The sequence below is a fragment of the Bacillus sp. RHFS10 genome (assembly GCF_016757475.1).
Classification (GTDB): domain Bacteria; phylum Bacillota; class Bacilli; order Bacillales; family Bacillaceae; genus Bacillus; species Bacillus subtilis_G.
The window spans coordinates 230,686-288,356 of sequence record NZ_JAESPO010000002.1 but is presented as its reverse complement, the minus strand read 5'-3'; the positions used below and the strand labels follow the sequence as shown (position 1 = coordinate 288,356).

Sequence of the window (57,671 nt, the reverse complement as noted above, 5' to 3'; positions counted from 1 at the left end):
GAGTGGCAAGAGCCTGAATCGAACTGCCGATGCCGACAAAGTATAAAAATACAAACAGCTTCCTGCTTTTGGTCACCAGCATAATGGCCGACAAATACACCGACAGGTCACTAAGCTGGAGAGGCAATGAAGTCCGCACCGACCACCTGCCCGCGGTGATCATCCATATTTGATAACCGATTTGCGAGCCAAGCAGCAGAAACACAAACAAATAGCGCAAAAACTGGCTGAGTTTAGGCCGCTTGACCGTCTGGCGGAACAAAAACAACAGAATGGCCAAGACGGCGATCACTGCTAATGTCACCACATGCTCTGCTGAAAAAAGGTGAAACGGATCATGTTTATAGACGGCTTGAACATATTTTTGCAAGATGGCACCCCCGTTTGCGAGTTTTTGTTTATTTTGGTGTTGTGGGGGCCTTTTTTATTCAACCGATATATAGGCTTGAAGTTCAAATCGGTCTCTGTTACAATTCATTTCATAGCTAATGATTCTGATAATTTAAGGCAGGCCTAAAAAATGGAACGTTCCTATCAACATCAGCAGCTTCGGAAAGAAGAACATGACACACTTTCTAAGCTTAAACAAATGCCCGTTGAGTCACTCAACCTGGAAGCCATATCGATTGCGACGAACCTGTATCGGTCTGCGCAAAAGCTCCGTGTCAAAATGGAGACTGAGGTTCTTTCTTCCTATAGCCTTTCTTGGACCGCTTTCTCCATCCTTTATGATCTATGGGTATGGGGGGCGCTCGAAACGAGAAAAATTGCTGAGCTGTCAGGCATTTCAACAGCTACAGCAAGCAACGTGATCAAAACGCTCGAAAGAAAGAATTTTTGCAGCAAAAGCATCGACACAAGAGATCGACGGCTCGTGTTTGTCTCCATCACCGATTCCGGAAAACAAGCGATCGAAGAGCTCTACCCGGAGTTTCACAAAGGGGAAACAGAGCTCATTGCGGGTATGACGAAGAACGAACAGAAAACATTGACAGAGCTGCTTAGAAAGGTAGCTGACAATCTTCATACAACATAAGCTTTGACGGGAATCCAGTAGCGTTTTGTCTCCCTGTTTCAGAGAGCCGGCGGAAGGTGCGAGCCGGCGCACAGGCAACCGTGAATTACCTCCCCGAGCTTTCTTTGTGAACCTTAGTAGCAAAGAACGGGAAACCGTTATTCGAATGAGCGGAAGACGATGTCTTCAACCAGGGTGGTACCGCGTGCATTGAGCCACGTCCCTTTTCGGGATGGGCTCTTTTTTGTGTTTCTAAAAAAGGAGGAAGAATCATGAAAACATTTGAGCAGCTCACAGCAGCACAGCAAAAAGAAGTCGAAAGACAGCTTCAGCTATACATGACTGGCGCCCATGAGGTCATACCGCCGGAGGAATTAAAGGCCAAGCTCGTCAAATCCGTTTTCACAGGCACACCGCTTAAAATTAAGCTCGGATTAGATCCGTCTGCACCGGATGTACATTTGGGCCATACAGTTGTGTTAAACAAGCTTCGCCAATTTCAAGAAAACGGCCACATTGTCCAGCTGTTAATAGGGGATTTCACAGGAAAAATCGGTGATCCGACCGGAAAATCGGCAGCCAGAAAGCAGCTGACTGATGAAGAAGTTCAGCACAACGCCAAAACATACTTTGAGCAATTCGGGAAAGTTCTGGATCCAGAAAAAATCGAGCTTCACTACAACTCGAAATGGCTGAAAACATTGAATCTGGAAGATGTCATTGAATTGGCAGGCAAAATAACGGTAGCCCGCCTGATGGAACGCGACGATTTTGAAGAACGAATTGCCATGCAAAAACCGATCTCGCTTCATGAATTCTTTTACCCGTTGATGCAGGGATACGATTCCGTCGTTCTCGAAAGCGATATTGAATTAGGCGGGACAGACCAGCATTTCAATGTGCTGATGGGGCGGCATTTCCAAGAACGATACAACAAAGAAAAACAAGTCGTCATCCTTATGCCGCTCTTGGAAGGCTTAGACGGGGTTGAAAAAATGTCGAAGTCAAAAAATAACTACATCGGCATTGATGAACATCCAAATGACATGTACGGAAAAACGATGTCACTGCCCGACAGCCTGATGAAAAAGTACATCCAATTGGCAACGGAATTAGAGCTTGAGGAGAAAAAACAGCTCGTGAAAGACCTAGAAAACGGCGCCGTTCATCCGCGGGATGCCAAAATGCTTTTAGCCAAAACAATCGTCCGAATGTATCACGGAGCCGAAGCGGCTGAAGCTGCCGAACACTCGTTTAAAACAGTCTTTCAGGAAAACAGCCTGCCTGATGATATTCCGGCTGTCCAATGGGAAGGCGAGAAAACATTATCGATTGTCGATCTGCTGGTCACATTAGAGCTCCTCTCTTCGAAGAGCGAGGCACGCCGCATGATTCAAAACGGCGGTGTCCGAATTGACGGAGAGAAAATAACAGATATTCACGCCAATGCGGAGATAAAGGAGAATATGATCATCCAAGTCGGCAAACGCAAGTTTTTAAAACTCCAATAGATTGATATCCCAAAACGCTTATGACCCTTCATTCATAAGCGTTTTTTTACAGGTATTAAGCACTGTCTTTTCAAAAACGCTCTCCTTTTTGCAGGAAATTCCCTTAGCATCCCGAAATATTCCCCATCCATACATTAGGGGAGGTTTCTTTTTGATGAGAAAACTTTTAACTGTCATGACGATGGCCGTTTTAACTGCCGGTACGATTCTCATGCCGGCACAGAGTGTCACCCCTGCCGCCCGCGCTGTTCAAATATCAGATAACGAGCGGGAGCTTCCATTTCACGCAAAGCGTGCGTACTCAACCATTTCTCAGCTTAGTGAAACAATTGGTCCCAGAATAGCCGGAACTGCCGCTGAAAAAAAGAGTGCCCTTTTGATCGCTTCATCCTTGAGAAAATTAAAGTTTGATGTGAAGGTTCAACGATTCGGTATTCCTGACCGGCTTGAGGGAACGCTTTCTTCAGAAGGACACGATATTCTTCTCCGAGCGGCATCCGGCTCAGCCCCTACAGAAGAAAAAGGGCTGACAGCTCCGCTTTACAATGCCGGCTTGGGCTATCCAAAGGACTTCACCGCTGACGCCAAGGGCAAAATCGCTTTGATTTCCAGAGGAGACCTTACATTTTACGAGAAAGCGAAAAATGCCCAAACCGCCGGAGCCAAGGCTGTCATCATTTATAACAACAAAGAAAGCCTCGTGCCTGTGACGCCAAACCTGTCAGGCAATGAAGTCGGCATTCCCGTCGTCGGAATTAAAAAAGAAGACGGCGAAACCCTTACCCAGCAAAAAGAAGCAACCTTAAACCTAAAAGCAATCACAAACCAGACCTCCCAGAACATCATCGGGATCAAAAAACCAAAGAACATCAAAGATCCAGAGATCGTCTACGTGACGGCCCATTACGACAGTGTTCCTTTTTCCCCCGGGGCAAATGACAACGGCTCAGGAACCTCTGTCATGCTGGAAATGGCGCGCGTCTTAAAAAGCCTTCCTTCCGACAAAGAAATCCGCTTTATCGCTTTCGGCGCTGAAGAACTTGGCCTGCTCGGCTCATCATATTATGTAGATCATCTATCGGAAAAAGAGTTGAAACGAAGTGAAGTGAACTTCAACTTAGACATGGTCGGCACAAGCTGGGAGAATGCGTCTGAGCTGTATGTCAACACATTGGACGGCCAATCTAACGCTGTTTGGGAATCCAGCCAGACGGCCGCTGAAAACATTGGGTTTGACAGCCTGTCTCTGACACAGGGAGGATCGTCTGATCATGTGCCGTTCCACGAAGCCGGCATTGATTCAGCCAACTTTATTTGGGGAGATCCGGAAACCGAAGAAGTTGAGCCGTGGTATCACACCCCTGAAGACTCGATCGAACATGTCAGCAAAGAACGCCTTCAGCAGGCCGGCGATCTTGTGACAAACGCTGTCTATCAGGCTGTGAAAAAAGAGAAGAAAGCGAAAACCATTAAGAAACAAATGAAGGCGAAAGCCCCTGACATTTATGAAGATATTCAATAAAAAAGACGGCACTTTGCCGTCTTTTCTAATCCACTTCTTTCTTAATCCCCAGCATTTTCTCATCTAAATAATGGGCGATCTCCGCGGCTTCCTTCAGCTCATCTGTTAATGGCTTAGGAACGTCATTGTTCAATTTATAGTAAATTTTATGCTCAAGACTCGCCCAAAAATCCATCGCGATCGTCCGAATTTGAATTTCCGCTTTGACGTATTCCACACGGTTCGTTAAATTCACAGGCATCTCAATGATTAAATGCAGGCTTCGGTAGCCGTTCGGTTTTGGCGTCTGGATATAATCCTTTACCTTTATGATTCGCAGGTCATCATGCTGCTTTAAGACATTCACGACATTATAAATATCCGAAATAAAGGAGCAAATGATGCGAACACCGGCAATGTCGTGGATGTGCTCTTTCATTTCCTTCGTCGTAATCTCGCAGCCCTTTCTCATTAACTTATTCACGATGCTTTCAAAGCTTTTGACACGGGATTTCGTATGTTCAATCGGGTTGTGTCCGTGAATGAGGTTATATTCCTGGCTGATAATTGAGAACTTTGTATCCAGAGCATCAAGCGCAAATTTATAAACTAATAATTCATTTTTCCAATCTTCCATTACCATTTTTAAATCGTCCATATGTGTTACAGATAAATCCATTTTCGTCATCTCCTTTAACGGATCTTTATCCGCTGTCCATGTACTAGACGGCCCTGCTTCCAGTATGGTTCTATGAATTTTTTTACAAAATGCGGTCGAATGTAACAAAAAAAGACCGCACGAAAAACAAGCGGTCTTTCTTTTTACCGGAAGTAACTGATCAATAACCCGATCGAGAGCAGGAATCCGAAAAATGTATTCGTTTGGGCTGTTGATTTCATTGCGACAATCATATTCATCGGCAATTCTTTTTGGACGAAGCCCTTCACTGCCTGAACCGGCTTAGGCACGCTCAAAAAGACGACAAACAGCCACGGGCTTGCGGCACCGGTGATGACCAAGCCGACAACCCAGATATAAGCGACAGCAAACGACGCAGCTAAGACCGTGACAGCTCCCTTATGCCCCATCAAAATCGCTAATGTTTTGCGTCCGCCTTTTTTGTCCTCTTCAATGTCGCGAATGTTGTTCGACAGGTTAATCGCACCGACAAGTATCGCAATCGGGATCGAAATCAAAATGCTTTGCAAATTGATTTTATCTGTCTGAATGAAAAACGAAATCAGCACAAACACCGAACCCATACAAATGCCTGAGAATAACTCACCGAACGGCGTGTATGCAATCGGCAGCGGCCCGCCTGTATACAGGTAGCCGATCGCCATGCCGACAAGGCCGATCAGAGCCAGCCACCAGCTGCTGCTCGCGCAAATATAGACGCCGAGTAAAATGGCAATCCCATATGATACAAGGGCTAATTGCAAAATCGTGATCGGCTTCATTCCGTGGCGTACAATCGCACCTCCGATTCCGACAGATTCTGCTGTATCTAACCCGCGTTTAAAATCGTAGTATTCATTAAATAAGTTCGTCGCAATCTGGATCCATAAGCAAGAAAACAGCATAGCCAGAAACAGCAGCAGATCAACCTTCACATAAAACATCGCCAAAACCGTTCCGAGCAGCACAGGCACAAACGATGCGGTTAACGTATGAGGACGGGTTAACTGCCAAAGGATCTGCCCCATGCTTTCTTTTTCCGGCGCTGTCTGACCCTCACCCTTATTTGTTTGGTTCATCTTCCTCTTCCTTTCTATTAAAAGGCTTACTTTTTTCAGCCGGCAGCTTTGATAAAAACTCCTTTTGCTTCCTTATCTATCATAATGACTTCTCCCCCATTTCACAAGATACCGCAAGAAGGCGTTTTCTTTCTTATTATACGCTTTCCGCCCCGATTTCATCAGTTTTCTGCTTTCACCTGAACGAACAAATACAGAAAATTTTTTTTAAGTGCATTACGCTTTTTAAAAGTTAAAAAGATCATTTTTACTCCTTCTACCTTTACCTTTTATAATGAATCAGCCTCAGACAATTCATTCTTGCCCTAGCGGGTATAAAGATTCATTTTCAATAGCAAAATGCCGATATATTTATTTGAGGAGTTTAGGGAAAAAATGAAACTTTTTGAGCATCTAATCGTCAAATACTCATGTGATTGTCGAAAAAACGGGAAAGGATTTTTGATATGCTGCAATTGATGAAACAGCTGTATGAAAAGCCCGCTGTCAAGTGGACATGTCATACAGGTTTTTATTTGATAATACTGCTTGTTTTGTTTTTTATGTATGGTTTTCACACCGCGAACACCGGTTCATATATTTATAACGATTTCTAATTGGAGAGAGAATAAAGATGAAACTTTTACATGCTATTCAAACACATGCGGAATCTTATCCGCAAACCGTTGTCTTCCGCTCTCAAGGCCAGTCGCTCACGTATCAGGAATTATGGGAGCAGTCTGACCGTGCGGCTGCCGCGATCCAACAACGCATTTCCGGGGAAAAGAAAGCCCCTATCCTTGTGTACGGCCATATGGAGCCGCACATGATCGTTTCCTTCTTGGGAAGTGTCAAAGCGGGACATCCTTATATTCCAGTTGATCTGTCGATTCCGTCCGAGCGGATCGCGAAAATTATCGAAAGCTCTGGAGCAGAATTGTTAATCCATGCTGCCGGACTTTCAATTGATGCAGACAGCTACCAGATTCAGACGGTTTCAGCAGAAGAACTGCTGGAAAACGAAGACGGCTCTGTCAGCCAAGGTCAATGGGTCAAGGAACACGAAACGTTTTATATCATTTACACTTCCGGAAGCACAGGAAATCCGAAAGGCGTGCAGATTTCCGCCGCGAATCTTCAAAGCTTCACAGACTGGATTTGTGCAGATTTTCCAGTCAGCGGAGGAAAAACATTTTTAAACCAAGCGCCGTTTTCATTTGATTTATCTGTCATGGACCTTTATCCGTGCCTTCAATCAGGCGGGACTTTACACTGCGTGACAAAGGATGCTGTGAATAAGCCGAAAATCTTATTCGAAGAGCTGAAGAAGTCCGGGCTGAATGTGTGGACATCAACGCCTTCCTTTGTGCAGATGTGCCTGATGGACCCGGGTTTTTCACAGGACCTGCTGCCTCATGCGGACACATTTATGTTCTGTGGAGAGGTACTCCCGGTTTCTGTTGCAAAAGCGCTGCTTGAGCGTTTTCCGAAAGCAAACCTCTTTAATACGTACGGTCCGACCGAAGCAACAGTGGCTGTCACATCTGTTGAAATTACGGATGACGTCATAAGCCGCAACGAATCGCTTCCCGTCGGGTTCGCTAAGCCAGATATGAACATTTTCATTATGGACGAACAGGGACAGCCGCTTCCTGATGGAGAAAAAGGAGAGATCGTCATTGCAGGGCCGAGCGTAAGCCGAGGCTACCTTGGCGAACCTGAACTGACGGATAAAGCGTTTTTCTCTTATGAAGGGCAGTGGGCATACCGGACTGGCGATGCCGGCTATATCCAAGATGGTCAGATTTTCTGCCAAGGACGTTTGGATTTCCAAATTAAACTTCACGGCTACCGAATGGAGCTCGAGGAAATCGAGGTCCATGTCAGACAGTCTCAGTACGTTCGCTCTGCTGTCGTGATTCCGTATCAGCCAAACGAAACAGTTGAGTACCTGATCGCCGCTATTGTGCCTGAGGAGCATGAGTTCCAGAAGGAATTCCAGCTGACAAGCGCCATTAAAAAAGAGCTTGCCGCTTCCCTTCCGGCATATATGATCCCGAGAAAATTCATTTACCAGGATCACATTCAAATGACGGCTAACGGCAAAATTGACCGGAAACGCATCGGCGAAGAGGTTCTTGTATGACGCCTTACAGCTCGTTTTTATTCTTTATACTGCTTGGCATTCTTCTTCTGCCGACGATCATTCTCGGCCTGAACGGAAAAAGATTTCAAGCATACAACATGTTCATATCTATCATTATATTAGCTTTAATTTTTTCGCACGACGTACACGGGGTCATCGCCCTGTGTCTGTTTACGATATGGCAGGTGCTTTTGATCAGCGGCTACTTGGCGTACAGGCAGAAAGCGAATAGCGGCTTTGTCTTTTGCGGGGCTGTTATCGCATCGATTCTGCCTTTATTCTTGTCAAAAATATGGCCGTTTCTTTCACACCCGCAGCCGCACCACCCGCCACATAATCTGATCAGCTTTTTAGGGATTTCGTATTTAACCTTTAAAGGCATTCAGCTGATTATGGAAGCAAGAGACGGTCTGCTGAAGGAACAGCTGCCGCTGCACCGCCTGCTGTATTTTATCCTGTTTTTCCCGACGATTTCCTCCGGCCCGATCGACAGATACCGCCGGTTCGTCAAGGATGAACAGAAGGCTTGGACGAAAGAAGAATACGCCGATCTATTGTATACAGGGATTCATAAAATCTTTATCGGTTTCCTGTACAAGTTTATTATCGGCTACGCCATCAACACGTACTTCATCATGAATCTTCCCGCGATCACGCACAATAAGATTCTTGGGAACCTCCTGTACATGTACGGCTACAGCATGTATTTATTTTTTGATTTCGCCGGCTACACGATGTTTGCCGTCGGGGTCAGCTATATAATGGGCATTAAATCACCTGAAAACTTTAATAAACCGTTTATCAGTAAAAATATTAAAGATTTCTGGAACCGCTGGCATATGTCTCTGTCATTTTGGTTCAGAGATTATGTGTTTATGAGATTTGTATTTTGGATGACAAAGAAAAAGTGGATCAAAAACCGTATGGCCGTCTCAAACATCGGGTATTTCCTGCTGTTTATGCTGATGGGGGTTTGGCACGGGCTTGCGCCGCAATATATCATCTACGGCCTCTATCACGCCGTGCTGATGACGTGTTACAACTTTTTCGAGAAGTGGAATAAGAAATACAAATGGCTGCCGTCCAACCGCTGGACAACCGCTCTTGCGATTGTGATCACATTCCACTTCGTTTGCTTCGGATTTTATATTTTCTCAGGAAAACTATTTCATCACCACCATTAAAGGAGATTAGAAAGCTATGGAATTTAAACAAGAGGTATTAGACGTTTTAGCAGAGGTTTGCCAGGATGACATCGTAAAGGAAAATCCTGATATTGAAATTTTTGAAGAAGGTTTGCTTGATTCTTTTGGAACAGTAGAATTGCTGCTTGCGATTGAAAACCGTTTTGATATTTTAGTGCCGATCACTGAGTTTGACCGGGATATATGGAATACACCTAACAACATTGTAAATCAGCTGTCTGAGTTGAAATAATGAAAAAGCGTTTTTTCGGTCCAATTATTTTGGCGTTTATTCTTTTCGCAGGCGCCATCGCAATTCCATCTTCATGGCTGACAGGCTTCATCACCGATAAGCGGGTGAAAGAATCAGCAACAGCCTTGAACCCAAGTATGTTTCAAGGGCTTTATTTACAAGACCAGATGCTCAAAGATCCGGCATATCTTCCGATTTACGGGTCATCTGAGCTTTCCCGGCTGGACGAGTTCCACCCATCTAACTATTTTCAGGTGAACAATGAGGGGTTCACGCCATACCTTGTCGGCAAAGGCGGATCACAGTCATTGATTCATTCTTTAAACTTCGCTGCCCATATGGATCAGTTGAAGAGCAAAAAAATCGTATTCATCGTGTCTCCGCAATGGTTTATTAAGCGCGGGTCTGATGAACAGCATTTCGCGCCGAACTATTCCGCGCTGCAAGGGCTTGATTTGGCGTTTAACGAGCAGGTCGACCCCGATGTGAAAAAGAAAATGATGAAACACATGCTGCGCTTTAAGGCCGTGCAAAACGATGAGATTCTTTCCGAGCTGTACAAAGCAATCGTAAACGGGCAGACGTGGAAAGTGAACGCGCTGAAGCCGGCGGCAAAAGTGTATTACAGCATGCTGGAAAAGAAAGACCTGTATTATTCAGCGACGGAATCATCCGGTCCAAAGCGGCATATCTCACAGGCAGTAAAGGATAAGTCATGGGCTGAATTAAATAAACTCGCAGAACAATCCGGCAAACGCCACTCCGGGTCTAACGATTTTCACATCGACAACCCTGTTTATAAAAAGCTAAAGCCGAAAGTGCCTAAGCTGAAAGGGAAAAACAAAGGAAAATCGTATGCGGTGTCACCGGAATACGGTGATTTCGAGCTGATGCTTGATATCCTGAAGGATGCGGGAGCAGAGCCTATGTTTGTCACTATTCCTGTTAACGGAAAATGGTACGACTACACAGGCTTCCCGAAAAAAGGCCGCACTGACTATTACCAAAAGGTGAATAAACAGATTAAAGCGAAGGGCTTCCAGGTTGCTGATTTTTCTGGGCATGAACATGACCCGTACTTCATGAAAGATACCATTCACATCGGCTGGAAAGGCTGGGTGTATGTCGATAAAGCGATTGACGAATTTTATAGAACCGGAAAAGTCACTTCATCCTGAGCATCCCATAGGACGCGGCTGCATATTTCCTGCTAAGATTTGAAATAGTAAAGGAATCACAGCCAACTGAATTAGAGGTGTTACATCCATGAAGATGACAGGCAATACAGTTTTAATCACAGGCGGTTCCGCGGGCATCGGGCTTGAACTGGCCAAGCGGCTTTTGGAACTCGGCAGTGAAGTCATCATTTGCGGACGCAGCGAAGCGCGTCTCAAGGAAGCGAAACAGCAGCTCCCAAACATCCATACGAAGCAATGTGATGTTGCAGACCGTTCGCAGCGGAAAGCTTTGTTTGAATGGGCTCTAAAGGAATTTCCGGAGCTGAATGTTCTCGTCAACAACGCGGGCATTCAAAAGGAAATCGACTTTGCCAAAGGGACTGAGGAGCTTTTTGTGGACGGAGATGAAATTGAACTTAATTTCCAAGCGCCTGTCCATTTATCAGCCCTTTTCACACCTCATTTGATGAAGCAATCCGAGGCGGCAATTGTTCAGGTCACGTCGGGGCTTGCGTTTAACCCGTTAGCTGTTTATCCAGTGTACTGCGCAACAAAAGCGGCGCTGCACTCGTTCTCGCTTACGCTCAGACACCAACTCCGCGATACGAGCGTGGAAGTGATTGAAATGGCGCCTCCTATGGTGGACACGGGATTAAACCAAAAGTCACGCGATAAACAAGGCCTGACGTACCGCGGCATTTCAGCTGAAGAATATGTTCAATATTTCTTGGACGGCTTGAAAGAAGGCAAACAAGAGATTACAAATGAACGTGTTGAAGGTCTTCGTAATGCCACTCGCGCCGATTATGACAGGGTGTTCGAACAAATGAACATGCAGGAGAATTAATTTCTCCTGCTTTTTTCTTATGAATTTCTTACAAATTTGAGCAAACCTATTGCGAATATTTGTTGAAGGTATACAATAGAATATAAATTATTTTCAAATAAGTTTGATAATATAAACAATTTAACAGCAGGGAGATTGACCATGACTAAACATACGATTCGCGTTGAATTGACATCAACAAAAAAACCGAAACCAGATCCTAATCAGCTTTCGTTCGGAAGAGTGTTTACAGACCACATGTTTGTAATGGACTATGCGGCGGATAAAGGATGGTACGATCCAAGAATCATTCCTTATCAACCCTTTTCAATGGACCCGGCCGCAATGGTATATCACTACGGCCAAACCGTGTTTGAAGGGTTAAAGGCTTACGTGTCAGAGAATGACCATGTCCTGCTTTTCAGACCGGAAAAAAATATGGAGCGCCTGAATCAATCAAACGACCGACTCTGCATCCCGGAAATCGATGAAGAACAGGTTCTCGAAGGTTTAAAACAGCTTGTCGCAATCGATAAAGACTGGATTCCGAACGCGGAGGGCACGTCCCTTTATATCCGTCCGTTCATCATCGCAACCGAGCCTTTTCTCGGTGTTGCGGCATCTCATACGTATAAACTATTTATCATTCTCTCTCCGGTCGGCTCTTATTATAAAGAAGGCATCAAGCCGGTCAAAATCGCTGTTGAAAATGAATTTGTCCGTGCGGTAAAAGGCGGAACGGGAAATGCCAAAACCGCGGGGAACTATGCTTCAAGCTTAAAAGCGCAGCAGGTAGCCGAAGAGAAAGGATTTTCCCAAGTGCTCTGGCTGGACGGCATTGAGAAGAAATACATCGAAGAAGTCGGCAGCATGAACATCTTCTTCAAAATCAACGGTGAAATCGTAACGCCGATGCTGAACGGAAGCATCCTGGAAGGCATTACGCGCAATTCCGTCATCGCCTTGCTCAAGCATTGGGGCCTTCAAGTTTCTGAACGGAAAATTGCGATCGATGAGGTCATCCAAGCCCATCAAGACGGCATCCTCGAAGAAGCTTTCGGAACCGGTACAGCGGCTGTTATTTCTCCAGTCGGCGAGCTGATCTGGCAGGATGAAACACTGTCGATTAACAACGGTGAAACAGGAGAAATCGCCAAAAAACTATATGACACGATTACAGGCATTCAAAAAGGCGCTGTCGCAGACGAATTCGGATGGACGACAGAGGTCGCAGCGCTGACTGAAAGCAAGTAAGAAAAAGCCGGCCCACTGAAGGCCGGCTTTTCTATGCTTCAATCTTGTTAAAGAACTGCGGCAGATACGCTTTGTGCGCCTCCAGCATTTCGTCTAAAATCTGTTTAGCGACCGTGTCGGACGGAACGAGCGGGTTAATCGCCATGGCGAGGAGTGCTGTTTGGTAGTCGCCTGTGACAGCCGCTTCTGCCGCGACACGTTCAAAGGATTTGATTTGCTGGACGAGGCCCCGGACAGATACCGGCAAGTCCCCGACAGCAATTGGCTGAGGGCCGTTTTTCGTCATCACGCAGTTCACTTCAACCGCGGAATCGTCTGGGATGCTGGCGATCGCACCATTATTGATCGTGTTTACCGGCTGAATATCGTGTTTATCATTGTAAATGGAGCTGATTAAATTACACGCGGCATCGCTGTAGTAAGCGCCGCCCCGTTTTTCCAGCTGCTCCGGTTTGATCGCAAGGTTCGGGTCTTTGTAGAGTTCGAATAGCTCTTTTTCGACCTTCTGCACCACTTCAGCTCTGGTGCCTTCCGTTTGTGATGCTTCCAGTTCGTGCTCCAGCATCTCTTTTGTTTTAAAATAGTAACGGTGGTAGCCGCAAGGGATGATATCGAGCGCTTTTAAAAATTCCGGCTCCCACTCTGCGCCTGAGATGTTTTTCATCGTCATCGCGTTTTTCGGATCACCCATTGCTTCGATGACTTGATCCTTCACACTGACGCCGTCCAAGAAGACATCCAGCCCGAACACCATATGATTCAATCCGGCGAATTGGACTTCTACGCGTTCCACATCTACATCAAGCGCTTTGGCTACGCCCATTCTGATGCCGATTGGAACGTTACAGAGACCGACGACATTCTTCAGGTTGGAGTAGCGAAGCAAGGCTTCTGTCACCATGCCGGCAGGGTTTGTGAAGTTAACGAGCCATGCGTTCGGGCAGAGCTCTTCTATGTCCTTTGCGATCTCAAGGATGACCGGAATCGTGCGCAATCCTTTAAACAGGCCTCCCGGGCCGTTCGTTTCCTGGCCGATGACGCCGTATTTTAATGGGATGCGCTCATCCTTGGCTCTTGCCTGCAGAAGTCCGACGCGGAATTGAGTCGTGACAAAGTCTGCGTCTTTCAGCGCTTTTCTTCGGTCGAGCGTAAGATGAATGTCAATCGGGACACCGGCTTTTTCAACCATCCGTTTGGCGAGCGTGCCGACAATATTGAGCTTTTCTTCGCCCTCGGGGATATCGACGAGCCATAATTCACGGACAGGCAGCTCATCATACCGTTTAATCAATCCCTCCACGAGCTCTGGCGTGTAGCTCGAACCTCCGCCAATCGTTACAATCTTTAATCCTTTTGTCATATGCTTGCTCCCCTTTGCTCGGTGATTTTTTCATATAGCTCAATGATCTCCGCCGCCAGTTCCTTCACTGTCATCGCATTCATTAAATGATCCTGTGCATGAACCATCAGAAGCGTCATTTCCGTTTTTTCTCCGCCCGCTTCATTTTGAATCAGCTCTGTCTGATAGTGATGGGCTTTTGACAATTCTTCTGCGGCATCTTGAAGCTTGTTCCGCGCTTCTTCTGCGTCACCGCTTTTCGCAGCGGCAATGGCCTCCATTGCGGAGCTCCTTCCGTTTCCTCCGTGAAGGATGATTTGAAAAATGATTTGCTCCATTTTCTCATTCACGCGATTCACTTCCTTTCTCTACAGAGCCGCTTCTTTGTCATCTGATGCTGCAGGCGTTTGGGCCAGCTCCAGATCGTTTTCTTCTTTCAGCTTCTGTTTATCCCACATTCTGAAAAACGGATAGTAGACAACAAAGGATACGGCGAGATTAATGGCTTGCATGACCGCACCTGAGACTTTTCCCCCTGTCGCCAAATAGCCTGAAAAGATTGGCGGCATGGTCCACGGCACTGCGATCCCCGCCGGTTTGGCGACAAGCCCGGTGCTCATTCCGATGTATGTGAGTGTCACTGTGACAAGCGGCGTGATGATAAACGGAAGTAAAAGCATCGGGTTCATGACGATCGGCATACCGAAAATAATCGGTTCGTTAATGTTGAAAATGGCCGGTCCGATCGCAAGCTTTCCGAGCTGCTTCATTTGTTTGCTGCGGGCGCGCAGGAACATCGTGACAACCAGCGCCAAAGTGGCGCCGCTTCCGCCGATATTGATCCAGATATCAAAAAATTGCTGGGTGAAAATCTTAGGCAGCTCCTCACCGGCTTGGAAGGCAATCCTATTGACATCCATGGCGCCGTACCAAATCGGTGCCATGACGCCGCCGACAATGTTTGCTCCATGAAGACCGCAGGCCCATAAAAGCATTTTGACGGCTTCAGCGACAAGGCTGCCTCCGAGACTTCCGCCAAGAATAGAAAGCGGCGTCCCCAATAAAACGCTTACAATATTATGAAGGCTTTCAAACGGTGTTGCTTCAACAATCAGCCGGGCTGCCCAAATCAGGAAGATGACGGCAAAGCCGGGGATTAACGCGACAAATGACTTGCTGACCGCCGGCGGAACACCGTCCGGCATTTTGAAGACCAAATTGCGCTGGATAATGAGGCGGTAAATCTCAGTTGATACCATCGCGATAATCATGGCGACAAACAGACCTTTGCTTCCCATGAGTGTTAGCGGAATTCCGCCGCCGACCATGATTTCTTTCGTCGAACCATCAGGCGTAAACGGCACTTGATACGGTGTCGCTAACAAAAATGCCGCAAGTGAAATGGCTCCGGCCGACAAGGCATCAACACCATATTTCTCGGCGAGCCGGTAGGCGATGCCGAACGCGGCGACAAGGCCCATAATTTCAAAGGTGGCGTCGACTGGGTAGTCCAGTTTATCAGACCAGGAGCTGCCAAACGTTTTTGCCATAAACTCAGCGTAGCCCGGGATCGGGAGGTTGCCGATGATGAGGAAAAAGGAACCGATGATAATCAGCGGCATCGTGAGAATGATACCATCACGCAGCGCCTGCAAATGACGCTGGCCCGCAATTCTTCCCGCTATAGGCATGACCTTTTCTTCTAAGATCTGATTGACTTTATTCACATAGCCCGCCCCTCTCTATGACACATGTCCAAGCTGTTCAGCCGATTTCAGCACTTCCGCCCCGTTGCACGTGCCATAATGGACGGTATTAATGACGTCTACCGGAACCCCCTTTGCCTCTCCTAATTTTTTCAGCTGCGGAAGCATATAACGGACTTGCGGGCCGAGAAGCAATACATCCGCTTTATCAATATGTTGTTGTACAGAATCCCCTGAAACTGCCCAAATGGTATAGTCTTTTCCTTGTTCCTGCGCACTTTTTTCCATCTTGCTCACCAGTAAGCTGGTAGACATGCCTGCTGCACAAACGAGTAATATATTCATGTAAAAGACCTCCTAGAGTTTAATCAATTTTGTCATGTCCTGCTGTTGATATCATCATATTATGAAATCGCTTTCATAAACACTCAAGGTTTTTCCGCAGGAAACGGAAAAAAGGTATATACAGGCTGTCAGCTCAGCATTTTTTGGTCAAACACTCCCGAAAGCTCTTGATACGAACGGCATTTGATCAGCTGGTTTACCGCCGACGGGTCATCCAACATGCTGCCGAGCAATTTGTACATGCTTTGCAAATCCGCTTTGTTCTCCTTTTCAACACAAAGCAGACAAACAAATTGAACACGCTGATTCTCCCAATCTATCGGTTTTTTCAGCGTACAAACGACCCAAAACGTTGTTTTCGTCTGCGGAACGAGCGGGTGCGGGATGGCAACAAGATTGCCGAAGCACGTTGGCGACATGGCTTCTCGTTCAAAAATGGAAGCGATGAGTTCATCATCTGCATAGCCGCAATCAACCGCTTTCCGCCCTAAAAATTGAATCACTTCTTCTTTTGAGCGCAGATCCTTCTGGAAGAAAACGAGGTCTTTTTTCAGGTAGCGGACCGCTTTTTCTTTTTCATCCCTTAGAATGGATTCTATTTTTGTAAAGTCGGTTCCGCCCAAGAGTGTGTTAACCTTCAGCACTGGTACAGGCAGCTCTTTTTTGATCGGGATGGTGCTGATGACAAAATCAATGGATTCATAGGATATCTGGTCAAGACTGTAATACTCAGCAGTTCCCAGAATATCGAGCCGCTTGCCGAAATGGGAACGGAGTTTTTCACGCAGAAGCTGGGCGCTCCCGGCACCTGATGCACACACAATGATACAGCGTTTCGGCGGGCTTTCTGTTTTTTTTCGTTCAATCGCGGCGCCAAAATGGAGGGCCAGATAACCCATTTCGTTTTCATGAATGTCGATGCCCGTTTCTTCCTTTATCACCATTCCCGCAATGATTCCGGCCTCAAAAGCGAGAGGATAATGTTCCTTGATCGCTGCCAGCATCGGATTTCGCAGGTTCATGCCGTATCGATTGCGGCTGATCGCCGGCTTCACATGCAGCGCCAAGCCAATTTTCAGCTCTTTGTCATGCAGAATGCCGAGCTTCAGTTCACGATCAACTGCCTTGATCATAGCAAAAGTCAGCTGATCGGTTTCTTCGTCTATTGAAAATGTGTCTTCCCCGCATTGGGATTGTGTCATTCGTTTTGTGCCGAGGAGATGCATGGCGATATAGGCCGCCTCGTCTTTCGGAAATGTAACGGCGAGAGCTGATTCCAGCTCTTTTACGATGGCTTTTGCAGCCTGATATTCTTTTTGATGCAGGATATGATCCATATCTTCCGGGAAAAGAGAGACATAGTTTTCCGTTCTGATTCGTTTACAAGCGATGGCGATATGAATGATGAGGTTATTCAGTCCCAAGTTAGAGAGAGGAATGCGGTCGTTTTTCATTTTTTTCAGGATGGCGGAACGGATGATCTCAATTTCTTCCTTCGGCAAAATATTAGCCTTTTCATTCAGAACATCAATCTCCGTTTCTCTTTCATCGACAATGTACTCAGCCATACAATATCTCATCTGCACCTCGTCCCCGCGCAGCTTGAAGCCGTAATTCGGTCGTGTTTCCATGACGATGCGGTAAGGCAGCAGCCGTTTCTTTACTTCTTTTAAATCCGTTTGCAGCGTAGATTTTGAGATAAATAGTTCTTCAGCCAATTCATCGAGCTTGAGGTAATGCTCCGCCAGCAGCAGCCGTTTCATAAGATAAATCATTCTCTCCTCCGGCAACACCGGCAGGGCCTTTTTTTGCTGAAATACATCTTGCAGCAGCGTTCTGAATGTCTGCTCATCCTGAATGCGGAGTTTGTAACCGGAGCCTCTTACCGATTGGACCCAGGCGCCATGACCGCTCAGCACACCTTGCAGTTCCTTTATATCATTGCGGACCGTCCGCGTCGTTACGTTTAATTGCGCGGCAAAAAACGAGCTAGTCACCGGGGATTCAGCCGCCATCAGCAAGCGCAGAATATCACGAAGTCGCCCATGAAGCATGAGAAAAACCTCCTATCAAGTAGATGCAGGGATAAAGTCAATAGGCAGAAAGGATGGTGAAGGAATGAAATGTATATAAATTCTATAATGGAGAGAATGGCAAGTCAATGAACATCGGGAGGACAAGAGGGGAAACGGACCCATAAAAAAACAGCCGGGTTCAGCCGGCTGTTCGGGATGAGGACGTGTTCTTTTGTTTTGACGCCTTCCGATCCTTCATGATTTTTCGTACAATCGGGTAAATGAGCGGCGCCCATTTGATAACGGTTTTGATCATCTTTTTCAAAGCTCCGATTCTCCCTTCTTTTTTCTCAACCATTCCCCTGATTCTCTTTTGCATAAACATGCTAACGCGACACGTACCTATTTCCCTTCACCCAGAAACGCCACGGATAATCGCGTGCCTCTCCGCTGTTGTCAATGCCGATGCGCGGGCCGGTTGAGATTTCTTCCGGTGTGTACCCGCTTTCAATGTAAAGGGGCTGTTCCGTGATCCAGCGTCCGTAGTCATTCATCGTGACGCCAAGCGCTTTCGTCAGCTTTCCAGGTCCGTTTGTCCATTCCCTCGGACGCCGGCCCGGCCTTCTCTCCTCCATTAACAGCTGCCCTTCATGGGGCTCAATCGCCCTGATTAGTACCGCTTGCGGGACATCCTCTTCTGCGGCAACGACATTCAGCAATGTATGGGTGTGCATGACGTATGTATACACCCGCCCAGCTTCCGCAAACATAATCTCAGTCCGCTTCGTCCGGCGGTTGTTAAAGCTGTGGGCCGCTCTGTCTCCAGCTCCCATATAGGCCTCTGTTTCCACAATATAGCCTGATGCTGTGCCTTCGTCTGTCTCTTTAACCAGAAGGCAGCCGAGAAGCGCCGGGGCAAGCTCAAGGGCGGTTTTTTGATAAAACGTGATGGGTAGCGGATGTCTTTCTCTCGTCACGAATCGACCTCTCCTTTTACCGATTTTTGTACATTGTACCATTCCCCAACCTGATGAAGAAAAACGGCTGTTTTAAAATCTTTCCATTCAGGGCATATTGTTATCGTTCAAAAAAGGAGGGCCAATCAATGAAAGATGAGCACCAAAACAAGCATCACGGAACAAATGCCCAAAGCAGCGAAGATACGCTTTCTCATAAGACATCCGGGAAAAACGAATCAGAGGATACTTTGACGAACAGGCAGGGGCACCCTGTCACTGACAACCAAAATGTGAGAACGGTCGGGAACAGAGGGCCTACAACACTTGAGAACTACGATTTTCTCGAAAAAATCAGCCACTTTGACCGTGAACGCATCCCGGAGCGGGTTGTCCACGCCAGAGGAGCGGGTGCACACGGGTATTTTGAAGCGTATGGAAGTTTTGGAGACGAACCGATTTCAAAGTATACCCGGGCCAAGCTGTTTCAGGAAAAAGGCAAGAAAACGCCGGCATTTGTCCGTTTTTCTACGGTGAATCATGGAAAACACTCACCCGAAACATTGAGAGACCCGCGCGGTTTTGCCGTGAAGCTTTATACCGAAGACGGAAACTGGGATTTGGTCGGGAACAACCTGAAAATCTTTTTTATTCGCGACCCGCTGAAATTTCCGGATCTTGTCCACGCATTTCAGCCTGATCCAGTGACCAACATCCAAGATGGTGAACGTATTTTCGACTTCATTTCCCAGTCTCCTGAAGCGACACATATGATCACCTTCTTATTTTCGCCTTGGGGCATTCCGGCCAACTACCGGCACATGCAGGGTTCAGGCGTACACGCCTATAAGTGGGTGAATGAGGAAGGCAAGGCCGTCCTCGTGAAATATCATTTCGAACCGAAGCAGGGCATCCGCAACCTGACACAGAAGGAAGCGGAAGAGATTCAAGGGAAAAACTTTAACCATGCAACACAGGATTTGTATGAAGCAATTGAAAATGGCGATTATCCGGAATGGGAAGTGTATGCCCAAATTATGAGCGATAATGAGCATCCTGAACTGGACTTTGATCCGCTTGATCCGACAAAGCTGTGGTATAAAGACGATTTTCCATGGAAGCCGATCGGCAAACTGGTTCTTAATAAAAATCCGGAAAACTTCCATGCGGAAGTGGAACAAGCTTCATTCGGAACGGGAGTGCTTGTCGATGGGCTTGATTTTTCAGATGATAAATTGCTGCAAGGGCGGACGTTTGCCTACTCTGATACGCAGCGCTACCGTGTAGGCGCAAATTACCTGCAGCTTCCGATCAACTCGCCGAATAAGCATGTCGCCACCAACCAGGAAGGCGGGCAAATGCAATATCGGGTCGATCGAGCAGAAGGCCAAAACCCGCACGTCAACTATGAGCCATCGATTATGGGCGGGCTGAAGGAAGCGAATCAGGATGGCAAAGATCATACGCCCCATGTCGAAGGTGATGTAAAGCGTGAAGCGCTCAACAGAACGAACAACTTCGGACAGGCTGGAGAGACCTACCGGAGATTTTCAGAATTTGAACGGAACGAATTGATCACGAATCTGGTTAATACACTTTCTACATGCCGAAAAGAAATTCAGGATCAAATGATAGAGAATTTCACAAAAGCTGATCCCGACTACGGAAAACGCGTGGCAGAAGGGCTGAAAAAAGCCACCGAAAACAACAGCAACGGACCGATCGGCACAACAGCGACTGAACAGGCTGCAATGCAAGCTGAACAGGAAAGTCATCCGTCTGACCCGTATTAAAACATCGAACAGGGCTTTTGGAAGTCCTGTTTTTTATTTTTCTATTGAAACGCTCTCAGCAATTGTGTTGTACTGGAAGAAAAAGGTGGAGAGGAAAGATGGAATTACAGCAGGACATGATGTCTCAGAAAAAAACAATCGGCGCTTTAGATCACGCCGTTTTCTTATGCATGATATTTTGTTTTTGGTTTTCAGGCTATATTTACGTCCCTGTATTCAGCCTGTATTTGGAGGACCTGCACTTTTCCTATGGCGCCATCGGCATCATTCTCGGCAGCTACGGGGTGACGCAAATTCTTCTTCGATTTCCGCTCGGCTTGCTGTCAGACATCCTGTTTTCTATACGCAAACAATTGTTAATTGGCGGGTTTGGGTTTTCCATCCTCAGCAGCCTGCTTTTTCTGCTGTTTGATTCTTTCTTCTTCGTGCTGGCCGCCCGGCTGTTTGCGGGGATCACCGCCTCTATGTGGGTCATGGCGACGATTTTATATGCACAATATTTCAACAGCGAAAACGCCTCAAAAGCAATGGGTATCATGCAGTTTTTCACCGTCATGCCTCAGTTTGTCAGCATTGTGTTCTGCGGGCTTGCGGCAGCCCACTTAGGCAGGCAGGTTCCGTTTTGGATGGCGCTGGCGGCCTCGGCCGCCGGTCTGGTAATTTGCTGCTTTATTAAAGACCCGTCGGCTTCTCCCGCGAATCGCGACACAATCGGTGTGCCGCAATACATCAAAGACACATTGCGGCTGCCGAAGCTCAAGCTTTTCACCATCCTCTCTATGACCGCCCACGCGGTGTTATTTATGACAGTGTTTGGTTTTACACCGCTTTACATTCATCAGCTCGGATTGGGTGACGCGGAGCTGCTTTGGGTGATGAGCGCCTTTTTCCTCCCTCACGCAGCCGCCACATTAAGCGTTGTGTTTCTGCGCATGACAAGCCGAATCGCTTACTCCGTGCTGCTCTCCAGTTTTGCTGTGACCGGAGCCTGTTTGCTATTCGTTCCGTTTTCAGCTACATTGTTCACGGTTTGCATCACGCACGCCTGCATCGGGATGGCGCTCGGTTTCGTGTTCCCTTTGCTGCTAAGCCATGTCGTCGATATCAGCTCAGCGCGTTTAAAAATGTCAGCCATGGGATTTTATCAATCGTTTTATGCGCTGGGCATCTTTACCGGCCCCCTTCTCGCCGGAAAAATCGCACAGATTTTCGGTTTGGCCGAGGTATTTTATGGAGCCGGATTGATGGCATTGGCCGCTTTGATGATGATGCTGGCCACAAAGCGAAAACTGATCAGTTAATAGCTTTCATACCGGCGGAAGCGCCACACAGAAAAAACGGCCAGAAGCATGATGCACAGAATGGAGAATGTGAGCGACCATCCGAAAAAGTCCGCCCGCTCTCCATGAAGAAGAATATGCTCCGCCTGCTTGCAAAGCTCAGCCGGCAGCCATTTCGCACCATCAGGAAAAAGCGAGACAGCAAAGGAAACGGCAGCCGTCAGCCCAATTCCGGCTGCCGCGGCTGCTCCGAGAGACCGAAACATCGTGCTTCCGGCAAGCCCTGCAGTAACAATAAACATCATCCAAAGAGAGTAGAGCCCGAGGCTTGCTGCAAAGCGGCTGAACGATGCGTGCTCAAACAATATCCGAACGTAATAATAAGCAAGTCCGTACCCAGCTGCAAACGACGCGATCCCGATCATGCTTTGGGTGATCCATTTGTTCAATATATACTGGGCTGCAGTCACAGGCCGCGACATAATCAGAGCCGTTACACCTTGATTTCTTTCATTCGCCACACTGCCCATGACACTGAAGATGATCAGCGCCATGCCAAGCGTGTTAAATTGGGAAAGCGTGCTCACCATCACCTCAGATCCGGAAGGCATGGTAAAACTGATTTTCATACCGTCTGGAAGGTTCCCCCCATGCGCAATGATTTCCGGCATATAATAAATGGTCAGCGGCTGTGTCAGCCCGACGATCATCATCGCAATGGGCAGCCAGATCAGCTTTCCGCTTCTCCAGCCTTCCAGCCATTCCTTTTGTAATAGCGTCATCATGACATTCATGCGTGCACCACCTTAAGATAGACGTCTTCGAGAGACTCTGTTTTCTGTTCAAAACGGGTGACTGTCAATCCCATTTGGATACAATCACTCAGCAATATCCTGCCAGAGCCTGTATCGCTTAGCTCAAAAACAGCTTGGGACGGATTCATATAGACAACATCGGATATATAAGGCTTCTCTTCAAGCCAGCCCTTCAGTTTCTCTTTCACAGTAAGAGTGAAAACATTCGTTTGATGCTGTTCTTTGAGCTGCTGTAAAGCGCCTTTCCATGAAATCTCGCCGCTTTTCATGATCACGACTTGATCACACACCTGCTCCGCATCGTGCAAAACATGAGTAGAAAACAAAACAGCCATATGTTTTTTCAGCTCCCGCATCATATCCAGCACCTCGATACGCCCTGAAGGGTCCAGGGCAGAAACCGGTTCATCCAAAATCAAAAGCTTCGGTTTATGAAGCAGAGCCTGAGCCAGACCGAGCCTTTGTTTCATGCCGCCAGAATAACCGCCGATTCTTTTGTTTGCCGCGTCCTGCAAACCGACAAACTCCAGCATTTCGCCTATTTTCTCTTGGCATTTTTTCTTTGAAAGGCCAGACAGTCTCCCGGCAAAGGTTAAAAATTCATTTGCCGTCATCCATGAATAAAAAGCCGGGTACTGCGGAAGGTAGCCGATCATACTGCGATCTGCCTTTTTCTCCCCGTACAGCTTGACCGTCCCGGAGGTGGGTGACAGCAGTCCGGACAGCATTTGAAGCGTGGTGGTTTTACCAGCCCCATTCGGTCCTAATAGAGCGACACACTCGTTCTCCATGACTTGAAAGCTGACATTCCGTACAGCTTGATGATGCCGGTATGATTTGCATAATGACTCAATAGATAGCATGCTCGCTCACCTTTGCTTTCTGCCGACGGTAAAAAATAAAATCGGCCCAATAATATTGATGCATATAATTACTGCTGCCCACATCCATTTCGGCCCGTTTGTCCGCTCTTCTTTCACACAGCTGATCAGGGCAAACACTGCCAGCACGGCCTGTAACACAATCAGCGGTACAATCATTTCCCAAGAAATATTCATTAGCTGATCCTCCTATTTTTTCGGTCAGGCCTTATCACAAAAAAGTAATAGCAAATCAGAGGCATCGGCACTTGAATCAGTCCGACAATTCCCCACACCCATGCCAGACGATCCCGTTTTTTCGCATCAATGAATAAAAAGATTCCCTGTGCCAATGCAATCAACACAAAAATCGTCAAATCTGTTTGGGACATCAGTGCTTCACCTCACGTTCGCCAAGGTATCGTTTTTTCTCAGCCGCAATCAAAATCGGCAGGACTGCCAGCGCACAGACCTGAAGCACGACAAAAGCAGCGGGAACTTGAGTAAATGCCAGAGTCGCCGCGCTTACCACCATCAGTGCACAGAACACAAATAAGATAACTTCTTTCAGCACGCTTTTTCTTCGTTCGGCTTTCATTTGTGACAGCTGATCAAGCAATTCTTTTTGACTCGGTATATTCGGGTTGGCGCATTGGTCAATTTTCTGCAATTCCGATTTTAAATGAACAGATCGCTTTTCTTTATTCATCAGTCCACTCCTTTCTGATTTGCTGGAGCCCTTTATGGACTCTGGACTTTACCGTGCCTTCTTTGATATGCATCATCATCCCGATATCAGCATAGGTATAGCCGTAATAGTGCCTTAATAAGACGGGCGTGCGCAGCTTCGGGTCAAGCTGAGAAAAGAGATCAAGCGTCTCGCTCCACTCAGAGCCTTTCATTGACACATCCCATTTGATCTTGCGTATCGTTTCCTCTGTAACAGCCAGATTTCGTTTCCATTCTCTCTTCCTCTTTTTCTGGTGATCAAGGTAGAGTCTTGACGCGATAGAGATCAGCCAAGTGGAGAATTTGGATCGGCCTTGAAAACTCCCCAGATGGACGTACCCTTTCAGAAAGGTTTCCTGAACCAGATCCTCGCTGATGTCAGGGTGAAGGGAAAGCTTTAACAAGTATTTATATAGAAAAGAATAATAATGCTGAAAAAGGGCTGTAAACGCCTCGTCGCTTCCCTCTTTCGCCTGCTGAATCAATTGCTGTTCTTCATTTGTATCCAACGGCCGCGATCCCCCCTTTTTTTGTTATCTTGCCTTATGAGACGACACCGGATTCCAGAGCGTTCAACTTTTTTTATAATTCTTTTGATCTATTGACTTCACTGGCCTCTCATCAGTTTTCGTGAACATCTAAATTTGTAAAGCGAAGTACAGTCTGTTAAGCTATGTTTTTATGTCTATTTCAAAATTTCATTATATATGGAGGACGATGCATTGAAAGTAGAAAGGCGAACGATTGAATATATTCCGAATGAAGAAAGACATGGTAAAGCAAAAGATTTATTTCCCGTATGGTTCGGGGCCAATATGCATATCACCACGTTAGTGACCGGTACTCTTCCCGTTGCAATGGGACTTAATCTGTTTTGGAGTGTTGCCGCTATTATTTGCGGAACCTTAATCGGTGCCATATTTATGGCTTCTCATTCCGCGCAAGGACCCCAGCTCGGCATCCCGCAAATGATTCAAAGCCGTGCCCAATTCGGCGTAATCGGAGCGATTCTTCCCCTCTTCTTAGTCATGTTTATCTACCTTGGTTTCTTCGCAAGCAGTACAATTCTGGCGGCCGGGACCTTAAGCAGCTTTGTTCCCATCCCGGGATCATGGAGCATTATAGGCTTAAGCGCCGCATGTTTTTTACTCACCATTTTCGGTCATGATTTGATTCACAAAATGCAAAAAATCCTTTCTTGGACCTCTTTTGCCGTATTTTTTGCTGCAACGATACTCATTTTCCAATTACCGATTCCGGCAGGCAGCTGGATGCCCGGGACGATCGACTTGCCCGTTTTCTTGGTGGCAGTCAGCGCCGTAGCAACTTGGCAGCTTGCCTATGCGCCTTATGTCGCCGATTATTCCAGATATTTGCCAATTAAAACACCGGCGTCCCAAACGTTTTGGTACAGCTACGCAGGAACATCTGTCAGCTCCATCTGGATGATGCTGCTCGGCGCGCTGCTGACCACGGCACTTCCTGATTTTACGACAAACTCAGGGACCCAGATTGTGCAATTGTTCGGTCCCTTCTCGTTCATTATGCTGATCATTGTTTTATTTGGCCAGATGGCGATTAATGTCTTTAACTTGTATGGAGCTTTTATGTCCACGACGACTACGCTTGAGCCGTTTCTGAAATTAAAAGTCACACCGAAAATCAGAATCATCATGATCCTTGGCGTCACCGTCGTCGGAACAGTCCTAAGCCTTCTCGGGCAAAGTAATTTTATGGAGCTGTTTTTGAATTTTATCTTTTTTATCAGTTATTTCTTAATTCCATGGACGGCGATCAATTTAGTGGATTACTACTTCGTCCGCCACGGGAACTATGAGGTCAAAGCGATGTTTGATGTCAACGGGCCATATGGAAGAGTCAATTGGATCACAACGATTGCTTTCATTCTGTCCATCTTGTTAGAAATTCCGTTTATCAATACATCCTTTTACATCGGGCCATTGGCAAAAATGTTTGGCGGCGGGGATATTGCATGGATTATCGGCTTAGCCGTGCCTTCTGTTCTATATTATGTACTCATGAAACCGCGCCTGAAAAAACGAGCGGCTTATCAAGAAAAGCTGTCTTCCCTATGAAGACAGCTTTTTTCATTCAAATCGTTTCCACACACGAGGCAACATGTCAGAGAGCTCGTGGGCGAGCAGCGTATGAGCAGAGTGTTCGTCAGTCCAAAGCTCGGCGCATGCACCGTGCAAGTATACGGCATTTAATACGGCATGTTTCGGGTCTTTGTGGCAGCAAAGCATGCCCAATATCATTCCCGTCAGTGTGTCGCCGGTTCCGCCTTTGGCGAGTGCCCCGTTTCCGGTCGGATTGCTCCAGCAGTCGCCATCGGGAAACGCGATGATGGTTTGATTTCCTTTTAACACGATCACCGTTTGCAGCTGAACCGCCCACTCCTTGGCATATTCTTCTCTTTTATTTTGCAAGTCTTTCACCGGAACCCCTGTCATTCGGGAAAACTCACCTGGATGCGGCGTAAGGATGACGGGCGCCTTCCGTTTCGGATACGTGCGCTTTGTCAGCGCCCCGGCATCCAAAATAACGGGGCAATCCTTCTCAAGGACTTGATCAACGGCCTGCTGCACCCTCTCTGTTTGCGGAAGCCCCGAACCGATCGCAATTGCCCGGTACGTCTCTTCAAGGCGAGAGCCCGCCGCTTTTTCCCAGCCGTCACGCCAATACGTGGCCTCCGGCAGAACCGGAACGATCAGCGGGATCACGCTTTCAGACGTGCCGATGACAAGCTTGCCGAGACCGCTCCGCATGGCACCAAGCCCGGCTAAAAGCGCAGCGCCCGGCATGTCGTCGCTTCCCGCCAGAAGCAATGCGGTACCGTACGTGCCTTTATGGCTCTCCGCATCTCTTTCAGGAAGCGAGGCCCTCACATGCTCCTCCGTCCAAATTGGAATATTCATCTCTATCCCTCCTCTGCTTTCTCTTCCTATTTTTCCTGTACCTTTTCTATTTCAAACAAAAAAAGACAGCCTTAGGGAGCTGTCTTATTTCACAGGAACATCAAGATGATACAGGCGGCGATACCGTTCGTTTGCCGCCAGCAGTTCCTCATGCGTTCCTTCCATTTCTGTTTTGCCGTTTTCGAGAAACACAATTTTATCCGCCGCTTCCACTCCCGCGAGGTGGTGCGTAATCCATAAAATCGTTTTTCCTTTCAGTACGTCAAACACCGTATTCATTAGTTCGCGTTCTGTAATGGGATCGAGTCCGACTGTCGGCTCATCGAGGATGATGATCGGCGTATCCTGCAGCAAAATCCGGGCGAGTGCGATCCGCTGGCGCTCCCCTCCGGAAAACCGGATGCCGGTTTCCTGAACAGATGTATGATATCCGTCAGGCAGTGACTCAATATAATCATGCAACTTCACCTGCTTTGCAGCACGGCGCACATCCTCGTCGCTTGCGTCGCCATTTCCAAGCCTGATGTTGTTCAGAATGCTTGTATCAAACAGATGAGGTTTTTGATTTAACACAGCTACCGTATCAGCAATCTGATCCTTTAACAGCTCGGTCTCCACTCCGTTTAACGTCACAGATCCTGAATTCGGCTTTAAGGCGCCCTCGATTAATGCGAGCGACGTTGATTTCCCAGACCCGCTCCGGCCGAGCAGCGCCATTTTTTCTCCTTGGCCCAGCGTAAAGGAAAAGCCGTTCAGCACTCGGCTGCTGTTATCATAAGCAAACGCCACATCACGAAAGGACAGTGTGACATCTTGGAGATCGAGCGTTTCAGCCGCTGATTCTGTTTGTGACGCTTCCGTTTGAGGGGCTACCTTGTTCATGCGTCTGATGGAATCCTGATAGCCGGGCACTTCGCCCAAAGCATCTGAAAGCGGCAGAAAGGCTTCCGTCAAAGGGAACACCACTAGCACAAAGGCCGCAATCATCGTTTTGGCGAGTTCGCCGTCCGCATGCTGCCCCGCCGTCCAAAACAGCATCAGCAAAATGAGGCCCGCGACAAAGCATTGCGCGGCGAAATCCCGCCATCTTGTGAAGCGCTGTTTGTTCCGTTCAAGCTCAAACCAAGCATGTTCTTCTTTTTCATAGGAATCAATAAAAGCATGCCGGCGTCCGCTGAACATCCAGTCGCTGACACCCATCACGGCATCTGTCAGCCGGCTGTACAGCACATTCCGCCCGCTTTTCAGCTTCGCATTCTTCGCTCTCGTCACGAGCAAAGACACAACCGGAAACAGTATAACAAGAACAAACAAGTAAAGCGCAAGCAATATGGCAAACGGCCAAGAGAAGAAGCCAAGCGCGATTACTGAAACAGCATATAGAAGCAAGGCCGAGATCGCAGGAAAAATCGTTTTTAAGAAGGCATCCTGCAAATGCTCAATATCCTCCGACAAAATGCCGAGCATATCCCCCGTGCGAAATCGGGAACGCAGCATCAAAGCACCCGGCTCAAGCATGTTGTAAAGGCGGACGCGCATGTCGGACACGATTTTTAAAATGATGTGATGGCCGACAAGGCGTTCCGCATATCGTGACACAGACCGTGCAATCCCAAAGGTGCGCACAGCGACAATCGGCACATAAATGAGCAGGATGTTTTCCGGCCTTGTCGCCGCCTTCGAGATCAAAAACCCTGAGGTGAACATGAGAAAAGCAGCAGAAAAAATCGTCACCGCTCCCAACAAGATAACCAGAACGAAAAGGCGGGCATTTTGCTTGATATACGGCAGAATCCATTCTTCTTTCTTCATGCTCTTTCCCCCAGTTGCGCCTTCACCAGTTTGGTGTACACACCGTTTGTCGCCAGTAATTCATCGTGAGTCCCGATTTCCGCAACCCTGCCCCCGTCAAGCACGATGATTTCATCCATATCGAGCATCCAGTGAAGGCGGTGTGTCGCGAGAAAGACGAGCTTATCCTCAAATAAATCCAGCATCGTTTCTTTTAATTCATATTCTGTTTCGATATCAAGATGGGCGGTCGGCTCATCCAGCAGCAGGATTGGGCGGTTACCTAAAAAAGCGCGGGCCAGTGCGACACGCTGAGCCTGGCCGCCGCTGAGCGCCCGGCCGCCTTCCCCGATCCGTCCCTCTAATCCGTCCGGAAGTTTGTCCACCAGCTCCGTCAGCCCCGCCGAGGCAGCGGCGCGGGCTGTATCCTCGGCCGACGCGCTTGGATGGTAAAAGCGAATGTTGTTCGCCAGCGTGTCATCAAAAATGTACGGATGCTGCGGGATATAAAGGAGGTTTTTCTGCCAGCTTCCGTCCTGCAAGTGGGACCGGCTTGAGCCATTGACCTCGATCATACCGTCATCAGGCTCCAAAAATCCGCCAAGGACATCAATGAATGTTGATTTCCCGGCACCGCTTGCACCGATGATGCCGATTTTTTTCTTGCCTTTCAATGACAAATCAATATCGGACACCGACCGGCCGACTGACACGCCGGACACTTTCAGCTCATCCTGTTCGGACCACGTCCCAAGCTGAAGCGGCGCCTCTTTTTTAAAACCAGGCTGCGACAAAATCTCTTGAATGGTTTTGCCTGCTTCCTGTCCGTTCAGCGTTGCATGATAATCATTCCCCACTTCCCGCACCGGCAGAAAATACTCAGGTGCCAGAATGAGCGCCGTTAAGGCGGGACCAAGCAAAATATCTCCGTCAATAAGGCGCAGGCCCAAAAACACTGCAACTGTCGCCACTGACAGCATCGTGAAAAAATCGAGGGCGAATGAAGATAAAAATGCCACCCGAAGTGTGCTCATCGTTGCTTTGCGATACCGCTCACTAACGTAGAAAATGTTTTTGCTGTGCGACTTGCTCAAACCTAAAAAACGCAATGTCTCCAGCCCGCGAAGAGAATCAACAAAATGATTGGAAAGTCTCTGATAGGATTTCCACTGGCGATCCGCTTTTCTCTGCGCGACAAGGCCGAGGAGAATCATAAAGATGATCAGAATCGGCATCGCAGCGGCTAAAATGACGGCTGACGTGCGATCCTGAAAAAACACATAAATGACAACCGCCGCCGGCACAATCGCCATGCTGACCATTTTCGGCAGAAACAGCTCCAGGTAGCGGCGGAACTGGCTGATGCCTTCCATCGCCAGCGTCACCATTTGCCCCGTCCCCTCTTTCTTTGCAAAGCGGGGACCTAACCGGAACAGCTGATCAAGAAAACTCTTTCTCAAATCGGCTCCTGTCCGGGCGGCATATTGATAGACGATTTTCTGGCGTGCCACCGTCACCCCGTGCCGGGCGACAAAAGCGATGAGGAAAAAGCCGATCACCGGAAACAGGGAGGCCATGCTCTTCCCGTTGAACAGTCCGGTTACGGCTTCACTCAGCCACTCTGCCTGCATAATAATGGCAGCTGTCTGAATCAGCGTTAAACAAGTAATCACGGTGAGAATCCGCTTCATTCCTTTATATCGAAACAGGTCTTTTCCCATTAATAAGTCATAGGCTCCTTATGGCTGACGCGCTTCCGGAAGACATAATAGCTCCAGATCTGACTGCCGATTACAAACGGCAATAGGGTTAATGCCGCAATTGACATGACTTTAAGCGAATAATCACCGGAAGAAGCGTTAGCTACTGTTAAATCGTACGCGCTTTGAAGCGAGCTGACCATGACCCGAGGGAATAATGAAATAAAGATCATTCCTACAGTCAGCGCCAGCCCCGCGCCAGTCATCCCAAATGTCCAGCCGTCTTTTTTCTTACGGATAAAGACAGCCGCGAGCATAAAGCAGATGACAATCAAAACAACGAGCGGAATGGTTATCTCGCCGCGGCGTGTAAACATGTCTGTCTGATAGGCAGAAAGAGCCGCGAAAGCTAGAACCACTACAAAAACAACACCCATTATCTTTTGCGCCATGTTCCGGGCGCGGTTTTGCAAATCACCGATCGTACGCAGCGTGATAAACATTAATCCGTGCTGGAAGCAAAGAAGTGTTACAGTCACACCGCCAAGTACAGAGTACACATTGAAATAATCGGATACTTGCGCGTGAATGTTCATATCGGCATCAATCGGCATCCCGCGGAATAATGTCGCGAACAGCACACCAAGCACAAACGGAGGAATCAGACTGCCGAAGAAAACGACCCAGTCCCAAACCTTTACCCATTTTAAATGATCAACCTTGCCGCGGAATTCAAACGCGACCCCGCGGCCTATTAATGCAAGCAGCACAATGACAAACGGAATGTAATAACCGCTCAGCATCGTTGCATACCAGTTCGGAAATGCCGCGAAAATGGCGCCTGCACCAGTCAAAAGCCATACTTCATTCGCATCCCAAAACGGTCCGATCGTGTTGATCAGCACTCTGCGTTCTAATTCATTATGGCCAAGAAAACGGGTCGCCATGCCGACCCCGAAATCAAAGCCTTCTAAAAAGAAGAAACCTACAAACAATACAGCAACGAGTATAAACCAAAGATCATGAAGAGACATGGTATACCTCCTGACTAAATGGATCTGTTGATACAGGAGCATCATGATGATCACCATGCTCCGCGCCTTTTTTAATTTCACGGACGAATAAGAAGGCAAGCAGCGCCCCCAGAATCAAGTACATCACACCGAACGCGATGATTGAGAATAACAGGGAGCCGGCTGTTACGTTAGGCGACACAGATTGAGCGGTTGTCATTAAGCCCATAACCGTCCAAGGCTGGCGTCCGATTTCTGTCATAATCCAGCCCGCGGAGTTCGCAATAAACGGGAAGGAAATCAACGCGATCATGATGCGCAAATACCATTTGCTGTTTTCAAGCTTTTTGCGGCGGTTTAACCAAAGGCCGCCTAACGCAGCAAGAATCATGACAACACCTGCGCCAACCATGATGCGGAAGCTCCAGAATGTCGTTTTTACAGGCGGAATGTAGTCGCCTTTTCCGTATATTTTTTCGTACTCAGCCTGAAGTGTTTTCATCCCTTTGACACTTCCGCTGAATTTTTGATACGCCAAGTAGCTCAAAGCATAAGGAACTTTGATTTCATTTGAGCTTTTTTCATTTGTTGTATCAATCGTGGCAAAAGCCGTCCAAGCAGCAGGGTCACCGCTGTCTTCCCAAAGGCCTTCGCTGGCAGCCATTTTCATCGGCTGTGATTCCATCAAGTGCTCAGCCTGCGCGTGTCCGCTAAGTGCGACGCCAAGACCGGCACAAAGGCCGACAATCATTGCGAGTTTAAAAGATTGTTTGAAAAACGGCACTTCTTTTTTCTTCAATAGTTTAAAAGCACTCACTCCGGCGATAAAGAAAGCCCCGGTGGCAAGCGCACCGAAAATGACGTGCGGAAATTCAACCCAAAGCTGAGGGTTTGTAATCAGCGCGGCAAAGTCGTTCATTTCCGCGCGGCCATTTTTGATCGTAAAGCCGACAGGCTCCTGCATAAAGGAGTTCGCGGTTAAAATCCAGAAAGACGACATAATCGTTCCAAATGATACGAGCCAAATGCAGAGAACGTGAATTTTTTTCGGCAGGCGGTCCCAGCCGAAAATCCACAATCCGATAAAGATCGATTCCATGAAAAACGCCAATAATGCTTCAATCGCAAGCGGAGCGCCAAATACATCTCCGACAAAACGGGAGTAATCAGACCAGTTCATTCCAAACTGGAATTCTTGCAAAATCCCCGTTACAACACCGACTGCAAAATTGATTAAGAATAAGTGTCCCCAAAACTTTGCCATTTTGAGGTACAGCTCATTTTTTTTCACAAGATAAAGAGTCTCCATCAACGCAACCATAAACACAAGCCCAATAGACAACGGCACAAACAAGAAGTGAAACAATGTTGTTGATGCAAATTGAATGCGGGCTAAAACTAATTCACTCATGCTTTCTCCTCCATTTCCGGTTAAAAACTGCATTTTGCTCACTATTTCACAAATAAAAGCGATACTTTGATCACCAATTCACAAAGCAGACGAAAAAAAATATTTGTTCAATATTTCACAAACATGTCAAAAAATCATTCAATATGATTCCTGATTGCCAGACTGATCAAATGACACATTCTCTTACTGGTTCATATTAAGTACTTTACAACGATTTATTTCAAAAATAAAGACCAAAATACCTAAAAAGTCCCGCACTGTGTGACGGATTATTGTCTATTTTGTTGAGGATTTATGACGGATGCTAGGATAAATGACCCTTTATTATCGTACATCAACATTTCGTTCCTTGCGAATAAAATGCTTGTCCGTCACCAGCCCTCGCTTCTCAGCACTCCGTCATAGACCGTTTTTAGTCGGAATGCCTCTTTCTATTTGAACCGGGAAGATTTGAAAACCTGAATAGTAAATTTTTAATATATTAAACATTTCAATTTTTTAGTATAATTCATGTAGTGAACAATTTCACTGCATCAAGAATAGGGGAGGTTTTTCAATGGGAGAGCTTCAAACCCAAATGCAATTGCAAACGGATACAATTCACGAAGGGGTTCGAAAAGAGAATTGGTTTGCGAGAGCCATGAATATAAAAGTAGGCATTATACCGCTTCCTGTGTATGCCTTGCTGTTTATATTAATCACTGTTTTTGTTATGCATCACGATGTGAAAAGTGACATCTTGACATCCATTGCCGTCATGGCTTTTTTCGGGTTTACCTTTGCCCAAATCGGTAAATCGATACCGATTGTTCGTTCTATCGGCGGCCCAGCCATCCTAGCTACTTTTATTCCGTCCGCTGTCGTCTACTATCACCTGCTGCCTAATGATATCGTCAAATCCACCACAGAATTTACAGAAAACTCAAACTTTCTATACTTATTTATCGCTGGGATTGTCGTCGGAAGCATCCTCGGCATGAAAAGAGAAACACTCATAAAAGCATTCATGAAAATCTTTATTCCGCTTATTGCCGGTTCTGTCGCAGCCGCTATTGTCGGACTGGCTGTCGGCACATCGCTCGGGCTCGGATTTCAGCACACATTGCTGTACATCGTCATCCCTATCATGGCAGGGGGTGTCGGAGAAGGCGCTATCCCGCTGTCCATCGGTTATTCTGACATCATGCCGATGTCTCAAGGGGAAGCGTTTGCACTTGTTCTGCCGTCGATCATGCTGGGCAGTCTGTGCGCGATCATTCTAGCGGGATTGCTGAACAGAATCGGTAAGAAAAAACCGGAATGGACAGGCAACGGCAAAGTGGACCGATCTGAAGAAGAGTCCCCTGCGCTGGAAGAATCGCAAAGCGGACAGCAAATGTTCAACCTTTCCTTATTTGCGTCAGGCGGTATCCTTGCTGTTTCTTTATACTTAGTCGGCATGCTCGCTCACGACTTTTTTGGATTTCCGGCACCCGTTGCCATGCTGTTACTGGCTGTTCTGATTAAGCTGTTCAGATTGGCGCCCGCCTCAATTGAAAATGGCGCGTTTGGGGTGTCCCGCTTCTTTTCAACCGCTGTGACCTACCCGCTGCTCTTTGCGATCGGGGTGTCCATGACGCCGTGGGACAAGCTTGTCGCCGCCTTTAATCTCAACAACATCATTACGATTCTGTCTGTCGTTGTGACCATGATGGCCGTCGGCTTCTTCACCGGAAAGTGGCTGAACATGTATCCGATTGAGACCGCCATTATCAATGCGTGCCACTCAGGACAAGGCGGCACCGGGGACGTCGCCATTTTAAGCGCCGCAGAAAGGCTTGAATTGATGCCATTCGCCCAGGTGTCTACCCGAATCGGGGGAGCCATTACAGTGTCCTTAACCTTATTGCTGCTTCACCAGTTTTATTGATACACCGCAAGCAAGTTCTTCGTCAAACGAAAGAGCTTGCTTTTTTTACATATTCCTGTTTTTGCAAATTCCCGCGCCATGGTATAGTAATAGTTGGAAATACCAGATAGAAAGGACTCTAGCATGCCTATGGGAATAGATCTATTTCTCGTTATGATTCTCGGGCTGGGATTATATTTTATATCAGCCCTGGCAGCAAAACTCATTCCGTTCATAGACTTCTGGATTGACATCGTTCTTTGGGTTTGCGCTGCTGTTTATATCTTCTCTCATCAATCATTCATGGACGGCATTGTCTCGATCGCGACAATGTTTTACTGTTATTGGACCGCAATGGATCTCACAGTGTCAGAACGTGCGGAAAAACCTTCGGGAGACTGGCAGGAAATCGAGCTTGCCAGAAACAAAACACGCCTCCTGTCAGACATCATGCTGACCGCCGTTGTGTTTGCGGGCGCCATTATTTTTTTCATCTATGGACCTGATCCAAGCGCTCTCAAATATGTGATCCTTTTCGGCATGATCTCCGGCGGAGGAGCACTTGTAAAACGAATATGGAATGTTTTCAGTGTAACCGTTTTGTATTCGGCGTCCTTAGAAAAATTGCACATCAGCTCGCGTTATGAAACCCGTACATACCCGCTTTCCGATTTGAAAGACATCCAGCTTGAATCAACAGCCGATCTCTTAAAGCTCCATCCGCTTCTGACGATGTATTCATCTCGTGTAGATTTGACAACAAGCTTTCAGCAAGTCATCAAACTGTCCCTTCCCGGTGAAACGCTGTTTCTGACAGTGAAGGAACCGCAAAGATGGAAAGCGATTCTCCGGGAATACACAGACGCGGAAAACAACGAGGACACTGTGATTTCTGTTTTGCCGTTTTATCATAGAAAAAATGTGAAGCGGCTGCTTGGGAAGCTTTATTTTGCCGCCAGCGTAAAAGGCGTGTCAGCTTACGCCTTACTGGTGCTCGCATTATACGGATTACAAACCTCTCCATGGGTCATGGCCGTTGCCGTGATGTTGTACTGGATTTTCAATATGTACCTGTCAGACATTGTTTTGCGGGCGGCAATGGATGCCAAGCCTTGTCATCATCCGCATGTACAGACAGCGGCCGACAAAATTTTCCACAAAGCCGGCATTTCCCATGTCCGCATATACGAGACGGAGAGTGATGATTACAACGGAATGGCAGTCGGCATGAATGTCGGAAGGTCAATGGTCATTCTGACAAGCGCCACACTAACACTTCCGCAGCGTGTCATCGAAGGCATTGTGGCCCATGAAGCGATTCATATTAAAAAACGTGACGTTTTGTCATCACAGCTTTTGCGTTTTCTATATCTTGGAGCCGTCGTTGGGATCATCCTCTTATTTGAGCAGCATATCGCCCATCCCGCGGACCATAAAGTGGCGCTTTGGGTCTTCATCATGGCAATCATCATCCTGTTTCAGCTCTATCAATCCTTTTGTTCACAATGGATGGAGGTGCGCGCTGACAACCTTGGCGCCTCACTGTTGGAAGGCGGGTACAAACAAATGGCGGAAGCATTGAGGATCTTGGCGGTTCGGCAGGATGAGGATATACAGAAACAAAGCGCCTACAGCTCTGAAGCAGATGAGGACGAGCTTACCATTGACTCTCTCTCCCGTGATAAAAGCTGGCTTTTCAGATTCATTGATTTTCAGTTCGCACCTCATCCCCCTATGTATTGGCGTGTCAGCACGTTATTGTCAAACAAAGGACACGGGGTGTTGAAGCGCTGGTTCAGAGACCGGCTGAAGGAATCGATTTCTCTGAAATGAAACCGGCCAGCGTTTCGTTCGTATAACAGATATGGTGAAAAAAGGGAGTGACCAGAAGTGATTGTGATTATCTTATTCATTATAGCGATTATTGTTTTCGTTTCAGTCGTACAGCCAAAGCCCTTGGAAAACAAAAGCCGCCAGCATGCGGACAGCGGGTTTTTCGGCGGTTATTCAGACTATGGCTCGCACCATAACGGAGGATGCGGCAGTGACGGCAGTTTCAGTGATTCCGGCTGCGGAGGAGGAGACGGCGGCGTTTAAGCGCCGCCTCAGATTGTTGACAACATCCTAAAACGGTTTAGTTTTAGGATGTTGTCATCTTTTCAGCGTGGTTGAAAACCCTTGAAGTCTAGGAAAGGCGAGCATTGGAGCGGAGCGAATGTCCTAATTCGTGAGCACCAACGCACAGGCTTGACAACGAATGCAAGGGTTTGTCGACACGCTGCGGCGGCGTTTAAGCGCCGCCTTTTTTTATTTCATCGACTCAATGTATGCGCCAAAAGCCGCACCTGACATGCCCGGAGACACGCGCACTCGGTGGAGGGCGTACATACCCTGGTCTCTCGATGCCGCGCCCGGTTCTGTCGTCACGCCCATTTGATAGCCCGTTTCTTTGGCTGCCTTCAGCGTCTCCTCATTGTAGCGCCCTACCGGGTAGCTGATGATGGAGGTTTCTTGATGAAACATGTTGTCAAACAGCTTTTTCGAATCAGCCATCTCATTGTACTGCTGTTCAGGCGATAACCCGTTCAGTTCAAGGTGGTCAATTGTATGGCTTTCAATCGATACGCCGTTCTGCGCCATTTCTTTCATTTGGTTCTCTGTCAGATGATGTTGATGTCCGATCGATTTGCCGATCATAAAAATCGTCGCCTTCATCCCGTACTTTTTCAGCACCGGATACGCGTCCTGATAATTGTCGGTGTATCCGTCATCAAACGTGATCAGCACGCATTTCTCACTCGGCTTTTTATCCTGCGTCAGCATAAGGTACGCCTCTTTCGGCGTTAATGTCTGATAGCCGTTATCTTGCAGCCATTTCATATGCGCTTCGAATTCTTCCTTCGGGACACGGAGGCTGTTTCCTGAGGAAATGCTGTGGTACATCAAAATCGGCAGCTTTGCCGGTTTCTCTGTTTTGATCCATGCGGATGTATCGTCCTCTTTTTTCTGAACATGTATTGTCTTTTCTTCCGGTTTCTTTTGTTCCGCTTTCGGCATCTGCTGCTCCGCGTTCGCCTCTTGATCAGCGCAAGCCGCCAGAGCCGAGCAGCTTCCCAAAAGAAAAATGCTTAAAATCAATTGTTTCATCGTTCTCCTGCTTTCTGTCTATTTCTTCCTCCTTTTTCATCGGTTTTTTTCTGAAATTTTCAAGCAAAAAAACCGGACATGGAAGTATGACCGGCACATTTAAGAAAACTGATTCAAAACCAGCGAGGTTAACAGCCCAAGTGCAGCGATTAAACCTGTCATTGGACCGCTGTCTTCGTACGCCTCGGGCATCATCGTCGACGCAACCATCGCAATGATTCCCCCGCCCGCAAACGCCGCGATTGCTGACATCACTTCTTCAGAAGCACCGTTTAGAAAGAAATAACCTGACCATGAAGCGAGAATTGAAATCACGAGCACTGCGGCCCAAAGCAGCAAAATTTTCGTTCTGGTATACCCGCTGCTTTTCATTCCTGTTGTACTGGACAGCCCTTCAGGTATATTGCTGATAAAAATAGCGATCACCAAAAGGAAGCTGACCGATTGTTCTTCGAGAAGACTGGCGCCAATCATAATCGATTCCGGGACAGCGTCCATGACGGTGCCGATAAAAATGGCGATTCCTCCTCCGCCGGCAGCTGCTTGTCCCGATCTTTTTCTATGTGACGCGCCTCTTTTAGAAACCGCGTAATCAAAAATCGTAAAAACGACCGCCCCTGCAATAAATCCGGCGCCCGTCGACACCATCCCGCCTTCTGCCGCTGCATCCCCAAGAAGTTCGTAAGCAGCCGCGCCAATTAATACCCCTGTGCCAAAAGCCATAATATAGCCGATGATCTGTCTGCGAATCGAAAAAAACATGGACGCCAGCGCGCCCAGCAAAACAGCAGAGCCTGAGATCCCGCCCCACATTGCCGCATGCCACATCTCTATCTCTCCTTTCTTACCAACCACTACCCGCTGCGGTTTTTTCTGTAAACCTTGGAGCGAAAAAAAACCGGACATGTCTCCATGTCCGGTTTAGAACTTAGCGAATTCTCACTTCTGTCTCACTGTCAAAGAAATGGCTTTTATTCATATCAAACGCAACCGTCAGCTCATCACCTGATTGAATATCGAGACGGGCGTCAATCCGCGCAATAAAGTCTTGGTTTTCGATCTGCGAATAAATCATGATTTCTGAACCAAGCAGCTCTGCGACATTGATTTTCGCTTTAATCGAAGAGTTCTTATACGATTCCACGACAATCAATTCATCATGAATATCCTCAGGACGAATGCCGAAGATGACTTCTTTGCCGATATAGCCCTTTTCACGCAGCACTTTCATTTTTCCTTCCGGCACGGTTAATGCCGCAGAACCGATTTTGATGACGCCTTCCGTCAGCTTTCCTTTGAAAAAGTTCATCGCCGGTGACCCGATAAAACCGCCGACAAAGACGTTTTCAGGGAATTCATATACATCCTTTGGCGTCCCGATCTGCTGGATTTTTCCGTCTTTCATGACCACGATCCGTGTCGCCATCGTCAGCGCTTCTGTCTGGTCATGCGTCACGTAAATCGTTGTGGTTTGCAGTCTCTGGTGGAGCTTAATAATTTCCGCACGCATTTGCACCCTCAGCTTGGCGTCCAGGTTCGACAAAGGCTCATCCATCAGGAACACCTTTGCATCCCGCACGATCGCCCGTCCAAGCGCGACCCGCTGTCTCTGTCCGCCTGACAGCGCTTTCGGTTTGCGGTGCAAATATTCCTCCAGCCCGAGAATTTTAGCGGCTTCCTCTACTCTTTTTTTGATTTCAGGCTTCGGCATTTTCCGAAGCTTCAGCCCGAATGCGATATTATCGTAGACCGTCATATGCGGATAGAGCGCGTAGTTTTGAAAGACCATCGCGATATCCCTGTCCTTTGGCGCTACATCATTTACCCGTTTCCCCTCAATATAAAAATCGCCTTTTGAAATTTCTTCAAGTCCCGCCACCATCCGCAGCGTCGTTGATTTCCCGCAGCCGGACGGGCCGACGAATACGATAAATTCCTTATCGTCAATGTGAAGGTTAAAGTCATCAACAGCCGCTTCCTTCTGCTCATAATATTTATAAATGTGCTCCATCCGCAATTCAGCCATCTTGATTCCCCCTTTGTTATTGTAAACGCTTTCCTAACTTGAGTGTAACAGCATTTCCATATCACTGAAATGGGCAGTGTTCATAAAATCAACCAGCCATTTTCGTGCATATTTCCAATTTATTCTAAACTTTTGCTTTGCAGGCAGATAAAATAGGCGAGCAGCGCGCCTTTATATGTTTTAATGTCTATCCCTGACCGCTCAACAAACTTGTCAATTCGATATTGCAGGCTGTTGCGGTGCAGATGCAGCTGTTTCGCCGTTAACGTCACGTTTGAGTTGTTTTCAATAAAGAGCTTGATTGTCTTTCTCAGCTCAGATTCATTTTCAAATAAAAGCTCAGCTTCTTCAGAGAGCAGCGTTTGCAGCTTTTCTTTTTCTGTTTCTAATAATAAAAAAGGAAAGATCATGTCAAAGGTCACACTTTGCATCTGAGGCAGCCGCTTTTCAGCAAAGAGGAAATACGTCTGTTCACGGGCGTAATGAGTACGGAGACTCTCATCCGGTTCATAAAATCTCCCGGCGTAAAAACGGACACTGAAGTAGAAATCACTCTCAAGAACCTTAGCAAGCGATTCAAGTTCGTCCTTCCCCGCCGCCGCTTCACTTTCCTGCTCGACAATCACGCCTCTGTCCTCATGCATCCACACAATCACAAAAGACACCGGCCAAAAATGGCGAACAGCTTCCGCAAATGACGTCCGCTCTATATTACCGATCAAATGAAAATGAACAAATCTCGTTCGCTTCTTTATATCCGCCGGCACTTCCCCTCTAGAAAAAAGAAACGCAAACCACTTGTTTTCTTCCGCCGACTTCAAAGACATTTGATTGACCTCATCCGCAGGCGTCAAAAATGACTGCAGCAGCATTATTTCTTTTTCGCTAATCTCTGTTTTTGGAATGGAGATATATCTCTGACTGTTCTCATCAAAAAAACATAGACAGCCTTCCTGTACGCAAAGCTCTTCAGACACAATCGAACCAGGATAAATAGCCAGCAGCGATTTCATATGGTCTCCTCTCTTTATGTAAGGATCTGTATATCCAGTATAAGGCGAAACACACATGTTCTCCAATAAAAAAGAGTATATCCGGAACAGCAGACGAGAAACTGAAAGGGAAACCCCATTCGTTTATATATCGGCTTTAGCGGAAATAGAAGAAATAATGCGGGACCAAAGGAGGATGATCATCAATGGCTTTAGAAGCGTTAAACAAAAGTTTTATCAACGGAAAATGGACAGAAGGGGAAAGCGGACGTACAGAGGATATGTTGAATCCATACGACCAGTCTGTGATTACAACAGCATCTTTGGCAACAAGCAAGCAGCTGGAGGATGCGTTTGACATTGCACAGCGGGCGCAAAAAGAGTGGGTCAAGAGCACAACAGAAGATCGAAAAGCAGTTCTGCAAAAAGCGCGAGGCTATTTACAGGAAAACCGCGATGACATCATCATGATGATCTCCCGCGAAACCGGCGGAACGATCATTAAAGCCACGATCGAGCTTGAACAAACCATTGCGATTTTAGATGAAGCCATTACGTATACCGGCGAATTAGGCGGCATCAAAGAGGTTCCATCCGACATTGAAGGGAAAATCAACAAGATTTACCGCCTTCCGCTCGGCGTGATTTCATCGATTTCTCCATTTAATTTTCCGATGAATTTATCAATGAGAACGATTGCGCCTGCGATTGCGCTGGGAAACAGTGTTGTTCACAAGCCTGATATCCAAACCGCTCTTTCCGGCGGAACCATCATTGCGAAAGCGTTCGAACACGCCGGCCTTCCTGCGGGTGTCCTTAACGTCATGTTGACGGACTTAAAGGAAATCGGAGACGGCATGCTGACAAACCCAATCCCAAGATTAATCAGCTTTACAGGATCAACCGCAGTCGGGCGCCACATCGGTGAAATCGCCGGGCGCGACTTCAAGCGAATGGCCCTTGAGCTCGGCGGCAACAACCCATTTGCCGTCCTTTCCGACGCGGATGTCGATCGTGCCGTAGACGCAGCGATTTTCGGGAAATTTATTCACCAGGGACAGATATGCATGATTATCAACAGAATCATCGTTCATCAAGATGTGTACGATGAATTTGTTGAAAAATTCACCGCACGTGTCAAAGAGCTTCCGTACGGCGATCAAACCGATCCGAAAACCGTAGTCGGACCGCTGATCAATGAGGGCCAAATCGAGAAAGCGCTGGAAATCATTGAGCAGGCAAAAGCAGACGGCATCAAGCTTGCGGTTGAAGGAAAACGTTTCGGAAACGTACTCACACCGTATGTCTTTGTCGGCGCTGACAACAACAGCAAAATTGCCCAAACAGAGCTGTTTGCCCCGATTGCCACCATTATCAAAGCCTCCAGCGATCAGGAAGCGATTGACATGGCAAACGATACTGAATACGGGCTCAGCTCGGCAGTTTTCACTTCTGATTTAGAGAAAGGTGAAACGTTCGCCCTGCAAATTGACAGCGGCATGACCCATGTCAACGACCAGTCTGTCAATGATTCACCGAATATCGCCTTTGGCGGAAACAAAGCAAGCGGTGTCGGCCGCTTCGGAAATCCGTGGGTGGTCGAGGAGTTTACCGTAACGAAATGGATTTCGATCCAGAAGCAATACCGCAAATATCCGTTCTAAACGAACAAATCCCTCTGCATCAAGTGCAGAGGGATTTTTCTTTATTTCGATATATCAACAAACCCTTCGCCAAATACATCACGTACGTCATGAACGATCACAAACGCTTTTTTGTCACAGCTTCTGATGATTTTCTTCAGCATAGACAGCTCTTGTTTGTTAATGACAATATATAAAATCTCTTTTGACTGGCCTGTATAGCTTCCCTTCCCTGATAAAATCGTCACACCCCGATCCATCAAGTTATTTACCTTCTCTGAGATCTCACTCTTATGTTCTGAAATGACCGTAATGGCTTTTTTCGTATTCAAGCCTTCAATAATGAAGTCCATCACTTTCGTACCGATATACAGCATCACGATCGTGAACATCATTTTTTCCGCGCCAATGATAAAGTAAGAGCTAAATACCACGATTAAATCAAAAAACAATAACGCATAGCTAATATTCCAATCTAAATATTTATTAGCGATTCTGGCCAAAATCGCAGAGCCGGCTGTCGTCCCCCCGACCCGGATAATCATTCCGATCCCGACTCCCGCAAAAACACCCGCGAAAATCGTATTAATGATCAATTCATCAGACGGAGTGCTCCACCCATGTGTCAGATGGAGGAATAGCGAATTCGCCGCAACAGCAATGATGGTATAGACCGTGGTTTTACCGTCTAGAAATTTGTAGCCGATTAAGAGCAAAAATGCATTTAAAATAAAGTTTGTCACACCGGGAGACCATTGAAAGATATAGTATAAAATCAGCGTAATCCCAGTGACCCCGCCTTCCCCAAGGTCATTGGGAATCGCAAACAAATTCACCGCAAGCGCGAAGAAAAAAGCGCCAATCACAAGCATCAGCACATCAAGCATTTTCTTTTTCACCACAAAACACTCCTTCTCCAGATAGTATCAACAAAAAAGCCCAGGAGTACGCTCTCGCAAAAGAGCAGAAACTCCTGGGCTTTTATCCCACCGTGTCATAACAGCCGGGCTGTTATGTGTTTTCTCTCGGTCACAGTCCAATATGCATTGCGGAACCCTAGAAAACCAATGTTTTTATCCTATCATTTTTTCTTTCCAATATTAGCATTATAAGGGACGGTTTGAATTGGTTCAAGAGGTATTTGCGGAGATTTATTCAATAAATTAAGAGAAACAAAAAAGATCATCAGCTGTTAATAAATGAAAGATTCGGTCGATATAATACAAAGTACCTTTTTAACCAGATATAAATTAAAAGATTTTTTCCGATTTATCATTGACTGCTTGAAAATATATAGGCAAAATAGAACATATATTTCGAGAAATTAATTACATAGGAGGAAATATAATGTCAGGAAAGCTACTACACTGTAAAGCTTGCGGCCAAGAGATTGCAAAAGGTGTTAAGAAATGTCCGAATTGCGGTAAAGATCAACGTAACTTTTTTATGAGGCATAAAATCATTACGTTTATTCTAGCGATAGTAGTCATTATTATCATTGCGAACATCGGAAACAGCGGAGACTCTCAAGCTTCTACTACAACCAGCTCCGACTCTACAAAGTCAACTAAAACAGTACAAAAGGCTGATATCGAAAAACTATATACTAATGCCGATCAATTTAAAAATTATAAAGTCGATCTGTATGTAAAAGTTTTTGACGTTGAACAAGACGACGATGGTACATATCTTCAGGGCTATAATAATCCGGAAAAGTTAAGCAAAAATACTCTCATTATGATCGACGACTCTGATTTAGATATTAAAGATGACGACATTATTCATGTAGTAGGTACGGTGAAAGACAAATATGATGGTGAAAATGCATTGGGCGGTTCTGTTTCAGCGCCGAGAATCATTGCTGATTCCATTGAAAAAAGCGACTATGCAACAGCTTTCGCCCCAGCTCAAAAAACAATTAACGTAGATAAAACACAGAACCAGCACGGATTTGCGCTCACACTTCAAAAAGTTGAACTTGCGGAAAAAGAAACTCGTCTTTATGTAAAGATAGAAAACAAATCACAAGATGAAATCAGCTTTTATGACTTCAATGCCAAAATTACAGCTGATAATAAACAGATTGAGCCTAAATCCGACCTTTCAGAGTATCCTGAAATTCAAAGTGAAATCTTACCGGGCGTTAAAACTGAAGGGATTATTGTCTTCCCTAAAATCGAAAGCAAAACAGCAAATGTTATTTTAGAAGGTTCTTCCGAAAACTACGATATTACAATTAATCCTTTTACATTTGAAGTAAACTTGGATCAATAAAAAGAAGGGCTGGGGAAACCTCCAGCCCTTTTGTTTATAATTTTACACCTTATACCCATTCACATTCAAAGACTGCCATCTCCAAGAATCAGCACACATTTCCTCAAGGCCGCGTTTCGCTTCCCAGCCCAGTTCCCGCTTGGCTTTTGCAGGATCTGCGAAGCAGGTCGCGATGTCTCCAGGACGGCGGTCCGCAAAACGGTACGGAACCTCTTTCCCTGACACTTTTTCAAAGGCTTTGACCATTTCTAGCACGCTGTAGCCTGTGCCTGTTCCGAGGTTGTACGCATCGGCTCCTGTGGTGTTCAGTACTTTTTCCAGCGCTTTGACATGACCTTCTGCGAGATCAACGACATGAATATAATCGCGTACGCCTGTCCCGTCTTTTGTTGGATAGTCATTCCCGAATACGCTTAATTGCTCCAGCTTTCCTACCGCTACCTGCGCTACATATGGCATGAGGTTATTCGGAATGCCGTTCGGGTCTTCACCGATCCGTCCGCTTGGATGAGCGCCGAACGGATTAAAGTAACGAAGCAGCGCAACGCTCCACTCATTGTCAGCTGTATACAAATCACGCAAAATTTGTTCCAGCATGAGCTTTGTCTGCCCGTAAGGATTGGTCGCACCTAATGGGAAGTCTTCGGTAATCGGCGATGTTTCCGGAACGCCGTACACCGTCGCGGATGAACTGAACACGATTTTCTTGACGCCGTATTTCTCCATGACCTCACATAACATAAACGTTCCCGTCAGGTTGTTATGATAATATTTGAGCGGAATCGCAACAGATTCACCGACCGCTTTTAACCCCGCAAAATGAATCACAGCTTCAATTTCATTTTCCGCAAAAACAGAATCTACCGCTTCCCGGTCCAATAGATCCGCTTCATAGAACGTTACATCTTTTCCTGTAATCTCCTTGACGCGGTTCAGCGCCTCAGCCGAACTGTTGGACAGATTATCTAGAACGACAATCTCATAGCCGCTGTTTAATAATTCAATACATGTGTGGCTCCCGATGTATCCCGCTCCGCCTGTTACAAGTATTGCCATGATGAATAACCTCCTAAAGAGAATGTATTGTTTAATATTATAAAGTTTTCAGAAGCTTTCTACATCCATTTTCAAGAAGTTTAATTGTTTATTAACCGTTTCTTCATATTTTCTTCTTAAACCCTTGCCAGTAATTCAATAGAGGTCTCAGCGAGAATGCGCCCCTTCATTTCTTGATAGAGCTGATTCATATAAAAGCCCTGCTGAAGATTCAGCTCTGTGTCTAAAGCATAAACTGTCAGCGCGTAAGCATGATCCTTGTCAGGCGGTGTCGGTCCGCAATACTGGTGAATCACCTTTGGATTGCTGCTTCCCGCAAGCGGTGAAGCAAAGCTATTTTGCCCTTGTATCATCAAGTCCTGTCTTTCCTCGCTCGCATGTTCAGGAAGCTCTCCGATGCGCGCCGGAATGTTAGCCGCTGTCCAGTGAATCCAGCTGAACCCGCATACGGGAATGGCGTCATGATCAATGAAAGTAAGCGCGAGCGTCTTTGCGCCGGGCGGGACGTCCTCAAAACGAATCGGAAAGGATACAAATGGATTCCCTTCTCTTTTATATTTTTCATCAGTGTATTTTGAAAACTTGTCATGTAAATACGGATTTGCTTCTACGTATATGTTCATATATGAATCCCTCTCTCTATTTTCTCGTTCTATAGGTATACTAAACGAATGGATGTATAATCAGTGATAAGCAAATGCGCATGTTCACTTAACAATTTGTTATTGATTACTTGCAGTGAAGGAGATAGGTTATGGATTTAAAATGGCTGCAAACCTTTATTGTCGCAGCGGCATCAGAGAACTTCAGGGAAACGGCTGAGCGTCTTTACCTCACCCAGCCGGCTGTTTCTCAACATATAAGAAAATTGGAAAATGAACTGGACATGCGGCTGTTTTTGCATCGCGGGAGACGCGTCGTCCTGACTGACGAAGGCAGGCTGTTTTTGCCTTATGCCAAAGAAATGATCAATGTATACCAAGCCGGAAAGCAAAAAGTCAGCCAATGGAAGCAAGGATACAGCCGTTCACTTACACTGGCCGTCCATCCCTACATTGCATCCTATATCTTGCCTCGCTTTCTCCCGGCTTATATCCAAAAACATCCGCATGTTGAACTTTCAACTCATGTGGCTGGATCTGATGATATCAAAAAAGCGGTGGAACAAAATGAAGCGGATATTGGTTTGTCGCGGAAAGATCCGAACTCAAACACACTCTATTATCAGTACATATGCGAAGGCACGCTGTGTCTTGCGGCCCCATTCCAGGAAAACAGGCCTGCTGATGCTGCTTCTGTCTTCAGCCATTATCGGCTTCTCACGCATGATCATCCTTCATATGGGGATACCTTTTTACATAACATCCGTTCACATTACCCTCACCTTCAAACGATGGCTGCCGGGCAGACTGATACGGCTGTCCATATGATAAAAGCGGGAATGGGAGCGTCTTTTCTCCCCGCCTACATCATCAAGCAGGAAGAAGCGGAAAAAAAGCTGATGGCTGTAAGTACGCCCCCGCATCTTGAATTGCCGGCGTCCCAGACGTTTATGATGTGGAAAAGAAACAATGAGGACATTCAGCACTTTCACGCCATGTTACATGACTTTATGCTGCGCGAACAAGTATAGCAGCTGAAAAATCAATCTGCCGGTTGACGTTTTCTTTTCCAATATTCGCTATGCTTCATGCAGAAAGGATTTGATAACATGGCGATGAGCCCTATATGTTGATTTGAATTATTTTTATTATTTTATCGATGTATCGAGAACGAACGGTAAAGCCCGGGACATGTTCGATCATTCCGCTTAACTAAAAATCATCAGTGAAACATTTCGCGCGAAGCAACAGACACAAGCTGATAAACTGGCAGAATCGTTTACCAAAAGAGAGCTCGAGGTTCTTCAGCAAATGGCCTACGGATTGAGAAATGAAGAGATTGCTGAAAAGCTATTCGTCAGTGAAAGCACTGTGAAAACCCACGTGCACCGCATCCTGCAAAAATGCAACGCCCAAGACCGGACACAGGCAGTCGTGTTTGCCATCCGTAACGGTATTGTGCAATAGAAATCTCTCGTCCCGCCATGATAAGATAAGACAAAGGAGATGATTGGAAATGAAAGAAGAAATCATTGAACGGTTTACTACATACGTAAAAGTCGACACGCAGTCTGATGAATCCGTCGACACCTGCCCTTCCACACCCGGCCAATTGACGTTAGGAAACATGCTTGTTGATGAATTGAAATCTATCGGCATGCAGGATGCAGTGATTGACGAAAACGGTTATGTGATGGCGACTCTTCCCTCCAATACTGAAAAAGACGTGCCGACAATCGGCTTTCTCGCTCACGTCGACACCGCTACAGACTTTACCGGCAAAAACGTGAATCCGCAAATCGTTGAAAGCTACGATGGAAAAGACATCGTTCTCAATGAAAAACTGCAGGTCATCCTGTCACCTGATCAATACCCTGAGCTATCTGGCTATAAAGGCCACACACTCATCACCACTGACGGCACAACCCTGCTCGGCGCAGACAATAAAGCCGGGATTGCCGAAATCATGACAGCCATGGATTACCTCATCAAACACCCTGAAATCAAGCACGGCACCATCAGAGTCGCGTTTACGCCTGATGAAGAAATCGGAAGAGGACCGCACAAGTTTGATGTCAAACGGTTCAATGCGTCCTTTGCCTATACAGTTGACGGCGGCCCGCTTGGCGAACTTGAGTACGAAAGCTTCAATGCCGCGGCCGCAAAAATCACAGTCAAAGGCAACAACGTACATCCCGGCACGGCAAAAGGAAAAATGATCAATTCCGCGAAAATCGCGATGAAGCTGAACAGCCTGCTGCCGGCAGATGAAGCGCCTGAATATACAGAAGGCTACGAAGGCTTCTACCACCTGCTGTCAATTCAAGGAGATGTAGAGGAAACAAAGCTCCACTACATTATCAGAGACTTTGACAAAGAGAAATTCCAAAGCAGAAAAGCAACGATGAAGCGTGTCGTTGAGGAACTTCAAAATGAATATGGGCAAGACCGGATTCACCTTGATATGAACGATCAATACTACAACATGAGAGAGAAAATCGAACCTGTCATCGAAATCGTCAACATCGCCAAGCAAGCGATGGAAAACCTCGGCATCGAACCGAAGATTTCCCCAATCCGCGGAGGCACGGACGGTTCCCAGCTGTCCTACATGGGGCTTCCGACGCCAAACATCTTTACAGGCGGCGAAAACTTCCACGGCAAATTTGAATACATCTCGGCCGACAACATGGTTAAAGCCGTAAACGTCATCGTTGAGATTGCAAAGCAGTTTGAAGAACAAGCATAATGCCAAAAGCCAGTCTAAAAAAAGGACTGGTTTTTTTACGTGAAAATGAAACATTTTTCATACGTCCTCCGTAAAACAAGTATCAACGGATGAGGGGGAAAAACAATGACAAAACATGCAATCGCTGCAAAAAGTTTATTGAAAAAATGGATCATGACCCGGCCGCTTAACACACAAAAGAAATCAAGCGCATTTCAAAAGATTAGAAAAATGTTCAAACGCTTCTTCTGATCAGTCATCCAAATCCTCAAAACCACAATCTGCATACCCTCGTACCGCCCAAATGCTCCGTGATTTGGGTTTTTTGTGTTTAATTAAGATAAATAGGGTATACATCAAACAAGCAAGAAAAAAACATCCAAAAACAGGTAGTTGGAATCACATAATTTTAGGTTAAAAGTTATATAAAGGAATTTATTTTCTCGTCGATAGTAACTATAGAACTAAACATCAACTAGAACATTCACCGTGATTCAAGACTATTTTCAGGTCATCAGGTTAAACTGTTTTAGAGGGGCAGTTATTTATTTTTGATTGATTTAGAATTTTTTGAATACTTTTTGACAATTTATCCGTACAATAGAGATACCAAAACTTTTTTTGGGAGGTATGTAAAATGATCCTATTTATTATCATCGCATTATGCGGCTATCTTCTTTTTTCTTTCAGCAAGGACAATCGCCGCAAACCGCAAAAGACAAGCCCTCTGCCAGCAGCCGCAACTTATCATAACAACCTAATCGACCTTGACGCCATCCGCCAAAAACGCCGGATGCATCTTTCCTAAAACGATATTTCAAACGAAAAGGCTGCTGAACAACGCAGCCTTTTTTCATTTTGGAAACATAGATTTGGACTTGAAACCTTTTTGCCCCCTGTCCGTAATATTTTACAAGGCAAATTCAAAAGGAGACTGCAGCAATGATCGATTTATTTATGAAACAAAAAATGTTCTCGTTTAAAGATACATTTCACATTTATGACCGGGATGAACAAGAGCGATTCAAGGTCGAAGGACGGTTCTTTTCGTTAGGGGACTCATTACAATTGACAGATTCATCCGGGAAAACGCTCGTTTCCATTGAACAAAAAGTGATGTCATTTCTGCCGCGATATGTGATTTCAATTGGCGGGAAAACGGTTTGTGAGGTGACGAAGAAATTAGCGTTTTTCAAACCGAAGTTTGAGATTTCCGGACTTAACTGGCAAATTGACGGTGACTTGTGGAAGAATGAATTCCAGCTGACTGACGGGGAGAATGTCCGGATGTCGGTGAGTAAGAAGTGGCTCAGCTGGGGTGATTCCTATCATTTGCAGATTGCAAACGAGGAAGATGTGCTGCTTTGCACGGCCATCGCTATCGTGTTGGATATGGTCTTATATGACGATGAAGATGAGAGTCTTTTCTAAAAAAGTGTTGACAATTGATTCAAAAGTAATAATATTAAGATAATTAAAATGTAAATATGAAGATGTACCTTATCAAGAGAGGTGGAGGGACTGGCCCTGTGATACCCGGCAACCGCTGTTTCAAACAGAATGGTGCTAAATCCTTAAGAACATTGCGTTCTTGCAGATGAGGCGGAGATTTGATCATTCAAGCTCTTCCTTACTCAAAGGAAGAGCTTTTTTCATGCTTACCCTATTTCAGAAAAGAGGCGAATGACATGGCTCAACAAACAAATGTTGCAGGACAAAAATCAGAAAAACAAAACAAAGCTCCTTTCCGCGCCGATCATGTCGGCAGTTTACTGCGCTCCGCTCCGGTGAAAGAAGCACGCCAGAAAAAAGCGGCCGGCGAGATCACAGCGGAACAGCTTCGTGAGATTGAAAACAAGGAAATCACTCGCATTGTCAAAAAACAAAAAGAAATCGGTCTCGACGTGGTAACAGACGGTGAATTTCGCCGTTCTTGGTGGCATTATGATTTTCTCGAAGGGCTTGACGGTGTGGAACCGTTCATTCCCGCTGAAGGGATTCAGTTCCATAACGTAAAAACAAAAGCACGCAGCATCAAAGTGACGGGAAAACTCGATTTTACGAACCACCCAGCGCTTGCTGATTATCAATTTTTACAAGAGATTGCCGGCGACGCGACACCTAAATTGACGATTCCGAGCCCGAATATGCTGTTTTTCGGTGAAAAGGCCGATAAAGGCATTTATGACGATCAAGAGGAGTACTTTCATGATCTGGCCCAAGCGTACAAAAAAGCAATCAACGCCTTCTATGACGCTGGATGCCGCTATCTTCAGCTAGATGATACGTCATGGTCTCTCTTCTTTGAGGAAAAAGGCAGAGAGGTTGTCCGGGCGCTCGGCGGCGATCCAGAAACATTGCCTGCCTTGTTTGCCAAAACGATTAACGATGCAGTCGCGGACCGCCCTGATGATTTAACAATCACAATGCACATTTGCCGCGGCAACTTCAAGTCGACTTGGGCGGCATCAGGAGGCTATGACGCTGTAGCGGAAACGATTTTGGACGGCTTAAACTTGGACGGCCTGTTCTTGGAATATGATGATGATCGCTCCGGAAATTTTGATCCGCTCCGTTTCGTGAAACGCAAGGATCTGCAAATTGTTCTTGGCTTAATTACATCAAAATACGGCGAGCTCGAAAATCCTGAGGATGTGAAACGCCGAATCAATGAAGCGGCGCGCTTTGTCAGCCTTGACCAGTTGTGCCTCAGCCCGCAGTGCGGTTTCGCCTCTACAGAAGAAGGCAATCTGTTGACAGAGGAGCAGCAATGGGCGAAGCTGCGCCACGTCATCGACATCGCCAACGATGTGTGGAGATAATCTATCATTGACAGACATGTAAAATGTGTGAATAATAGATACTATCAGAAAATTTCATAAAAAGGTTTTCCTTATCAAGAGAGGTGGAGGGACTGGCCCTGCGATACCCGGCAACCGCTGTTTAACAGAATGGTGCTAAATCCTTTAGAGCATTGATTGCTCTTGAAGATAAGGTTGAGATTGTCACGCAAGCTCTTCCTTATCCAAAGGAAGAGCTTTTTTATATTTGAATGGAAAGAAGGAATGAACAACATGCCACAACAAACAACACCCGCAGAACAAAAATCACTTCAAAGACAAAAACCGCCATTTCGCGCGGATCAAGTCGGAAGCCTGCTGAGGTCTGAGCCCGTCAAAAAAGCGCGGCTGCAAAAAGCCGCCGGCGAGATTACGGCTGAACAGCTTCGCCAGATCGAGAACGATGAAATCATCCGCATTGTGGAAAAACAGAAGGAAACCGGCCTGAACGTCGTGACAGACGGCGAATTCCGCAGAGCGTGGTGGCATTTTGATTTTCTGGAAAACTTGGATGGGGTTGAGCCGTTTATTCCTGAGCACGGCATTCAATTTCATAACGTACAGACAAAAGCACGCGGCATTAAAGTCACAGATGATATCGACTTTTCAACTCACCCAATGCTTGAAGATTATTCATTTCTCCATAGCATTGCAGGTGACGCGACGCCGAAGATGACGATCCCAAGCCCGAATATGCTGTTTTTCCGCGGAAAGCTTGAAAAGGATGCGTACAAAAACGACTATCAGCTTTTCCAGCATGATGTATCCAAAGCATATAAAAAAGCGATTCAAGCGTTTTATGACAGAGGCTGCCGCTACCTCCAGCTTGATGATACGGCATGGGCTGTTTTCTTATCTGAAAAAGGCTTAAAACAAATCGAAGCATTCGGAACAACGCCAGACGAGCTTCGCCAGCTGTTTGCGAAATCCATTAACGACGCGATTGCGGATCGTCCGGATGACCTGACGGTGACCATGCATATTTGCCGTGGCAACTTCCAGTCCACTTGGACAGCTGAAGGCGGTTATGACGCGGCAGCTGAAACCATTTTTGACGGCTTGAACCTTGACGGCCTGTTCTTGGAATACGATGATTCACGCTCAGGCGGATTTGAACCGCTCCGTTATGTGAAGCGCTCTGATCTTCAGCTTGTCCTTGGTTTAGTCACCTCTAAATTCGGCGAGCTTGAACATCCGGACGATGTGAAACGCCGTATCGAAGAAGCGTCCCGCTATGTGAGCTTAGACCAGCTTTGCCTCAGCCCTCAATGCGGATTCGCTTCCACTGAAGAAGGCAACAAGCTGACCGAAGAACAGCAATGGGCGAAGCTCCGCCATGTGGTTGAAATCGCTAACGATGTTTGGAAATAAGCAAAGAAAAAACACACTTGATTCCATGGCGGAGCAAGTGTGTTTTTTATATCATTGAGCGGTGTAGCCCCCATCTAGGACGACAGCCTGCCCGGTGACACCCTTCGCTTTCTCGCTTGCCAAAAACACTGCATAATCCGCGATTTCCTTGACGCCAAGCAGTCGTTTTTGCGGCACAAGCGGAAAAATGATCTGTTCAAGGACGGAGTCGTAAGGGACATTTCTCGTTTTCGAAAGATCGCTCAGCTGATTGCGGACAAGCTGTGTATCGACATACCCCGGACAGAGCGCGTTAACTGTAATGCCATGGGGCGCGCCCTCCAGCGCCCCGACCTTAGTCAGCCCAATGACACCGTGCTTGGCGCTATTATAAGCCGATTTCCCCGCAAAGCCGACTAAACCATTAACAGACGCGATATGAATGATTCTGCCAAACTGCTGTTTTTTCATGATCGGAAAAACATGCTTCATTGCGATGAAGGGCGCCGTCAGCATGACCTTGATCAGTTGTTCAAAGGTTTCTGTCGGAAACTCTTCAATCGGGGCGACGTGCTGAATACCGGCATTGTTCACCAGAATATCCAAGCGGCCGTATCGTTTTTGAATGGTGTTCACCGTATCAGCGACTTGCGCTTCCTTTGTCACATCACACGGAATGGCTGCTGCGTCAAAACCTTCTTCTGCAAGCTTGGAAGCGGCCTTTTCGCATGCTTCCTGATGAAGGTCCGAAACGATGACTCTAGCTCCTTCACGGGCGAACTCCCTCGCGATTTCGAATCCGATTCCGCCGGCTGCCCCTGTCACCAAGGCGACTTGTTTATTCATGTCAAACACCTTCCCTAAGAGTTTTGTTTGATCACAGACTGGCTTACAGCGAAATCAGCTTCTGTTTTTTCATACACCTCTTCAATTGTGACGCCTTTCTGAAGCTCAGTCAGTGTCATGCGGCCGTTATCAAAATCAAACACTGCCAAATCCGTAATCAGCCTATGCACGACTTTCTGGCCCGTCAGCGGAAGGGAGCAAGTTTTTTTCACCTTTGACTCTCCATGCTTATTGACATGCTCCATGATGACAACGATCCGTTTCGCCCCGTTGACGAGATCCATCGCGCCGCCCATCCCTTTTACCATTTTCCCGGGGATCATCCAATTGGCCAGATCGCCTTGCTCCGAAACCTCCATCCCGCCAAGGATAGCCAAATCGATATGCCCGCCTCTTATCATCGCGAATGACTCGGCGCTGTCAAAATAGGAAGCGCCCGTCACTTCAGTGATCGTTTCCTTTCCCGCATTGATCAAATCCGCGTCTTCCGTTCCTTCCGCAGGATACGGGCCGATCCCAAGCAAGCCGTTTTCTGACTGAAGCATGACGTGAACGCCATCGGGTATCTCATTTGCGACAAGCGTCGGTATTCCGATCCCGAGATTGACGTTCATGCCATCCTTGATTTCTTGTACAGCCCGTTTGACCATCCGTTGTCTCGCTTCCTTCATTTCGCCTCACCCTTTCCCGCCGCCTGCCGAACTGTGCGTTTTTCAATCCGTTTTTCATGGCTGGCGCCAAGCACCACATGCTGTACGTAAATGCCCGGTGTGTGGATGTGATCTGGATCAAGCTCTCCCGCTTCCACGATGTCTTCCGCCTCGGCAATCGTGATCTTGCCTGCCATGGCGGCAACGGGATTAAAATTTCTCGCCGTTTTCCGAAAAACCAAATTCCCCATGGTGTCCGCTTTCCATGCTTTGACAATCGCCACGTCGCCGGTAATGCCTCGCTCCAGCACATACCTCCGGCCGCCGAACGTTTTATGTTCTTTTCCCTCAGCTATTGAAGTGCCGACACCAGTCGCCGTGTAAAATCCCGGTATGCCCGCGCCGCCTGCCCGAATTCTCTCGGCGAGCGTTCCTTGGGGAACAAGCTCAACCTCAAGCTCTCCGCTTAAAAACTGCCGCTCAAAAATTTTATTTTCCCCGACATAGGATGAGATCATTTTCTTGATTTGCCTGTTAGCCAAAAGCAAACCAAGGCCCCAGTCATCGACTCCGCAATTGTTGCTGACAACGGTTAAATCCTTGACCCCCTGATCTCTTATCGCCATAATGAGCTGTTCAGGAATGCCGCACAGCCCGAATCCTCCTGCGATCAGCGTATCTCCATCTTGAATCAGTTCCGCAGCTTCCTTACTAGATAACAGCACTTTTCCCATACTGATGCCCCTTTCGTTTTCTCCTACACTAGACCCGTCAGGCTGTAAATCGCGATCACGGCAAATACGGCAGCCGTTTTGATGAGTGTGATCGCAAAAATATCCCGATACGATTGCCGGTGAGTCAGTCCCGTCACAGCCAAAAGCGTGATGACTGCGCCATTATGCGGCAGCGTATCCATGCCGCCTGATGCCATCGAAATGACCCGATGCATCACTTCCGGCGGAATGTTGTAAACCTGAATCGCCTGCAAGTATTGATCCGACATCGCACTTAACGCAATGCCCATACCTCCTGAAGCCGACCCGGTGATCCCCGCCAGCGCCGTTGTCGTGACGGCCCCGTTTACAAGCGGATCAGTAAAGGTGTGCGAAATCCCGCTGCTCAGCTTGTGAAATCCCGGAAGTGCGGCGATAACGCCGCCGAAACCATACTCGGCACCTGTATTCATAGATGCCAGCAAGGCGCCGCCGATCCCTTCATTCAGCCCTTCCTTCATTTGGACAAACACTCTTCTCCAATCAAATAAAATTGTTGTGATGATGCCAATCACCAGAGCGAGCTCCACCGACCAAATGGCAGCCGCTGAAGAAATATCAAGTTTATCGAACTCCTTTAATCCGATCGACGAAAAATCGAACCCATTCGGATACCACTTTGGAAGGTATATGGTGAAGCATTTATTCATTGCACCTACGAGAATAAGCGGGACAAAGGCAAGCGCATGCTGCACCTGGCTTTTGTCCGGTGCAGCCGCTAACTCAGACGATTCAAGAGCGGCAGAATTCTTCGAATCAAAACCGCCATAGCCTTCGCCAGTTGCCTGCGCTTTTTTCCTCCTCGATTCCAAATAAAGCATGCCTGCTGCCAGCACAATCACTGCGCCGAACAAACCAAGCCAAGGAGCGGCATAAATGTCTGTTTTGAAAAACGTCGTCGGGATGACATTTTGAATTTGCGGCGTCCCCGGAAGCGCGTCCATCGTAAACGTAAAAGCCCCTAAAGCAATCGTTCCCGGGATGAGGCGTTTCGGTATGTTTGCTTCTTGGAACATGTTTTTCGCAAAAGGATATACGGCAAACACGACAACAAACAGGCTGACGCCGCTGTACGTCAAGACAGCGCCCATCAGCACGATTGCGAGTATCGCTCTTTTCGCCCCGACAAGCCTGACAATCGTTTTCGCAATCGATGCCGCAAGCCCGGACATTTCAACGACCTTTCCAAAAATCGCACCGAGCAAAAATACCGGAAAATACAGCTTTATAAAACCCGCCATCTTCTCCATAAAAATTGATGAGAAAAAAGGAAGCACGTGGCTTGGATCAGTCAGCAGCACCGCGAATAACGCGCAAATCGGCGCAAATAATATGACAGAAAATCCCCGATACGCCGTAAACATCAGCAAGCCTAACGCCAATAGAATGATGATGAGTTCCACAAGCATCCCCCATTTCCGCGAAAGAGAAAGCGTTTGCAAAAATCTCTCCGCATCGACTGTTTCCATCCCTTTTTCATATGTACGGGAAGCGGGGGCCAACTATTCCCATTAAAAAAGGAAAGCCCCTTTTTTCGGAGCTTTCCTTTGCCTATTAGG

The 57,671-nt window shown here is 46.8% G+C and carries 55 protein-coding genes, 3 pseudogenes, 3 riboswitches and 1 other annotated feature (1 of these 62 running past the window's edge); of the genes and pseudogenes, 26 read left to right on the top strand and 32 right to left on the bottom strand.

Going from position 1 to position 57,671, the window contains the following annotated elements:
• Positions 1–370, bottom strand: the 5' portion of a protein-coding gene (locus tag JMN17_RS08110; RefSeq protein ID WP_202327869.1) for a YwaF family protein. Its footprint begins 344 nt before the window's first position; only the first 370 of its 714 coding nucleotides appear in the window; it begins with the start codon at positions 368–370; its stop codon lies beyond the left edge, outside the window.
• A gap of 150 nt (positions 371–520) precedes the next feature.
• Between JMN17_RS08110 and ywaE the strand changes: the two genes are divergently transcribed.
• The 3 genes from ywaE (at position 521) to JMN17_RS08095 (ending at position 4,048) form a co-directional block, all read left to right on the top strand.
• On the top strand, positions 521–1,036 hold the full coding sequence (ywaE, locus tag JMN17_RS08105; RefSeq protein ID WP_202327868.1) for a tyrZ transcriptional regulator YwaE: 516 nt from the start codon (positions 521–523) through the stop codon (positions 1,034–1,036).
• Positions 1,031–1,243 (top strand) — a binding site (T-box leader). (Overlaps the previous gene by 6 nt.)
• A 41-nt stretch (positions 1,244–1,284) precedes the next feature.
• The gene (gene tyrS / locus JMN17_RS08100; RefSeq protein ID WP_087993219.1) at positions 1,285–2,526 is read left to right on the top strand and encodes a tyrosine--tRNA ligase; all 1,242 of its coding nucleotides are present in this window, start codon (positions 1,285–1,287) and stop codon (positions 2,524–2,526) included.
• Between the two features lie 154 nt (positions 2,527–2,680).
• Positions 2,681–4,048, top strand: a complete 1,368-nt coding sequence (locus JMN17_RS08095; protein WP_202327867.1) for a M28 family metallopeptidase — start codon at positions 2,681–2,683, stop codon at positions 4,046–4,048.
• Between the two features lie 25 nt (positions 4,049–4,073).
• Here the strand turns inward: JMN17_RS08095 and ywaC are convergent, their stop codons facing one another.
• Entirely contained in the window at positions 4,074–4,706 is a 633-nt protein-coding gene (ywaC, locus tag JMN17_RS08090) for a GTP pyrophosphokinase YwaC (RefSeq protein WP_087993221.1), read from the bottom strand.
• 143 nt (positions 4,707–4,849) lie between these two features.
• Positions 4,850–5,785: a 1,4-dihydroxy-2-naphthoate polyprenyltransferase gene (locus JMN17_RS08085; RefSeq protein WP_087993222.1), complete on the bottom strand. Its 936-nt coding sequence runs from the start codon at positions 5,783–5,785 to the stop codon at positions 4,850–4,852.
• A gap of 446 nt (positions 5,786–6,231) precedes the next feature.
• On the opposite strand from JMN17_RS08085, the gene JMN17_RS08080 reads away from it, so the two are divergent.
• The 7 genes from JMN17_RS08080 to JMN17_RS08050 all read left to right on the top strand — a co-directional run bounded on the left by JMN17_RS08080 (position 6,232) and on the right by JMN17_RS08050 (position 12,605).
• Positions 6,232–6,381, top strand: a complete 150-nt coding sequence (locus tag JMN17_RS08080) for a teichoic acid D-Ala incorporation-associated protein DltX (RefSeq protein WP_039075082.1) — start codon at positions 6,232–6,234, stop codon at positions 6,379–6,381.
• Between the two features lie 17 nt (positions 6,382–6,398).
• The gene (gene dltA / locus JMN17_RS08075) at positions 6,399–7,910 is read left to right on the top strand and encodes a D-alanine--poly(phosphoribitol) ligase subunit DltA (RefSeq protein WP_087993224.1); all 1,512 of its coding nucleotides are present in this window, start codon (positions 6,399–6,401) and stop codon (positions 7,908–7,910) included.
• Positions 7,907–9,094 (top strand): D-alanyl-lipoteichoic acid biosynthesis protein DltB, encoded by a 1,188-nt coding sequence (gene dltB / locus JMN17_RS08070; protein WP_202327866.1) that lies wholly within the window; start codon positions 7,907–7,909, stop codon positions 9,092–9,094. The genes dltA and dltB overlap by 4 nt, the downstream gene beginning before the upstream one ends.
• Before the next feature lie 16 nt (positions 9,095–9,110).
• Positions 9,111–9,347 (top strand): D-alanine--poly(phosphoribitol) ligase subunit DltC, encoded by a 237-nt coding sequence (gene dltC, locus JMN17_RS08065; protein WP_087993226.1) that lies wholly within the window; start codon positions 9,111–9,113, stop codon positions 9,345–9,347.
• Complete coding sequence (gene dltD / locus JMN17_RS08060) at positions 9,347–10,525, top strand: D-alanyl-lipoteichoic acid biosynthesis protein DltD (protein WP_202327865.1); 1,179 nt, start codon at positions 9,347–9,349, stop codon at positions 10,523–10,525. Before dltC ends, dltD begins: the two co-directional genes overlap by 1 nt.
• An 88-nt stretch (positions 10,526–10,613) precedes the next feature.
• On the top strand, positions 10,614–11,372 hold the full coding sequence (locus tag JMN17_RS08055; protein WP_202327864.1) for an SDR family oxidoreductase: 759 nt from the start codon (positions 10,614–10,616) through the stop codon (positions 11,370–11,372).
• A 141-nt stretch (positions 11,373–11,513) separates the two neighbouring features.
• Positions 11,514–12,605: a branched-chain amino acid aminotransferase gene (locus tag JMN17_RS08050; protein WP_087993229.1), complete on the top strand. Its 1,092-nt coding sequence runs from the start codon at positions 11,514–11,516 to the stop codon at positions 12,603–12,605.
• A 31-nt stretch (positions 12,606–12,636) separates the two neighbouring features.
• Here JMN17_RS08050 and licH read toward each other — a convergent pair whose 3' ends face one another.
• The 7 genes from licH to JMN17_RS08015 form a co-directional block, all read right to left on the bottom strand.
• A complete protein-coding gene (gene licH, locus JMN17_RS08045) occupies positions 12,637–13,965 on the bottom strand; it encodes a 6-phospho-beta-glucosidase LicH (RefSeq protein ID WP_087993230.1) in 1,329 nt (442 codons plus the stop codon).
• Positions 13,962–14,294: a PTS lichenan transporter subunit IIA gene (licA, locus tag JMN17_RS08040; RefSeq protein ID WP_087993231.1), complete on the bottom strand. Its 333-nt coding sequence runs from the start codon at positions 14,292–14,294 to the stop codon at positions 13,962–13,964. The genes licH and licA overlap by 4 nt, the downstream gene beginning before the upstream one ends.
• 18 nt (positions 14,295–14,312) lie before the next feature.
• Positions 14,313–15,671 (bottom strand): PTS lichenan transporter subunit IIC, encoded by a 1,359-nt coding sequence (gene licC / locus JMN17_RS08035; protein WP_202327863.1) that lies wholly within the window; start codon positions 15,669–15,671, stop codon positions 14,313–14,315.
• A 15-nt stretch (positions 15,672–15,686) separates the two neighbouring features.
• Positions 15,687–15,995 (bottom strand): PTS lichenan transporter subunit IIB, encoded by a 309-nt coding sequence (licB, locus tag JMN17_RS08030; protein WP_087993233.1) that lies wholly within the window; start codon positions 15,993–15,995, stop codon positions 15,687–15,689.
• 128 nt (positions 15,996–16,123) lie between these two features.
• A complete protein-coding gene (gene licR, locus JMN17_RS08025) occupies positions 16,124–18,049 on the bottom strand; it encodes a transcriptional regulator LicR (RefSeq protein ID WP_202327862.1) in 1,926 nt (641 codons plus the stop codon).
• 160 nt (positions 18,050–18,209) lie between these two features.
• Entirely contained in the window at positions 18,210–18,368 is a 159-nt protein-coding gene (locus JMN17_RS08020) for a hypothetical protein (RefSeq protein ID WP_087993235.1), read from the bottom strand.
• A 28-nt stretch (positions 18,369–18,396) separates the two neighbouring features.
• A complete protein-coding gene (locus JMN17_RS08015) occupies positions 18,397–18,987 on the bottom strand; it encodes a DNA-3-methyladenine glycosylase (protein WP_087993236.1) in 591 nt (196 codons plus the stop codon).
• Positions 18,988–19,115: 128 nt separating this feature from the next.
• On the opposite strand from JMN17_RS08015, the gene katX reads away from it, so the two are divergent.
• Together katX and JMN17_RS08005 are read left to right on the top strand one after the other, a co-directional pair.
• Positions 19,116–20,759, top strand: a complete 1,644-nt coding sequence (gene katX / locus JMN17_RS08010) for a catalase KatX (protein ID WP_087993237.1) — start codon at positions 19,116–19,118, stop codon at positions 20,757–20,759.
• Positions 20,760–20,857: 98 nt separating this feature from the next.
• Positions 20,858–22,060, top strand: coding sequence for an MFS transporter (locus JMN17_RS08005; protein WP_202327861.1), 1,203 nt, complete (start codon positions 20,858–20,860; stop codon positions 22,058–22,060).
• Here JMN17_RS08005 and JMN17_RS08000 read toward each other — a convergent pair.
• Genes JMN17_RS08000 through sigY form a run of 6 tightly spaced genes read right to left on the bottom strand, consistent with a single transcriptional unit; the run spans position 22,057 to position 24,952 of the window.
• Complete coding sequence (locus JMN17_RS08000) at positions 22,057–22,833, bottom strand: ABC transporter permease (RefSeq protein WP_024123342.1); 777 nt, start codon at positions 22,831–22,833, stop codon at positions 22,057–22,059. The two genes, JMN17_RS08005 and JMN17_RS08000, sit on opposite strands and share 4 nt — an antisense overlap.
• Complete coding sequence (locus JMN17_RS07995; protein WP_024123343.1) at positions 22,830–23,717, bottom strand: ABC transporter ATP-binding protein; 888 nt, start codon at positions 23,715–23,717, stop codon at positions 22,830–22,832. Before JMN17_RS07995 ends, JMN17_RS08000 begins: the two co-directional genes overlap by 4 nt.
• A 6-nt stretch (positions 23,718–23,723) precedes the next feature.
• On the bottom strand, positions 23,724–23,912 hold the full coding sequence (yxlE, locus tag JMN17_RS07990) for a sigma Y negative regulator YxlE (RefSeq protein WP_024123344.1): 189 nt from the start codon (positions 23,910–23,912) through the stop codon (positions 23,724–23,726).
• Positions 23,912–24,106 carry a transcriptional regulator gene (locus JMN17_RS07985; RefSeq protein WP_087993239.1) on the bottom strand — a complete coding sequence of 65 codons (195 nt, stop codon included), beginning with the start codon at positions 24,104–24,106 and terminating at the stop codon, positions 23,912–23,914. Before JMN17_RS07985 ends, yxlE begins: the two co-directional genes overlap by 1 nt.
• Positions 24,106–24,423: a YxlC family protein gene (locus JMN17_RS07980; RefSeq protein WP_087993240.1), complete on the bottom strand. Its 318-nt coding sequence runs from the start codon at positions 24,421–24,423 to the stop codon at positions 24,106–24,108. The genes JMN17_RS07985 and JMN17_RS07980 overlap by 1 nt, the downstream gene beginning before the upstream one ends.
• Positions 24,416–24,952, bottom strand: coding sequence for an RNA polymerase sigma factor SigY (gene sigY, locus JMN17_RS07975; RefSeq protein WP_087993241.1), 537 nt, complete (start codon positions 24,950–24,952; stop codon positions 24,416–24,418). Before sigY ends, JMN17_RS07980 begins: the two co-directional genes overlap by 8 nt.
• Positions 24,953–25,165: 213 nt before the next feature.
• On the opposite strand from sigY, the gene JMN17_RS07970 reads away from it, so the two are divergent.
• Positions 25,166–26,539 (top strand): purine-cytosine permease family protein, encoded by a 1,374-nt coding sequence (locus JMN17_RS07970; protein WP_087993242.1) that lies wholly within the window; start codon positions 25,166–25,168, stop codon positions 26,537–26,539.
• A gap of 12 nt (positions 26,540–26,551) precedes the next feature.
• On the opposite strand, the gene JMN17_RS07965 is transcribed toward JMN17_RS07970, so the two are convergent.
• The 5 genes from JMN17_RS07965 to cydA form a co-directional block, all read right to left on the bottom strand.
• Entirely contained in the window at positions 26,552–27,382 is an 831-nt protein-coding gene (locus JMN17_RS07965) for an NAD(P)H-hydrate dehydratase (RefSeq protein ID WP_087993243.1), read from the bottom strand.
• Positions 27,383–27,466: 84 nt separating this feature from the next.
• Entirely contained in the window at positions 27,467–29,194 is a 1,728-nt protein-coding gene (gene cydC / locus JMN17_RS07960) for a thiol reductant ABC exporter subunit CydC (RefSeq protein WP_202327860.1), read from the bottom strand.
• Positions 29,191–30,894 (bottom strand): thiol reductant ABC exporter subunit CydD, encoded by a 1,704-nt coding sequence (gene cydD / locus JMN17_RS07955; RefSeq protein ID WP_202327859.1) that lies wholly within the window; start codon positions 30,892–30,894, stop codon positions 29,191–29,193. Before cydD ends, cydC begins: the two co-directional genes overlap by 4 nt.
• Positions 30,894–31,907, bottom strand: coding sequence for a cytochrome d ubiquinol oxidase subunit II (gene cydB / locus JMN17_RS07950; protein ID WP_202327858.1), 1,014 nt, complete (start codon positions 31,905–31,907; stop codon positions 30,894–30,896). Before cydB ends, cydD begins: the two co-directional genes overlap by 1 nt.
• Entirely contained in the window at positions 31,894–33,297 is a 1,404-nt protein-coding gene (gene cydA, locus JMN17_RS07945) for a cytochrome ubiquinol oxidase subunit I (protein WP_087993246.1), read from the bottom strand. The genes cydB and cydA overlap by 14 nt, the downstream gene beginning before the upstream one ends.
• 556 nt (positions 33,298–33,853) lie before the next feature.
• On the opposite strand from cydA, the gene cimH reads away from it, so the two are divergent.
• From cimH to JMN17_RS07930, 3 genes are all read left to right on the top strand, one after another.
• Entirely contained in the window at positions 33,854–35,206 is a 1,353-nt protein-coding gene (cimH, locus tag JMN17_RS07940; protein ID WP_202327857.1) for a citrate/malate transporter CimH, read from the top strand.
• A gap of 123 nt (positions 35,207–35,329) precedes the next feature.
• A complete protein-coding gene (locus JMN17_RS07935; RefSeq protein WP_202327856.1) occupies positions 35,330–37,018 on the top strand; it encodes a M56 family metallopeptidase in 1,689 nt (562 codons plus the stop codon).
• A 57-nt stretch (positions 37,019–37,075) separates the two neighbouring features.
• Positions 37,076–37,282: a hypothetical protein gene (locus JMN17_RS07930; RefSeq protein WP_202327855.1), complete on the top strand. Its 207-nt coding sequence runs from the start codon at positions 37,076–37,078 to the stop codon at positions 37,280–37,282.
• A 210-nt stretch (positions 37,283–37,492) separates the two neighbouring features.
• On the opposite strand, the gene JMN17_RS07925 is transcribed toward JMN17_RS07930, so the two are convergent.
• The 4 genes from JMN17_RS07925 to JMN17_RS07910 all read right to left on the bottom strand — a co-directional run bounded on the left by JMN17_RS07925 (position 37,493) and on the right by JMN17_RS07910 (position 41,371).
• Positions 37,493–38,332 (bottom strand): polysaccharide deacetylase family protein, encoded by an 840-nt coding sequence (locus JMN17_RS07925; protein ID WP_202327854.1) that lies wholly within the window; start codon positions 38,330–38,332, stop codon positions 37,493–37,495.
• Between the two features lie 99 nt (positions 38,333–38,431).
• Positions 38,432–39,160: a ZIP family metal transporter gene (locus tag JMN17_RS07920; protein ID WP_202327853.1), complete on the bottom strand. Its 729-nt coding sequence runs from the start codon at positions 39,158–39,160 to the stop codon at positions 38,432–38,434.
• Positions 39,161–39,260: 100 nt separating this feature from the next.
• Positions 39,261–40,358, bottom strand: coding sequence for a maltodextrin ABC transporter ATP-binding protein MsmX (msmX, locus tag JMN17_RS07915; protein WP_087993252.1), 1,098 nt, complete (start codon positions 40,356–40,358; stop codon positions 39,261–39,263).
• Positions 40,359–40,477: 119 nt separating this feature from the next.
• Positions 40,478–41,371, bottom strand: coding sequence for a PucR family transcriptional regulator (locus JMN17_RS07910; RefSeq protein WP_202327852.1), 894 nt, complete (start codon positions 41,369–41,371; stop codon positions 40,478–40,480).
• A gap of 185 nt (positions 41,372–41,556) precedes the next feature.
• Between JMN17_RS07910 and JMN17_RS07905 the strand changes: the two genes are divergently transcribed.
• The gene (locus JMN17_RS07905; RefSeq protein ID WP_202327851.1) at positions 41,557–43,014 is read left to right on the top strand and encodes an aldehyde dehydrogenase family protein; all 1,458 of its coding nucleotides are present in this window, start codon (positions 41,557–41,559) and stop codon (positions 43,012–43,014) included.
• Positions 43,015–43,055: 41 nt separating this feature from the next.
• Here JMN17_RS07905 and JMN17_RS07900 read toward each other — a convergent pair whose 3' ends face one another.
• Positions 43,056–43,892 (bottom strand): YitT family protein, encoded by an 837-nt coding sequence (locus JMN17_RS07900; RefSeq protein ID WP_087993255.1) that lies wholly within the window; start codon positions 43,890–43,892, stop codon positions 43,056–43,058.
• 69 nt (positions 43,893–43,961) lie between these two features.
• A riboswitch (guanidine-I (ykkC/yxkD leader) is annotated at positions 43,962–44,064 on the bottom strand.
• Between the two features lie 276 nt (positions 44,065–44,340).
• Here JMN17_RS07900 and JMN17_RS22115 point away from each other — a divergent pair.
• Positions 44,341–44,679 (top strand): annotated as a pseudogene (locus JMN17_RS22115) (DUF4352 domain-containing protein); the annotation flags it as partial.
• A 630-nt stretch (positions 44,680–45,309) separates the two neighbouring features.
• Here the strand turns inward: JMN17_RS22115 and galE are convergent.
• Together galE and JMN17_RS07885 are read right to left on the bottom strand one after the other, a co-directional pair.
• The gene (galE, locus tag JMN17_RS07890) at positions 45,310–46,323 is read right to left on the bottom strand and encodes a UDP-glucose 4-epimerase GalE (RefSeq protein ID WP_202327850.1); all 1,014 of its coding nucleotides are present in this window, start codon (positions 46,321–46,323) and stop codon (positions 45,310–45,312) included.
• Positions 46,324–46,439: 116 nt separating this feature from the next.
• Positions 46,440–46,946 (bottom strand): YbhB/YbcL family Raf kinase inhibitor-like protein, encoded by a 507-nt coding sequence (locus JMN17_RS07885; RefSeq protein WP_087993258.1) that lies wholly within the window; start codon positions 46,944–46,946, stop codon positions 46,440–46,442.
• A gap of 131 nt (positions 46,947–47,077) precedes the next feature.
• Between JMN17_RS07885 and JMN17_RS07880 the strand changes: the two genes are divergently transcribed.
• The 8 genes and pseudogenes from JMN17_RS07880 (at position 47,078) to JMN17_RS07850 (ending at position 53,864) form a co-directional block, all read left to right on the top strand.
• On the top strand, positions 47,078–47,956 hold the full coding sequence (locus tag JMN17_RS07880; RefSeq protein WP_087993259.1) for a LysR family transcriptional regulator: 879 nt from the start codon (positions 47,078–47,080) through the stop codon (positions 47,954–47,956).
• 184 nt (positions 47,957–48,140) lie between these two features.
• A pseudogene (locus JMN17_RS07875) lies at positions 48,141–48,392 on the top strand (response regulator transcription factor); the annotation flags it as partial.
• A 49-nt stretch (positions 48,393–48,441) separates the two neighbouring features.
• Positions 48,442–49,674, top strand: a complete 1,233-nt coding sequence (pepT, locus tag JMN17_RS07870; protein WP_202327849.1) for a peptidase T — start codon at positions 48,442–48,444, stop codon at positions 49,672–49,674.
• 105 nt (positions 49,675–49,779) lie between these two features.
• Complete coding sequence (locus JMN17_RS21895; protein WP_277986971.1) at positions 49,780–49,905, top strand: hypothetical protein; 126 nt, start codon at positions 49,780–49,782, stop codon at positions 49,903–49,905.
• 299 nt (positions 49,906–50,204) lie between these two features.
• Positions 50,205–50,461 (top strand): annotated as a pseudogene (locus JMN17_RS07865) (hypothetical protein).
• A 134-nt stretch (positions 50,462–50,595) separates the two neighbouring features.
• On the top strand, positions 50,596–51,084 hold the full coding sequence (locus tag JMN17_RS07860) for an LURP-one-related/scramblase family protein (protein WP_087993261.1): 489 nt from the start codon (positions 50,596–50,598) through the stop codon (positions 51,082–51,084).
• 66 nt (positions 51,085–51,150) lie between these two features.
• A riboswitch (SAM riboswitch) is annotated at positions 51,151–51,257 on the top strand.
• An 84-nt stretch (positions 51,258–51,341) separates the two neighbouring features.
• On the top strand, positions 51,342–52,475 hold the full coding sequence (locus tag JMN17_RS07855; protein WP_087993275.1) for a 5-methyltetrahydropteroyltriglutamate--homocysteine S-methyltransferase: 1,134 nt from the start codon (positions 51,342–51,344) through the stop codon (positions 52,473–52,475).
• Positions 52,476–52,543: 68 nt separating this feature from the next.
• Positions 52,544–52,650: riboswitch (SAM riboswitch) on the top strand.
• A 77-nt stretch (positions 52,651–52,727) separates the two neighbouring features.
• Entirely contained in the window at positions 52,728–53,864 is a 1,137-nt protein-coding gene (locus tag JMN17_RS07850) for a 5-methyltetrahydropteroyltriglutamate--homocysteine S-methyltransferase (protein ID WP_087993262.1), read from the top strand.
• Between the two features lie 51 nt (positions 53,865–53,915).
• Here JMN17_RS07850 and JMN17_RS07845 read toward each other — a convergent pair whose 3' ends face one another.
• The 4 genes from JMN17_RS07845 to JMN17_RS07830 are packed head-to-tail and all read right to left on the bottom strand — an operon-like array spanning position 53,916 to position 57,515.
• Positions 53,916–54,689 carry a 3-hydroxybutyrate dehydrogenase gene (locus JMN17_RS07845; RefSeq protein WP_087993263.1) on the bottom strand — a complete coding sequence of 258 codons (774 nt, stop codon included), beginning with the start codon at positions 54,687–54,689 and terminating at the stop codon, positions 53,916–53,918.
• 14 nt (positions 54,690–54,703) lie between these two features.
• On the bottom strand, positions 54,704–55,360 hold the full coding sequence (locus JMN17_RS07840; RefSeq protein WP_087993264.1) for a CoA transferase subunit B: 657 nt from the start codon (positions 55,358–55,360) through the stop codon (positions 54,704–54,706).
• Positions 55,357–56,073 (bottom strand): CoA transferase subunit A, encoded by a 717-nt coding sequence (locus JMN17_RS07835; RefSeq protein WP_087993265.1) that lies wholly within the window; start codon positions 56,071–56,073, stop codon positions 55,357–55,359. The genes JMN17_RS07840 and JMN17_RS07835 overlap by 4 nt, the downstream gene beginning before the upstream one ends.
• Positions 56,074–56,096: 23 nt before the next feature.
• Positions 56,097–57,515 (bottom strand): GntP family permease, encoded by a 1,419-nt coding sequence (locus JMN17_RS07830; RefSeq protein ID WP_202327848.1) that lies wholly within the window; start codon positions 57,513–57,515, stop codon positions 56,097–56,099.
• Between the last annotated feature and the right edge of the window lie 156 nt (positions 57,516–57,671).

Coding starts and splice junctions, on each gene's coding strand:
- ywaE (WP_202327868.1), top strand. CDS start 521: ATGGAACGTTCCTATCAACATCAGCAGCTTCGGAAAGAAGAACATGAC.
- JMN17_RS08095 (WP_202327867.1), top strand. CDS start 2,681: ATGAGAAAACTTTTAACTGTCATGACGATGGCCGTTTTAACTGCCGGT.
- ywaC (WP_087993221.1), bottom strand. CDS start 4,706: ATGGATTTATCTGTAACACATATGGACGATTTAAAAATGGTAATGGAA.
- JMN17_RS08085 (WP_087993222.1), bottom strand. CDS start 5,785: ATGAACCAAACAAATAAGGGTGAGGGTCAGACAGCGCCGGAAAAAGAA.
- JMN17_RS08080 (WP_039075082.1), top strand. CDS start 6,232: ATGCTGCAATTGATGAAACAGCTGTATGAAAAGCCCGCTGTCAAGTGG.
- dltA (WP_087993224.1), top strand. CDS start 6,399: ATGAAACTTTTACATGCTATTCAAACACATGCGGAATCTTATCCGCAA.
- dltB (WP_202327866.1), top strand. CDS start 7,907: ATGACGCCTTACAGCTCGTTTTTATTCTTTATACTGCTTGGCATTCTT.
- dltC (WP_087993226.1), top strand. CDS start 9,111: ATGGAATTTAAACAAGAGGTATTAGACGTTTTAGCAGAGGTTTGCCAG.
- dltD (WP_202327865.1), top strand. CDS start 9,347: ATGAAAAAGCGTTTTTTCGGTCCAATTATTTTGGCGTTTATTCTTTTC.
- JMN17_RS08055 (WP_202327864.1), top strand. CDS start 10,614: ATGAAGATGACAGGCAATACAGTTTTAATCACAGGCGGTTCCGCGGGC.
- JMN17_RS08050 (WP_087993229.1), top strand. CDS start 11,514: ATGACTAAACATACGATTCGCGTTGAATTGACATCAACAAAAAAACCG.
- licH (WP_087993230.1), bottom strand. CDS start 13,965: ATGACAAAAGGATTAAAGATTGTAACGATTGGCGGAGGTTCGAGCTAC.
- licB (WP_087993233.1), bottom strand. CDS start 15,995: ATGAATATATTACTCGTTTGTGCAGCAGGCATGTCTACCAGCTTACTG.
- licR (WP_202327862.1), bottom strand. CDS start 18,049: ATGCTTCATGGGCGACTTCGTGATATTCTGCGCTTGCTGATGGCGGCT.
- JMN17_RS08020 (WP_087993235.1), bottom strand. CDS start 18,368: ATGGTTGAGAAAAAAGAAGGGAGAATCGGAGCTTTGAAAAAGATGATC.
- katX (WP_087993237.1), top strand. CDS start 19,116: ATGAAAGATGAGCACCAAAACAAGCATCACGGAACAAATGCCCAAAGC.
- JMN17_RS08005 (WP_202327861.1), top strand. CDS start 20,858: ATGGAATTACAGCAGGACATGATGTCTCAGAAAAAAACAATCGGCGCT.
- JMN17_RS08000 (WP_024123342.1), bottom strand. CDS start 22,833: ATGAATGTCATGATGACGCTATTACAAAAGGAATGGCTGGAAGGCTGG.
- JMN17_RS07995 (WP_024123343.1), bottom strand. CDS start 23,717: ATGCTATCTATTGAGTCATTATGCAAATCATACCGGCATCATCAAGCT.
- yxlE (WP_024123344.1), bottom strand. CDS start 23,912: ATGAATATTTCTTGGGAAATGATTGTACCGCTGATTGTGTTACAGGCC.
- JMN17_RS07985 (WP_087993239.1), bottom strand. CDS start 24,106: ATGTCCCAAACAGATTTGACGATTTTTGTGTTGATTGCATTGGCACAG.
- JMN17_RS07980 (WP_087993240.1), bottom strand. CDS start 24,423: ATGAATAAAGAAAAGCGATCTGTTCATTTAAAATCGGAATTGCAGAAA.
- JMN17_RS07965 (WP_087993243.1), bottom strand. CDS start 27,382: ATGAATATTCCAATTTGGACGGAGGAGCATGTGAGGGCCTCGCTTCCT.
- cydC (WP_202327860.1), bottom strand. CDS start 29,194: ATGAAGAAAGAAGAATGGATTCTGCCGTATATCAAGCAAAATGCCCGC.
- cydD (WP_202327859.1), bottom strand. CDS start 30,894: ATGGGAAAAGACCTGTTTCGATATAAAGGAATGAAGCGGATTCTCACC.
- cydB (WP_202327858.1), bottom strand. CDS start 31,907: ATGTCTCTTCATGATCTTTGGTTTATACTCGTTGCTGTATTGTTTGTA.
- cydA (WP_087993246.1), bottom strand. CDS start 33,297: ATGAGTGAATTAGTTTTAGCCCGCATTCAATTTGCATCAACAACATTG.
- cimH (WP_202327857.1), top strand. CDS start 33,854: ATGGGAGAGCTTCAAACCCAAATGCAATTGCAAACGGATACAATTCAC.
- JMN17_RS07935 (WP_202327856.1), top strand. CDS start 35,330: ATGCCTATGGGAATAGATCTATTTCTCGTTATGATTCTCGGGCTGGGA.
- JMN17_RS07925 (WP_202327854.1), bottom strand. CDS start 38,332: ATGAAACAATTGATTTTAAGCATTTTTCTTTTGGGAAGCTGCTCGGCT.
- JMN17_RS07920 (WP_202327853.1), bottom strand. CDS start 39,160: ATGTGGCATGCGGCAATGTGGGGCGGGATCTCAGGCTCTGCTGTTTTG.
- msmX (WP_087993252.1), bottom strand. CDS start 40,358: ATGGCTGAATTGCGGATGGAGCACATTTATAAATATTATGAGCAGAAG.
- JMN17_RS07910 (WP_202327852.1), bottom strand. CDS start 41,371: ATGAAATCGCTGCTGGCTATTTATCCTGGTTCGATTGTGTCTGAAGAG.
- JMN17_RS07905 (WP_202327851.1), top strand. CDS start 41,557: ATGGCTTTAGAAGCGTTAAACAAAAGTTTTATCAACGGAAAATGGACA.
- galE (WP_202327850.1), bottom strand. CDS start 46,323: ATGGCAATACTTGTAACAGGCGGAGCGGGATACATCGGGAGCCACACA.
- JMN17_RS07885 (WP_087993258.1), bottom strand. CDS start 46,946: ATGAACATATACGTAGAAGCAAATCCGTATTTACATGACAAGTTTTCA.
- JMN17_RS07880 (WP_087993259.1), top strand. CDS start 47,078: ATGGATTTAAAATGGCTGCAAACCTTTATTGTCGCAGCGGCATCAGAG.
- pepT (WP_202327849.1), top strand. CDS start 48,442: ATGAAAGAAGAAATCATTGAACGGTTTACTACATACGTAAAAGTCGAC.
- JMN17_RS21895 (WP_277986971.1), top strand. CDS start 49,780: ATGACAAAACATGCAATCGCTGCAAAAAGTTTATTGAAAAAATGGATC.
- JMN17_RS07860 (WP_087993261.1), top strand. CDS start 50,596: ATGATCGATTTATTTATGAAACAAAAAATGTTCTCGTTTAAAGATACA.
- JMN17_RS07855 (WP_087993275.1), top strand. CDS start 51,342: ATGGCTCAACAAACAAATGTTGCAGGACAAAAATCAGAAAAACAAAAC.
- JMN17_RS07850 (WP_087993262.1), top strand. CDS start 52,728: ATGCCACAACAAACAACACCCGCAGAACAAAAATCACTTCAAAGACAA.
- JMN17_RS07845 (WP_087993263.1), bottom strand. CDS start 54,689: ATGAATAAACAAGTCGCCTTGGTGACAGGGGCAGCCGGCGGAATCGGA.
- JMN17_RS07840 (WP_087993264.1), bottom strand. CDS start 55,360: ATGAAGGAAGCGAGACAACGGATGGTCAAACGGGCTGTACAAGAAATC.
- JMN17_RS07835 (WP_087993265.1), bottom strand. CDS start 56,073: ATGGGAAAAGTGCTGTTATCTAGTAAGGAAGCTGCGGAACTGATTCAA.